The organism is Amphibiibacter pelophylacis, from assembly GCF_037688875.1.
Lineage (GTDB): Bacteria > Pseudomonadota > Gammaproteobacteria > Burkholderiales > Burkholderiaceae_C > Amphibiibacter > Amphibiibacter pelophylacis.
The window spans coordinates 55,427-111,941 of record NZ_JAWDIE010000006.1; the positions used below are offsets into that span (position 1 = coordinate 55,427).

General features: G+C 65.8%; 51 protein-coding genes and 1 CRISPR repeat array (2 of these 52 cut by a window edge). Of the genes, 24 read left to right on the plus strand and 27 right to left on the minus strand.

Going from position 1 to position 56,515, the window contains the following annotated elements:
* Positions 1–873 carry the 5' portion of a DMT family transporter gene (locus RV045_RS05125; protein ID WP_423234702.1) on the minus strand. The gene continues 48 nt to the left of window position 1, outside the view, so only the first 873 of its 921 coding nucleotides appear in the window; it begins with the start codon at positions 871–873; the stop codon falls past the left edge of the window.
* A 122-nt stretch (positions 874–995) separates the two neighbouring features.
* Here RV045_RS05125 and RV045_RS05130 point away from each other — a divergent pair, with 122 nt between their 5' ends.
* On the plus strand, positions 996–3,491 hold the full coding sequence (locus tag RV045_RS05130) for a glycoside hydrolase family 3 C-terminal domain-containing protein (protein WP_423234703.1): 2,496 nt from the start codon (positions 996–998) through the stop codon (positions 3,489–3,491).
* A 19-nt stretch (positions 3,492–3,510) separates the two neighbouring features.
* On the opposite strand, the gene udk is transcribed toward RV045_RS05130, so the two are convergent.
* The 3 genes from udk to RV045_RS05145 all read right to left on the minus strand — a co-directional run bounded on the left by udk (position 3,511) and on the right by RV045_RS05145 (position 5,048).
* On the minus strand, positions 3,511–4,155 hold the full coding sequence (gene udk, locus RV045_RS05135; RefSeq protein ID WP_423234704.1) for a uridine kinase: 645 nt from the start codon (positions 4,153–4,155) through the stop codon (positions 3,511–3,513).
* A gap of 84 nt (positions 4,156–4,239) precedes the next feature.
* Positions 4,240–4,716 carry a bacterioferritin gene (gene bfr / locus RV045_RS05140; protein ID WP_423234705.1) on the minus strand — a complete coding sequence of 159 codons (477 nt, stop codon included), beginning with the start codon at positions 4,714–4,716 and terminating at the stop codon, positions 4,240–4,242.
* A gap of 92 nt (positions 4,717–4,808) precedes the next feature.
* Positions 4,809–5,048 (minus strand): (2Fe-2S)-binding protein, encoded by a 240-nt coding sequence (locus RV045_RS05145; RefSeq protein ID WP_423234706.1) that lies wholly within the window; start codon positions 5,046–5,048, stop codon positions 4,809–4,811.
* A gap of 186 nt (positions 5,049–5,234) precedes the next feature.
* Here RV045_RS05145 and rpiA point away from each other — a divergent pair, with 186 nt between their 5' ends.
* The 5 genes from rpiA to pgsA all read left to right on the plus strand — a co-directional run bounded on the left by rpiA (position 5,235) and on the right by pgsA (position 10,402).
* A complete protein-coding gene (rpiA, locus tag RV045_RS05150; protein ID WP_423234795.1) occupies positions 5,235–5,897 on the plus strand; it encodes a ribose-5-phosphate isomerase RpiA in 663 nt (220 codons plus the stop codon).
* Positions 5,898–5,915: 18 nt separating this feature from the next.
* Positions 5,916–7,916 (plus strand): excinuclease ABC subunit UvrC, encoded by a 2,001-nt coding sequence (gene uvrC, locus RV045_RS05155; protein ID WP_423234707.1) that lies wholly within the window; start codon positions 5,916–5,918, stop codon positions 7,914–7,916.
* A gap of 154 nt (positions 7,917–8,070) precedes the next feature.
* A complete protein-coding gene (locus RV045_RS05160) occupies positions 8,071–9,267 on the plus strand; it encodes a GGDEF domain-containing protein (RefSeq protein ID WP_423234708.1) in 1,197 nt (398 codons plus the stop codon).
* Positions 9,268–9,321: 54 nt separating this feature from the next.
* On the plus strand, positions 9,322–9,816 hold the full coding sequence (locus RV045_RS05165) for an energy transducer TonB family protein (protein WP_423234709.1): 495 nt from the start codon (positions 9,322–9,324) through the stop codon (positions 9,814–9,816).
* Positions 9,817–9,829: 13 nt separating this feature from the next.
* Positions 9,830–10,402: a CDP-diacylglycerol--glycerol-3-phosphate 3-phosphatidyltransferase gene (gene pgsA / locus RV045_RS05170; protein ID WP_423234710.1), complete on the plus strand. Its 573-nt coding sequence runs from the start codon at positions 9,830–9,832 to the stop codon at positions 10,400–10,402.
* On the opposite strand, the gene RV045_RS05175 is transcribed toward pgsA, so the two are convergent.
* Genes RV045_RS05175 through RV045_RS05185 form a run of 3 tightly spaced genes read right to left on the minus strand, consistent with a single transcriptional unit; the run spans position 10,403 to position 18,067 of the window.
* Entirely contained in the window at positions 10,403–12,967 is a 2,565-nt protein-coding gene (locus RV045_RS05175; RefSeq protein ID WP_423234711.1) for a putative bifunctional diguanylate cyclase/phosphodiesterase, read from the minus strand.
* A gap of 11 nt (positions 12,968–12,978) precedes the next feature.
* On the minus strand, positions 12,979–15,471 hold the full coding sequence (locus RV045_RS05180) for a putative bifunctional diguanylate cyclase/phosphodiesterase (RefSeq protein ID WP_423234712.1): 2,493 nt from the start codon (positions 15,469–15,471) through the stop codon (positions 12,979–12,981).
* A gap of 19 nt (positions 15,472–15,490) precedes the next feature.
* Positions 15,491–18,067: a putative bifunctional diguanylate cyclase/phosphodiesterase gene (locus tag RV045_RS05185; RefSeq protein WP_423234713.1), complete on the minus strand. Its 2,577-nt coding sequence runs from the start codon at positions 18,065–18,067 to the stop codon at positions 15,491–15,493.
* 323 nt (positions 18,068–18,390) lie between these two features.
* Between RV045_RS05185 and RV045_RS05190 the strand changes: the two genes are divergently transcribed.
* Positions 18,391–19,167 carry an SDR family NAD(P)-dependent oxidoreductase gene (locus RV045_RS05190; RefSeq protein WP_423234714.1) on the plus strand — a complete coding sequence of 259 codons (777 nt, stop codon included), beginning with the start codon at positions 18,391–18,393 and terminating at the stop codon, positions 19,165–19,167.
* 42 nt (positions 19,168–19,209) lie between these two features.
* Positions 19,210–20,451 carry an acetyl-CoA C-acyltransferase gene (locus RV045_RS05195; protein WP_423234715.1) on the plus strand — a complete coding sequence of 414 codons (1,242 nt, stop codon included), beginning with the start codon at positions 19,210–19,212 and terminating at the stop codon, positions 20,449–20,451.
* A 72-nt stretch (positions 20,452–20,523) separates the two neighbouring features.
* Here RV045_RS05195 and RV045_RS05200 read toward each other — a convergent pair whose 3' ends face one another.
* Entirely contained in the window at positions 20,524–20,757 is a 234-nt protein-coding gene (locus RV045_RS05200) for a hypothetical protein (RefSeq protein WP_423234716.1), read from the minus strand.
* 208 nt (positions 20,758–20,965) lie between these two features.
* Here RV045_RS05200 and bioA point away from each other — a divergent pair, with 208 nt between their 5' ends.
* Positions 20,966–22,441, plus strand: a complete 1,476-nt coding sequence (gene bioA / locus RV045_RS05205; RefSeq protein ID WP_423234717.1) for an adenosylmethionine--8-amino-7-oxononanoate transaminase — start codon at positions 20,966–20,968, stop codon at positions 22,439–22,441.
* 21 nt (positions 22,442–22,462) lie between these two features.
* On the opposite strand, the gene RV045_RS05210 is transcribed toward bioA, so the two are convergent.
* The 3 genes from RV045_RS05210 to flgA all read right to left on the minus strand — a co-directional run bounded on the left by RV045_RS05210 (position 22,463) and on the right by flgA (position 24,042).
* Positions 22,463–22,885: a hypothetical protein gene (locus RV045_RS05210; protein ID WP_423234718.1), complete on the minus strand. Its 423-nt coding sequence runs from the start codon at positions 22,883–22,885 to the stop codon at positions 22,463–22,465.
* A 47-nt stretch (positions 22,886–22,932) separates the two neighbouring features.
* A complete protein-coding gene (gene flgM / locus RV045_RS05215) occupies positions 22,933–23,220 on the minus strand; it encodes a flagellar biosynthesis anti-sigma factor FlgM (RefSeq protein ID WP_423234719.1) in 288 nt (95 codons plus the stop codon).
* Between the two features lie 84 nt (positions 23,221–23,304).
* Positions 23,305–24,042: a flagellar basal body P-ring formation chaperone FlgA gene (gene flgA / locus RV045_RS05220; protein WP_423234720.1), complete on the minus strand. Its 738-nt coding sequence runs from the start codon at positions 24,040–24,042 to the stop codon at positions 23,305–23,307.
* A gap of 123 nt (positions 24,043–24,165) precedes the next feature.
* On the opposite strand from flgA, the gene flgB reads away from it, so the two are divergent.
* The 5 genes from flgB (at position 24,166) to flgF (ending at position 27,841) form a co-directional block, all read left to right on the plus strand.
* Entirely contained in the window at positions 24,166–24,621 is a 456-nt protein-coding gene (gene flgB / locus RV045_RS05225) for a flagellar basal body rod protein FlgB (RefSeq protein ID WP_423234721.1), read from the plus strand.
* An 8-nt stretch (positions 24,622–24,629) separates the two neighbouring features.
* Complete coding sequence (gene flgC, locus RV045_RS05230; RefSeq protein ID WP_423234722.1) at positions 24,630–25,043, plus strand: flagellar basal body rod protein FlgC; 414 nt, start codon at positions 24,630–24,632, stop codon at positions 25,041–25,043.
* Between the two features lie 18 nt (positions 25,044–25,061).
* Complete coding sequence (locus RV045_RS05235) at positions 25,062–25,736, plus strand: flagellar hook assembly protein FlgD (RefSeq protein WP_423234723.1); 675 nt, start codon at positions 25,062–25,064, stop codon at positions 25,734–25,736.
* A 67-nt stretch (positions 25,737–25,803) separates the two neighbouring features.
* Positions 25,804–27,090, plus strand: a complete 1,287-nt coding sequence (gene flgE, locus RV045_RS05240; protein WP_423234724.1) for a flagellar hook protein FlgE — start codon at positions 25,804–25,806, stop codon at positions 27,088–27,090.
* Positions 27,091–27,112: 22 nt separating this feature from the next.
* Positions 27,113–27,841: a flagellar basal-body rod protein FlgF gene (flgF, locus tag RV045_RS05245; RefSeq protein WP_423234725.1), complete on the plus strand. Its 729-nt coding sequence runs from the start codon at positions 27,113–27,115 to the stop codon at positions 27,839–27,841.
* 10 nt (positions 27,842–27,851) lie between these two features.
* Here flgF and nadA read toward each other — a convergent pair whose 3' ends face one another.
* The 6 genes from nadA to RV045_RS05275 all read right to left on the minus strand — a co-directional run bounded on the left by nadA (position 27,852) and on the right by RV045_RS05275 (position 35,753).
* Positions 27,852–28,922, minus strand: coding sequence for a quinolinate synthase NadA (gene nadA / locus RV045_RS05250; RefSeq protein ID WP_423234726.1), 1,071 nt, complete (start codon positions 28,920–28,922; stop codon positions 27,852–27,854).
* 163 nt (positions 28,923–29,085) lie between these two features.
* Positions 29,086–30,854: a CRISPR direct-repeat array (repeat unit 28 nt; unit sequence CTTCTAAACCACCCGTGAGGTGGCGAAC).
* Positions 30,855–30,951: 97 nt separating this feature from the next.
* Positions 30,952–31,959 (minus strand): type I-F CRISPR-associated endonuclease Cas1f, encoded by a 1,008-nt coding sequence (gene cas1f, locus RV045_RS05255; RefSeq protein WP_423234727.1) that lies wholly within the window; start codon positions 31,957–31,959, stop codon positions 30,952–30,954.
* Entirely contained in the window at positions 31,917–32,555 is a 639-nt protein-coding gene (locus RV045_RS05260; RefSeq protein WP_423234728.1) for a type I-F CRISPR-associated endoribonuclease Cas6/Csy4, read from the minus strand. Before RV045_RS05260 ends, cas1f begins: the two co-directional genes overlap by 43 nt.
* A complete protein-coding gene (gene csy3, locus RV045_RS05265; protein WP_423234729.1) occupies positions 32,552–33,658 on the minus strand; it encodes a type I-F CRISPR-associated protein Csy3 in 1,107 nt (368 codons plus the stop codon). Before csy3 ends, RV045_RS05260 begins: the two co-directional genes overlap by 4 nt.
* On the minus strand, positions 33,655–34,629 hold the full coding sequence (locus tag RV045_RS05270) for a type I-F CRISPR-associated protein Csy2 (protein WP_423234730.1): 975 nt from the start codon (positions 34,627–34,629) through the stop codon (positions 33,655–33,657). Before RV045_RS05270 ends, csy3 begins: the two co-directional genes overlap by 4 nt.
* The gene (locus RV045_RS05275) at positions 34,626–35,753 is read right to left on the minus strand and encodes a hypothetical protein (protein ID WP_423234731.1); all 1,128 of its coding nucleotides are present in this window, start codon (positions 35,751–35,753) and stop codon (positions 34,626–34,628) included. The genes RV045_RS05270 and RV045_RS05275 overlap by 4 nt, the downstream gene beginning before the upstream one ends.
* Positions 35,754–35,967: 214 nt before the next feature.
* Here RV045_RS05275 and RV045_RS05280 point away from each other — a divergent pair, with 214 nt between their 5' ends.
* From RV045_RS05280 to RV045_RS05295, 4 genes are all read left to right on the plus strand, one after another.
* Positions 35,968–36,666, plus strand: a complete 699-nt coding sequence (locus RV045_RS05280; RefSeq protein WP_423234732.1) for a WYL domain-containing protein — start codon at positions 35,968–35,970, stop codon at positions 36,664–36,666.
* A gap of 24 nt (positions 36,667–36,690) precedes the next feature.
* Positions 36,691–39,930 (plus strand): type I-F CRISPR-associated helicase Cas3f, encoded by a 3,240-nt coding sequence (cas3f, locus tag RV045_RS05285; RefSeq protein ID WP_423234733.1) that lies wholly within the window; start codon positions 36,691–36,693, stop codon positions 39,928–39,930.
* Positions 39,931–40,057: 127 nt separating this feature from the next.
* The gene (locus RV045_RS05290; protein WP_423234734.1) at positions 40,058–40,405 is read left to right on the plus strand and encodes an antitoxin VbhA family protein; all 348 of its coding nucleotides are present in this window, start codon (positions 40,058–40,060) and stop codon (positions 40,403–40,405) included.
* Entirely contained in the window at positions 40,383–41,084 is a 702-nt protein-coding gene (locus tag RV045_RS05295) for a Fic family protein (RefSeq protein ID WP_423234735.1), read from the plus strand. The genes RV045_RS05290 and RV045_RS05295 overlap by 23 nt, the downstream gene beginning before the upstream one ends.
* A 15-nt stretch (positions 41,085–41,099) precedes the next feature.
* Here RV045_RS05295 and holA read toward each other — a convergent pair whose 3' ends face one another.
* From holA to RV045_RS05320, 5 genes are read right to left on the minus strand one after another with little or no spacing between them, the layout of a single operon-like run.
* Entirely contained in the window at positions 41,100–42,176 is a 1,077-nt protein-coding gene (holA, locus tag RV045_RS05300; protein ID WP_423234736.1) for a DNA polymerase III subunit delta, read from the minus strand.
* A 13-nt stretch (positions 42,177–42,189) separates the two neighbouring features.
* Positions 42,190–42,804: an LPS-assembly lipoprotein LptE gene (locus tag RV045_RS05305; RefSeq protein ID WP_423234737.1), complete on the minus strand. Its 615-nt coding sequence runs from the start codon at positions 42,802–42,804 to the stop codon at positions 42,190–42,192.
* Positions 42,804–45,488 carry a leucine--tRNA ligase gene (leuS, locus tag RV045_RS05310; protein ID WP_423234738.1) on the minus strand — a complete coding sequence of 895 codons (2,685 nt, stop codon included), beginning with the start codon at positions 45,486–45,488 and terminating at the stop codon, positions 42,804–42,806. Before leuS ends, RV045_RS05305 begins: the two co-directional genes overlap by 1 nt.
* Before the next feature lie 43 nt (positions 45,489–45,531).
* On the minus strand, positions 45,532–46,371 hold the full coding sequence (gene dapB / locus RV045_RS05315) for a 4-hydroxy-tetrahydrodipicolinate reductase (RefSeq protein WP_423234739.1): 840 nt from the start codon (positions 46,369–46,371) through the stop codon (positions 45,532–45,534).
* Positions 46,368–46,934 (minus strand): outer membrane protein assembly factor BamE, encoded by a 567-nt coding sequence (locus RV045_RS05320; RefSeq protein WP_423234740.1) that lies wholly within the window; start codon positions 46,932–46,934, stop codon positions 46,368–46,370. Before RV045_RS05320 ends, dapB begins: the two co-directional genes overlap by 4 nt.
* Before the next feature lie 124 nt (positions 46,935–47,058).
* Between RV045_RS05320 and fur the strand changes: the two genes are divergently transcribed.
* Positions 47,059–47,529 (plus strand): ferric iron uptake transcriptional regulator, encoded by a 471-nt coding sequence (gene fur / locus RV045_RS05325; protein WP_423234741.1) that lies wholly within the window; start codon positions 47,059–47,061, stop codon positions 47,527–47,529.
* 11 nt (positions 47,530–47,540) lie between these two features.
* Here fur and hprK read toward each other — a convergent pair whose 3' ends face one another.
* The 4 genes from hprK to RV045_RS05345 all read right to left on the minus strand — a co-directional run bounded on the left by hprK (position 47,541) and on the right by RV045_RS05345 (position 50,639).
* Entirely contained in the window at positions 47,541–48,506 is a 966-nt protein-coding gene (gene hprK / locus RV045_RS05330) for an HPr(Ser) kinase/phosphatase (RefSeq protein WP_423234742.1), read from the minus strand.
* A 22-nt stretch (positions 48,507–48,528) separates the two neighbouring features.
* On the minus strand, positions 48,529–48,999 hold the full coding sequence (locus tag RV045_RS05335) for a PTS sugar transporter subunit IIA (protein WP_423234743.1): 471 nt from the start codon (positions 48,997–48,999) through the stop codon (positions 48,529–48,531).
* Between the two features lie 307 nt (positions 49,000–49,306).
* Positions 49,307–49,654, minus strand: coding sequence for a ribosome hibernation-promoting factor, HPF/YfiA family (hpf, locus tag RV045_RS05340; protein WP_423234744.1), 348 nt, complete (start codon positions 49,652–49,654; stop codon positions 49,307–49,309).
* A 178-nt stretch (positions 49,655–49,832) separates the two neighbouring features.
* Positions 49,833–50,639: a 3-hydroxybutyrate dehydrogenase gene (locus RV045_RS05345; RefSeq protein WP_423234745.1), complete on the minus strand. Its 807-nt coding sequence runs from the start codon at positions 50,637–50,639 to the stop codon at positions 49,833–49,835.
* A 215-nt stretch (positions 50,640–50,854) separates the two neighbouring features.
* Here RV045_RS05345 and RV045_RS05350 point away from each other — a divergent pair, with 215 nt between their 5' ends.
* From RV045_RS05350 to RV045_RS05370, 5 genes are all read left to right on the plus strand, one after another.
* The gene (locus RV045_RS05350; RefSeq protein ID WP_423234746.1) at positions 50,855–51,727 is read left to right on the plus strand and encodes an energy transducer TonB; all 873 of its coding nucleotides are present in this window, start codon (positions 50,855–50,857) and stop codon (positions 51,725–51,727) included.
* A gap of 14 nt (positions 51,728–51,741) precedes the next feature.
* Positions 51,742–52,518, plus strand: coding sequence for a MotA/TolQ/ExbB proton channel family protein (locus RV045_RS05355; RefSeq protein WP_423234747.1), 777 nt, complete (start codon positions 51,742–51,744; stop codon positions 52,516–52,518).
* Positions 52,519–52,563: 45 nt separating this feature from the next.
* Positions 52,564–53,046: an ExbD/TolR family protein gene (locus RV045_RS05360; protein WP_423234748.1), complete on the plus strand. Its 483-nt coding sequence runs from the start codon at positions 52,564–52,566 to the stop codon at positions 53,044–53,046.
* A gap of 147 nt (positions 53,047–53,193) precedes the next feature.
* The gene (locus RV045_RS05365; protein WP_423234749.1) at positions 53,194–55,389 is read left to right on the plus strand and encodes a TonB-dependent receptor; all 2,196 of its coding nucleotides are present in this window, start codon (positions 53,194–53,196) and stop codon (positions 55,387–55,389) included.
* A 2-nt stretch (positions 55,390–55,391) separates the two neighbouring features.
* Complete coding sequence (locus tag RV045_RS05370) at positions 55,392–56,105, plus strand: Fe2+-dependent dioxygenase (protein ID WP_423234750.1); 714 nt, start codon at positions 55,392–55,394, stop codon at positions 56,103–56,105.
* A 24-nt stretch (positions 56,106–56,129) separates the two neighbouring features.
* Here RV045_RS05370 and RV045_RS05375 read toward each other — a convergent pair whose 3' ends face one another.
* A protein-coding gene (locus tag RV045_RS05375; RefSeq protein WP_423234751.1) for an ROK family transcriptional regulator crosses the window boundary here: on the minus strand, positions 56,130–56,515 show its final stretch. It continues 847 nt past the right edge of the window; 386 of the gene's 1,233 nt are visible here — the last part of the coding sequence; the start codon falls outside the window, past its right edge; its stop codon occupies positions 56,130–56,132.

Consider the following 56,515-nt stretch of genomic DNA (forward strand, 5'->3'; position numbering starts at 1 on the left):
TTCGTGCGCCGTGATCCAGGTGCCCAGTGCGCCGCAAAAGGCGATGCCCACGATGCCGGTCAGCGCCAGTGCGTCCGGGATGTGGCCAAACAGCAGCCCGCCGGCCAGCGTGGCAAACGCGATCTGGAAATAAAGATAAGGCGTCAATGTCGCTGCCGAGGCGCGCGCATACGCCAGGATCAGCAGGAAGTGTCCGCCGGAGCTCAGCGCGCCGGCCACCCCCAGCAGCGCCCAGGTGCGGGCGTCCAGCGCCTGCCACTGTCCGGGCAGGAAGGCCGTCATGACCAGCAGGCCGACCATCCCGGTGAAGAGCTGGGTGGTGCTGGAATTTTCGGTGCGCGACAGCTGGCTGCTCAGCACATGGAAGGCCGCCCCGGCCACGACCAGCAGCAGCGGGTAAATCACCGCTGCGCTGGCCTGTCCGCCCTGAGGCCGGATGACAAGCAGCGCGCAGGCCAGGCCCACGCCCAGCAGCGCCCAGCGCAGGCGCGACACGGTTTCGCCCAGCAGCGTCGCGGCCAGAAAGGTGATGAGCAGCGGCGTCAGCATGACGATGGCGGTGAACTCGCCCACCGGCATGTGCTGCAGGCTCAGGAAAGCCAGCGCGCTCATGCTCAGCAGCGCCAGCCCGCGCGCCAGCTGCAGCCCCGGCCGGTGCGTCACAAAGAGCTGGCGGCGCTGGCGCGGCCCGGCGGTCAGCAGCGTCAGGCCGACCTGAAAGGCGTAGCGCACCCACAGCACCATGGCCATGGGCGCGATCTGCCCCAGCACTTTGACGGTGCTGTCGAACACGGCAAACAGCGCCACCGACGCCAGCACCAGAAAAATGGCGTGGCGGCTGTCGGCGGCAGCAGGGCGGGGCAGGGAGGGCATGCAGGGGCGGGTGGTCGCGGGAATGCCGCATCATGCCAGTGCTCAGCGGTGGGGTGCTGGTGCGAGGCTGTTTCCTGCGCTATCGTCAGGGCAGGCCCCCGGAGCTTCTGATGACCCCACCCATGACCTCCCAAAACACCCCCAACCTCACCGCGCTGCTCGACGCCCTCACCCTGGAAGAGCAGGCCAGTCTGCTCACCGGCGCGGATTTCTGGACCAGCGTGCCCGTGCCGCGCCTGGGCATTCCGGCCTTCAAGGTGACTGACGGCCCCAACGGCGCGCGTGGTGGCATCTTCAAGGACGGGCCGAAAACCGCCTGCTTCCCGGTCGGGATCGCGCTGGCGGCGACCTGGAACCCCGAGCTGGTCGAAGCCACCGGCGCGGCGCTGGGCGTTGAGGCGAAGCTCAAAGGCGCGCAGGTGCTGCTGGCGCCCACCGTCAACCTGCAGCGCACGGTGTACAACGGGCGCAACTTTGAATGTCATTCCGAAGACCCCTGGCTGTCGTCCGAACTGGCCGTGGCCTACGTGCGCGGTGTGCAGTCGCAGGGCGTGGCGGCCACCATCAAGCACTTTGTCGGCAACGAGAGCGAATACCAGCGCCTCACCGCCAGCTCCGACATCCCCGAGCGGGCGCTGCGCGAGCTGTATCTGCTGCCCTTCGAGCGCGCCGTCAAAGAGGCGGGCGTGATGGCGGTGATGACGGGCTACAACCGCGTCGATGGCGTGTTCATGGCCGATCAGCAGCGCCTGGTGCAGGGCATCCTGCGCGGCGAGTGGGGTTTTGACGGCCTGGTGATGAGCGACTGGTTTGCTGCGCACGACACCCTCCAGGGCGTGCTGGCGGGCTGCGATCTGGAGATGCCTGGCCCCACGCGCGGCCGTGGCGCGGCGCTGGTGGCGGCGGTGAACGAGGGCCGCATCCCGGCGCAGGCCGTGCGCGACTGCGCCCGCCGCGTGCTGGAGCTGGCGCAGCGCCTGGGCCGCTGGGACGACCCGGTGCTGGCGCCCGAACGCGCTGACGATCTCCCCGCGCACCGCGCCCTGATCCGCCGTCTGGGCCAGGAAGGCACGGTGCTGCTGAAGAATCAGGCGCAGACCCTGCCGCTGGCGCTGGACGCGGGCCAGAGCGTGGCGCTGATCGGTCGCGCGGCCACCACGGCGCAGATCATGGGCGGCGGCAGCGCGAACGTGAACGCGCACTACCGCGTCAGCCCGGCCCAGGCGCTGGCGCAGGCCTGTCCGGGCGTGCGCTTCACGCACGAGCCAGGAGCAGACATCCACCGCTACGTGCCGGTGATCGCGGCGCCGACGTCCTTCCAGGTCTACGGCACGCCCGAGTTTGACGGCCCCGTCCTTGCCACCGAAACCGTGCCCAACAGCGAGGTGCTGTGGGTGGGTACGCGCCCGGAAGGCATCGCGCACGGCCAGGCCTTTTCGGCGCGCTGCACGCTGCGCTACGTGGCCGAAGCGGCGGGCGAGCACGCCTTCTCGCTGGCTGCTGCCGGGCGCTGCCGCATGAGCCTGAACGGCGAGTGCGTCATCAACGCCTGGGACAGCTGGACGGCGGGCGACACCTACTTCAACCAGGGCTGCAGCGAAATCGTACACACCCGCACGATGGCGGCGGGCGAGGTCGCCGAGATCGTCGTCGAGTACAGCAGCCAGCGCCCCGTGAGCGCAGGCGAGGTCCAGCTGGGCTTTCACGCCCTGCGCATTGGCGCGGCGCGGCTGCTGGGCGAGGCCGACATCGTGGCCGCCGTCGATGCCGCCCGCGCGGCCGATGTCGCCCTTGTTTTCGCCGGGCTGAACGCCGAATGGGACAACGAAGGGCTGGACCGCCCCGGCATTGCGCTGCCCCACCGGCAGGACGAGCTGATCGCGCGCGTGGCCGCCGCCAACCCGCGCACCTTTGTTGTGCTGCAGAGCGGTTCGCCGCTGCTGCTGCCCTGGCTGGACGCGGTGCCTGCCGTGCTGCAGGCCTGGTATCCGGGCCAGGAGTGCGGCAACGCCATCGCCGACGTGCTGCTGGGCGCGGCCGATCCGGGCGGGCGCCTGCCGCAGACCTGGCCGCTGCGCCTCGAGGACACCGTGGCCTTTGGCGACCCGCAGGCCTACCCGGCGGTGGACGGGCATGTGCAGTACAAGGAGGGCGTTTTTATCGGCTACCGCCACCACCAGGCGCGCGGCGACGCGGTGCGCTTCCCCTTCGGCCACGGCCTGTCGTACACCAGCTTCGAGTTCGGCGCCCTGACGGTTTCCAGCGCCGTGCCCGGGCCGATCCAGCCGGGAGACACCGTGACCGCCGAAATCACCGTGCGCAACACGGGCGATCGCGCCGGGCAGGCGGTGGTGCAGCTTTATGTGACGGACGAGTCGGCCAGCGTGCCGCGTCCGCCGCGCGAACTGAAGGGATTTGCCAAGCTGCACCTGGCGGCGGGAGAGTCCGGCGTGGCGCGCTTTGAACTCGGCCCGCGCGCACTGGCCTGGTTCGACGAGGGCCGCAAAGCCTGGGTGGCCGAAGCCGGGCGCTTTGTGCTGCAGGCGGGCCTATCGGCCGACAGCATGGTGGCCAGCGCGCCGCTGGAGCTGGCCGCCGACTGGGTCCAGCCGGTCTGAGCCCGTCGGAAATGGTTCGTCAGTCCTCGGTGCTGGCCTGTGGCGCCGGGGTCAGCGAGCGGATCTTCGCGGTGATCATGTCCACCGCCGCCTGGTTGCTGCCGTGCGGCAGGATGATGTCGGCGTAGCGCTTGGTCGGCTCGACGAACTGGTTGTGCATGGGCCGCACGGTGGCCTTGTACTGGGTGATGACGCTGTCCATGTCACGACCGCGCTCGCGCACGTCGCGCGTCAGGCGGCGGATGAAGCGCACGTCGGCGTCGGTGTCCACGTAAATCTTCAGGGACATCAGGTCGCGCAGCGCGCTGTCGTACAGCGTGAAAATGCCCTCCAGCACGATGATGGGCGTGCTGGTCAGCGTCACCGTGTCCGGGCTGCGGTTGTCGCGCGAGAAATCGTAGATCGGCATGGCCACCGGCAGGCCCTGGCGCAGGTCGTCCACCTGGGCCAGCAGCAGCGGCCAGTCGAAGGCGTGCGGGTGGTCGTAGTTGGTCTTGCGCCGCTGTTCGGGCGTGAGATCGCTCTGGTCGCGGTAGTAGTTGTCCTGGATCAGGACGCTGGTGTGCTCGGCGCCGGCCGCCTGCAGTATGTGGCGGGTGACGGTGGATTTGCCACTGCCGCTGCCTCCGGCGATGCCGATGATGAAAGGCGTGTGCTGCTTCATGGGGGAGACGCTCGGGGCTGCTGTACGAAAAAACCCGCCGGGTGGCGGGTTCGCAATGGCCTGCGTGGGCGGGTCTGGCGCGGATTATTCCGGCGAGCCCATCATGGACTGCTGGTAGTTGGCCAGGCCCACACGCTCGATGAGTTCGATCTGGGTTTCCAGGAAATCGATGTGCTCTTCGGTGTCGTCCAGAATCTTCAGCAGCAGGTCGCGCGAGACAAAGTCGTGCGCCTTCTCGCAGTCGGCGATGCCGGCCTTGACGGTGGCCTGCGCGCCGCGCTCCAGCGCCAGATCGCTGGACAGAATCTCGGGCACGGTCTCGCCGATGTTCAGTTTGCCCAGGTCCTGCAGGTTGGGCAGGCCGTCGAGCATCAGGATGCGGTCCATGAGCCAGTCGGCGTGCTTCATCTCACCGATGGATTCGGCGTACTCCTTCTGGGCCAGCTTGTCCAGTCCCCAGTGCTTGAGGATGCGGTAGTGCAGGAAGTACTGATTGATGGCTGTCAGTTCGTTCTTGAGCTGGGCCTGGAGCTGGCCGATGACCTGGGCGTCGCCTTTCATGGAGACCTTTCTATCGCAATGGAACAGGCCCGCACTGTAACGCCCCAGCCGCGCTGGATCAAGGGCGGATTTCAGCAGAATTCAGACCCGATTCAGGCGGCAAGGGCCGGGCGCAGCGCAATAACGGGGTAAGCGGGGGCGCGGGCGTGGTCTGAAGAGCACAGACCGGCCTCGGCGCGGCCTTCGTCCAGCAGGGCGCGAGCGCTGCACGCGCACTGGCCACACTGGGTGGCGACGCCGTGCTCGAACTGCAGCGTGTCAAAGCAGCCGCCTTCGCGGCCGCAGCGGCGGATGGTGTGGTCGCTGACGCGGTGGCAGACACAGACGATCATGGCAGGCCCTGGACAGACGGGGTGTTTGCGACACCCCCTCAGGAAGTGAGAATTGTCGAATGATAATCATTCTCTCAATTGCGGACAAGCCCACAGCGCCAGCGGGGTGGTTCGACGTTGGATAATCCGGTCTCCCGCATTCAACCCCTCTCACGCGAAGGATCTGCCATGTCCCCGACGAATCCCATGACCCAGGACGATCTCAAGGCGCTGGTCGGCCGGGCCGTGCTGGACCACATTCCCGACGGCGCGGTGGTCGGCGTGGGCACGGGCTCGACGGTCAACCAGTTCATCGATGCGCTGGCCACGCGCAAGGATCGCATCGCGGGCGCGGTGTCGTCGTCCGAGGCCAGCACCGCGCGGCTGCGCTCGCACGGCATCCGCGTGCTGGAAACGCAGGACGTGGCCAGCATCCCTGTCTACATCGACGGCGCCGACGAAATCGACCCGCGCGGCCACATGATCAAGGGCGGCGGCGCGGCGCTGACGCGCGAGAAAATCGTTGCCGATCTGGCCGAGCGCTTCATCTGCATCTGCGACGAGAGCAAGCGTGTCGCGGTTCTGGGCGCCTTCCCGCTGCCGGTCGAGGTCGTGCCGCTGGCGGTGCCGCGTCTGATCCGGCGCTTTGCCGCGCTGGGCGGCCAGGCGTCGGTGCGCCCCGGCGTGACCACCGACAACGGCCAGTGCGTGCTGGACGTGCGCGGCCTGACGATCACCGATCCGCTGGCGCTGGAGGCCGAAATCTCGCTGTGGCCCGGCGTGCTCACCGTGGGGATTTTCGCGCGCCACCGCGCCAGCCTGTGTCTGCTGGGTACGCCCGGCGGGGTGGTGACGCTGGATTTCGCCTGAGCCCTTTCCAGTCTTGCTGTGAGCGATCCGTCCGCTGATTCCGCCCCGGACCCGGTCCGCGCCGCGCTGCTGGCCGAAGTGGCCGCGCTGCCCGCGCTGCCCGGCGTCTACCGCTACTTTGGCGCGGGCGACGAGGTGCTGTACGTCGGCAAGGCGAAAAACCTGCGGCGGCGCGTCTCCAGTTACTTCCACCGCGACCACGGCGGCACGCGCATCGGCCTGATGGTGACGCGCATCGTGCGCATGGAAACCACGGTGGTGCGCTCGGAAACCGAAGCGCTGCTGCTGGAAAACAACCTGATCAAGGCCCTGCGCCCGCGCTACAACATCCTGTTCCGCGACGACAAGAGCTACCCCTACATCAAGCTGGTCAACCACCGCTTTCCGCGTTTGCTCTACTTTCGCGGCCAGGTCGACCGCCAGCACCGCTACTTCGGGCCTTACCCCAACGTGTGGGCGGCGCGCGAAGCGGTGGTCCACATCCAGAAGATGTTCCAGCTGCGCACCTGCGAGGAAGCGGTGTTCCGCAACCGCTCGCGGCCCTGCCTGCTGCACCAGATCAAACGCTGCAGCGGGCCCTGCGTCGATCTTGTCACGGCCACCGAATACGCCGCCGACGTGGCCAAGGCCGAGGCCTTCCTGCGCGGCGACGGCCAGCAGCTGCAGCAGCAGCTCCAGCAGCAGATGATGGCGCACGCGCAGGCGCAGGAGTACGAAGCCGCCGCCCGCGTGCGCGACCAGGTGCAGTCGCTGGCCGGGATCATGCACCAGCAGGCGGTGGATGCGTCCAGCTCCAGTCCCGCGACGCAGGATGTGGACATCATCGCCGTGCGCGTGCAGGGCGGGCGCGCCTGCGTCAACCTGGCCATGGTGCGCGGCAGCCGTCATCTGGGCGACCGGGCCTTCTTCCCCGACCACGTCGTGCCCGACTGGATCGCCGCCGAAGCCGCGCTGGACGATGCCGCAGCGGAATCCGGGGCCGAATTCAAGGCGCCCGCCGCAACCGATTCAGACCTTGACCCCGCCCCGCTGTCGCTGGAGCAGCGCGTGCTGACCGCCTTTCTGGCGCAGCACTACGCCACGCTGCCGCTGCCGCCGCAGCTCGTGGTCAGCCACCCGGTGCCGGACAGCGTGCGCGTGGCGCTGGAGGACGCGGCGCAGTCGCCGGTGCGCATCCAGCACAATCCGCGCGAGCAGCGCCGCATCTGGCTGGACATGGCGCAGCAGGGCGCGGCGCTGGCGCTGACCCGGCTGCTGGCGCAGGAAGGCAGCCAGCGCGAGCGCACGCTGGCGCTCATGGCGGCGCTCTCGCTGGACCCGCAGGAGCTGGATCCGGACAGCCTGCGCATCGAGTGCCTGGACATCAGCCACATGTCCGGCGAGGCCACGGTCGCCTCGTGCGTGGTCTTCGAGGGCCACACCATGCAGTCCAGCGAATACCGCCGCTACAACATCAGCGGCATCACCGGCGGTGACGATTACGCCGCCATGCGCCAGGCGCTGCAGCGCCGCTACGGCCGCCTGGTGCAGGCGCTGGCCGAAGCGGCGCCCGACAGCCCGGTGCGCCTGCCCGATGTCATCCTGATCGACGGCGGCAAGGGCCAGGTCAGCGTCTCGCGCGAGGTGCTGTGCGACGAGCTGGGCCTGCCGCCCAGCCTGATCGCCGGGGTCGAGAAGGGCGAAGGCCGCCGCGTCGGCCTGGAAGAGCTGGTTTTTGTCGATGGCCGCCCCAAACTGACGCTGCCCCCCGATTCGCCCGCGCTGATGCTGGTCGCGCAGATCCGCGACGAAGCCCACCGCTTCGCCATCACCGGGATGCGCGCGCGCCGCGCCAAGGTGCGCACGGGCGGCAGCCGCCTGGAAGACATCGAAGGCGTGGGCCCCAAAAAGCGCGCCGCGCTGCTCGCCCATTTCGGCGGCGTGCGCGGCGTGACCGACGCCAGCGTGGACGATCTGGTGGCGGTGCCGGGCATTTCGCGCACGCTGGCGGAGCTGATTTACCAAAGTCTGCACGGCTGAGTCCGCACCTTGCGGCTGCAGAACAGCCTGGGGAAGTCCCGGCATTTTTCCCGCTAATCTGCCCTATGCCGGGCGGCGCAGGCGGCACAATCCGATGTGACTCAGGGTTTTTCCGCATCCCGGCGGGCCCTCACTTCGCTGGACAGGATTTTTTGTGCCGGACACCTCCGTCAATGTCCCTTCCAAGGGCTGGCTCGCGCGCCTGCAGGCCCTGTCGCGCCTGGGCTCGGAGGGCATCAGCAGCGTGTCCGCACGGCGCAAGGTGGTGCAGACCAATGTGGCGGCCCTGCTGGGCGTGGGCAGCTGCCTGATTTATTCCACGGCCTATCTGCTCACCGGCCGGCTGGGCTTTGTGGTGTGCGGGCTGCTGCTCTTCCTGTATCTGCCTTTCTTCCTGTATAGCCTGCAGCTCAGCCGCCTGGGCCGCATTCTGGCGGCGAAGTGGCTGTTTTTCGGGACGGCCAATGCGGTCATCGCCACCACGGCCTCCATTCAGGGGCGCAGCATTGATGTACAGCTGTACTTTCTGCTGTTCTGCGTGATTGCGCCCATGCTGTTCGAGCGGCGGCAGTGGCGCCACATGATGGGCTGTGTGCTGGTCAGCCTGACGCTGTTTGCGGTGGCTTCGGTGGCGCCGTACAGCCCGCCGCAGTTCTACACCGACACTGTGGGCAGTGACCTGCTGGATCTGTACCGCAGCCTGATCCAGTTCACCTGTGTGGCGGCGCTGATCATCCTGGTGATGGTGTCCGAGTACTCGTCGGCCGGCAGCGAGATGGATCTGCAGCGCATGGCCGAAACCGACGTGCTGACGGGCGTGCCCAACCGGCGCGCCTTCCAGGCCATGTTCCGCCGCCATGTCGAGCAGGTGCACCGGGACCGGCCGGCCAGCAGCCCGGTCCCGCGGCTGTGCCTGCTGCTGATGGACATCGATCATTTCAAGCACATCAACGACGAGTACGGCCACGATTGCGGTGACGAGGTGCTGCGCCGCGTCGCGGCTGTCCTGCACGGCGAGCTGCGCCGCAGCGACATGCTGGCCCGCGTAGGCGGCGAGGAGTTCGCCGTGCTGATCCGCAACGTGGACGAGGACCAGGCCACGCAGCTCGCCGAGCGCCTGTGCCAGAGCGTGGCTGCCGCGCATTTCGAGATCGAGGGCCAGCACATTCCGGTCACCCTGAGCGGCGGGTTTGCTTTTGCCGGTCGCGGTCTGTCCGAAAGCCGCCTGTACAGCCTGGCCGACAGCGCGCTGTACCGGGCCAAGCACGCGGGCCGCAACCGTGTCGAGCGCTCCGACCCGACCAGCAGCATGCTGGCCACCGAAGACGATACCCCTGGCCTGCCCGCCTGAGCAGCGCTTGGGCGTAGACTACAGGGCTGATCTGGGTCGTAACAAGGACATTTCATGACGATAAGCCCCCATCTGGCCGCCGGACATCGCCTGCCTCAGGGCTGGATGACGGGGCTGGTGCTGACGGCAGTGCTGGCGCTGGGCGGTTGTGCCTCCGTGCAGCTGCCTGCGGTGGTCGCTGACCTGCCCATCATTGGCACCAAACCGCTCACGCCGCAGGAAAAGCAGGCCTGGCTGGACTACCGCGTGCAGGCCGCGCAGCACCTGGTGCAGGCCAACCCGCAGGGCACCTATATGGGCGAGGTGCCCGAGCCGCTGCTGGCGATTCCGGTGCTGGAGATTGAACTGAATGCGGACGGCTCCGTGGCCGACATCGAGGTCAAGCGCGAGCCCAGCCAGGCGCTGGACACCGTCGAGCTGGCCAAGGCCGCCGTGCGCCGCGCCGCGCCTTTTGCGCCGGTGGGCCAGCTGCCCAAGCCGTGGCGCTTCTCCGAAATTTTCCTGTTCAACGACGATCGCCGCTTCAAACCGGCCATCCTGGACCGCTGAAGGGGCTGGCCGCATGTTCACCACCATCCCGATGTGGCTGACCTGGGCGCGCATCCTGGCGATCCCCCTGATCGCGGGCGTGTTCGGCCTGCCGCTGCCCGAGGTCTGGCAGAACTGGATCGCCGCGCTGCTGTTTGTCGGCGTCGCCGTGACCGACTGGCTGGACGGCTGGCTGGCGCGGCGCTGGAACCAGACCAGCGCCTTTGGCGCCTTTCTGGACCCGGTGGCGGACAAGTTCCTGGTTTGCGCCTCGCTGCTGATCCTGCTGGATCTGGGCCGCGTGAACGTGCCGGTGGCGCTGATCATCATCGGCCGCGAGATCGCCATTTCCGCCCTGCGCGAGTGGATGGCGCAGATCGGGGCCACACGCAGCGTGGCCGTGCACATGCTGGGCAAGCTCAAGACCACGCTGCAGATGATCGCGCTGCCCTTCCTGCTGGTCGACAGCCCCAGCCTGCTGGGCCGGATCGACGCCGCCTTCTGGGGCACAGTGCTGATTTACGCGGCCAGCGTGCTCACCATCTGGTCCATGGCCTACTACCTGCACAAGGCCTGGCCGGACATCCGCAGCCGCATGACGCCCTGATCAGGACGCCAGCGCCTGCGGCTGGCGCAGCCAGTGTGGCAGCGGGGCAGGGGCCCCGGCCACTGCGCCCTGAAAGGCGTCGCAGCCCAGATCAACCAGCCGCTGGTGCGTGGCTGCGTCGTCCACCGCCGGGGCCACCACGCTCAGGCCCATGTCGTGGCCGATGCGCACCAGAACGCCCGCCAGTTGCGCGGCGCGCGGCTGGGTGGCGATCTGGCCCACGAGGCTGCGCGACAGTTTCAGCGTATCCACCGGCAGATCCTGCAGCAGCGTCAGCGTGCTGTAGCTGTGCCCGAAATCGCTCACCGCCAGGCGCACGCCCAGGGCGGACAGATCGCGGCAGACGGGCGCCAGCAGGGTGTCCGGATTGATCAGCGTGTCCTCGCTGATGTCCAGGCGCAGTGGCGGCAGGGCCTGCGGGTGGCGGGTGCGCATGGCGCGCAGATGATCGACCAGCGCAGTCCAGCCCGAGGGCTGCGCGGCCAGCGGCAGGGCCAGCTCCAGCGCCACGGGCTGGCCTTCGCGGTGCAGCGCGAGCGCCGCTTCCAGCAGGTGTGTCAGCAGCCACTGCTGCAGCGTGTCGCCCAGGCCGGTTTCCTGCACCAGACCGCTGACGCGGTGGGCCTCGATCAGGCCGTGGCGCGGGTGCTGCCAGCGCACCTGCGCCTGCAGGGCCTGCAGCGCGCCGCTGGCACCGGTCTGGGGGGCGAACTCCAGCTGCAGCTGCTCGGCCAGACGGGTGGCACTGAGGCTGGCGCTGGCGCCTTCGGGGACGGTCGCGATGCCGCTTTCCAGCGACTGTTCCAGATCCAGGCGCTGGTTCTCGCTGGTCTGCAGCGCAGCGCGATAAAAGCAGATGCGGTTGCGGCCGGTGTTTTTCGAGTGGTACATGGCCAGATCGGCGTGGCCCATCAGGCGGTCGGCCGACAGGTCGGCACTGTTGAACAGCCGTACGCCAATGCTGGCGCTGATGCGCCAGGGCTGGCCCTTGAGCACAAAAGGCTGGGCCAGCACGCGCAGGATCTTGCCCGCGATGAGCTGGGCCTGCTGCTGCGCCTGATCCTCCTCGGGGCTGAGCGCTTCGAGCACCACGACGAACTCGTCGCCGCCGCTGCGCGCCACGGTGTCCTGCGAGCGCACGCTGCGGTTGATGCGCTGCGCCACTTCCTTGAGCAGCTCGTCGCCCACCAGATGCCCCAGCGTGTCGTTGATGCCCTTGAAGCGGTCCAGATCAATGAACATCAGTGCGCAGAACTGCTGACGGCTCTCGCTGCGCTGCAGCGCCTGGTCCAGGCGCTCCTGCAGCAGGCGGCGGTTGCCAAGCCCGGTGAGCGTGTCGTAATAGGCCAGTTTGTAGATGGCCTCCTGCGCGCGCTGCTGGTCGGTCACGTCGCGGTACAGGGCCAGCACCTGGCTGCGTCCGCCCAGCTCGGTCCAGCGCGAGCTGACCTCGACCGGAATCTGGCGCCCGGCGCTGGTGACGATGCGCATGCGGCGGATGATGCTGCGCTGCGGGTCTTCCCGCAGGTGGCGCAGGTGCTCCAGCAGCTGGGTGGCGCTGTCGCTGCTGTCGCCCTCGGCGGCCGGGTGCAGGCTGGCGTGGTGGCGTCCGACCAGCTGTTCGCGGGCGGTTTTCCACAGGCGCTCGGCGGCGGTGTTCACTTCCAGGATCTGTCCGGTCTGCGGGTCGGTGACCACCAGCGCGTCGCTCAGGTTCTGGAACAGGATGCTGTAGCGGTTTTCTGCGGCCTTGCGCAGGGCGTGGATGGTCTCGATGGCACTCTGGTCGGTGATCGACCCGGCGAAGACCAGCGCCTTGCCGTGCTGGTCGAAAATCGCCTGGCCGCTGCCGCTGACCTTGCGGAAACCGCCCAGCCCCGTGCGCAGCCGAAACCCCACGTTGCGGAAGGGCAGGCCATGCAGCAGGTGCTGGTTGAGTGCGTGCTGCAGCGGGGCGAGATCGTCGTGGTGGATGTTGTCCAGGCATTCGGTCAGCGCCATCAGCTTGGGCGCGCCGGGCGGCATGTCGGTGATCTCCAGCACACGGCGCGACAGGCGCACGTCGTTGCCCAGCAGGCACCAGATGAAATGGCCGTCCTGCGACGAATCCATGTAGGCGACCAGGCTGGTTTTCTTCAGCTCGAAAATGTGGCGCTGCAGGAACTGGCGCAGCCGTGCTGCCGCCAGCGGCAGGTCGGGGATGATGACCTCGTCGAGCAGCGCCATCAGTTCGGGCGCGATCTTGACGCTGTCCAGGCCGTCCAGCACGCCCAGGGTGCGCACGTGGGCACTGTCCTGGCGCAGGCGGGCCAGATCGCGCGCCAGATCGTGCTGCGCCGTAGCGCCGTCCAGACCGATCAGCAGCGCGCCCAGGTCGCGCGAGCGCAGCCGTGCCGCCTCGTCCAGCAGGGCCTCCAGCGGACTGGACCGGGGCTCGAGCGGCAGCTGCGCGCACAGCGCCAGGATGCGCTCGCGCAGCGCCGGGCTGTCACAGATCAGGTGCGTGGCGGGCAGCCAGTCCTCGACCTGTCGGGACAGTGGCTGCTGGGGCGTGAGCGTGCTCATGGCTCAGTCGCTCAGGCGGCCGGGTGGGGTGCCGGGCTGATCTGGGCCAGACGGGCGTGGTGGCCGGCGACCCAGGCGTGGAACTCGTCCAGCACCAGCGGTTTGCTGTAAAAAAAGCCCTGGATGTAGTCGCAGCCGGCGGCCTGCAGGATGTCGCGCTGCAGCGCCGTCTCCACGCCTTCGGCGATGACTTTCATGCCCAGTTTGTGCGCCATCACGATCATGGCCTCGCACAGCGCCTGGTCGTTGGAATCGGGGCTCAGGTTCTTGACGAAGGCGCGGTCGATCTTGATGTAATCGATGTCGAATTCTTTGAGGTAAGCCAGCGAGGAATAGCCCGTGCCGAAGTCGTCCAGCGAGACCTGGATGCCCATGTTGCGAAAGCGCATCAGCTTTTCGCGCGACGGCCCGCTGACTTCCATCAGCATGCTTTCGGTGATTTCCACGCACAGGTTCAGGCCGCGGTGGCGCGCCATCAGGATGTCTTCCCAGGGCGATTTGTGCTGCGCGTCGCTGGCAAACTGGCGCGGCGATTTGTTCACCGAGACCTGGAAATGATCGCTGACGCGCTCGCGCAGGCTGTCCAGATCGTGCAGCGCGCGCTCCAGCACCCACTGGCCGATGCGCACGATCAGGCCGGAATCTTCGGCGGCGGGGATGAACTCGGCCGGGCTGACCAGGCCGCGCACCGGGTGCCGCCAGCGCAGCAGCACCTCGGCCTTGTGCACGCGCCCGGTGGGCAGCGACACGATGGGCTGGTAGACCAGGAAGAACTCCTCGCGCACCACGGCCTCGCGCAGCTGCGTGGCCAGCAGGCGGCGCTCGCGGGCCTCCTGCTGCATGGCGGGGTCGAAGGCCTCGTGGCGGTTGCGCCCGTTCTGTTTGGCGTGCGACAGCGCCTGTTCGGCCTGGCCCTGCAGGCTTTCGGCGTCCTGGCTGTCCTGCGGATAAAACGCCGAACCCACCGAGGCGCTGGTGTGGATGATCTCGTTCTGGATCGAGAAGGGCTCGCCCAGCTTGGCCATCAGCGCCGTGACCGTCTGGCTGACCTGGGCGGGAGAGGCGGCGTGGGTCAGGATGATGCGGAACTCGTTGCCGCTGATGCGCGCCAGCACGTCGTCGGCCTGCAGCAGGTTGCGCAGGCGCAGCGCCACCTGGCGCAAGAGCTGGTCGCCCACCTTCTGGCCCCAGTCGTCGTTGATGTCCTTGAAGCCGTCCAGATCCAGGTGCAGCAGGCCAAAGGGCTGGCGCGCCTGCGGCAGCTGCAGGCGGCTGGCCAGCGCCTCCGAGAACGACACCCGGTTAAAGAGGCCGGTGAGCTGGTCAAACAGCGCAAGCTGGCGGATGTTTTCTTCGGCCGTGCGCCGGTTGTGGATGTCGGTGTTGGTGCCGATGACACGCTGCACATGGCCGGTGGCCGGATCAATCTCGACCGGGCTCAGGCGCGTCAGCACCCACTTGTAGCTGCCGTCAAAGCAGCGCATGCGGTACTCCATGCGCAGGTGCTTCTGCGGCGCGGCCATGAAGTTCTCCATGGTGCGTATGGTCTCGTCGCGGTCTTCGGGGTGCAGCAGCTGCTTCCACAGCTCGTAGCCGCGCGGATCGATTTCGGAATCGCGCTCCGGGTAGCCCAGCTGCTGGTGCCAGCGCCGCGACAGAAAGCACACGCCGGTGCGCACGTCCATGTCCCAGATCGCGTCGTTGGTGCCTTCGACCGCGAAGCGCCAGCGTTCCTGGTTCTTGATGACGGTCTGCTCGTTCTGGTAGCCCCGGAAAATCTGTCGGTAGGACAGCGTCACGCCCATCAGGAACAGGAAGACCCACAGCCCCAGCGTCAGGCGCACGATGACGTTCTGCACCTCAACCGAGACCTTGCCCAGCTCGAAAGAGAACTGGCTGGACAGGTACTGCAGGTGCACGAGCTGGTTGTTGACGCGCGAGGCGTACAGGTCGCGGGTCAGCGGATCGAGCTGGCCGTTGTCCACACGCAGGCGGATCTCGCGGCCCAGCACCACGGTGTGGCGCACGGCCGGGATGGTGCTCTGCCACAGCGACACGGCACGCTGCAGCAGCGGCAGCTGGCTGTAGCGCAGGTAGGTGGTGATGACGTTGTCCACGTCCTGGGCCTGCAGGCCCATGGCCAGCAGCTGGTAGCGCGCGGTGCGCAGGTCGGGCGGGCTGGCATCCAGCGCTTCCTTGGCCAGCGAGGCGCTCATGGGAATCTCGATGCTGCGCTCGAAGGCCTCGAAATCGCGCGGGCTGCGCGTGTCCAGGTAGTTGCTCAGGTGGATGAAAGCGTTCTTCTGGCCCTTGGACCACAGGCTCTCGCCGCTGGTGAAGGCGCGCGCCGCCGAAATCGTCTGCAGGCCCTGCAGGCTGACGACCAGCTGGACCACCATCACCACCAGAAAAGGGATGATGTAGACCACCAGCCGACGCAGCGGCTCGTGTCTTTCCCGGAGTCTGGAGGCGATGGACATGGTGGACGGCGTGATGGGGGGCATGCAGGAAGGCTCTGGCATCTTAGGCGGGACTGGGGCGCTCTGTGGCACCGATCAGCCCGGCGGTCTGCCTGTTTATCGACTCTTGCACAAAAAACCCAAGCCGCCTTGAAGCTCCGGCCACCTGCGCGCAGGCCGCCAGGCTCAGCGCCGGGGCCAGTAGCGGGCTGGCGGCCCCGGCATTCTGGTGGCGCGCCCACTCGATCAGGCGGTGCAGCGGCAGCGGGGCGCTGAAGTGGTAGCCCTGCAGGTAATCGCAGCCGGCCTCGCACAGCAGGCGCTGCTGCATCGCGTTCTCGACGCCCTCGGCGATGATGCGTATGCCCAGCTTGTGGCCCATCACGATCATGGCCTCGCACAGCGCCAGCTCGCTGGAATCGGGCTGCAGGTTCCTGACGAAGGCGCGGTCGATCTTGAGCAGATCGATCTGGAACTCCTTCAGGTAGGCCAGCGAGGAATAGCCCGTGCCGAAATCGTCCAGCGATATTTCCACCCCCGCCTCACGGTAGGTGCCCAGGATGAGCTGGGCCTCCTCGCTGGCGTCCATCAGCAGGCTTTCGGTGATCTCGATGCAGACGTTGCCGCCCTGGTGCGACTGCGACAGGTGCCTGGCCCAGTCGGTGTTGCTGCCCGCGTAGTTCTGGCGGAACTGGCGCGCTGATTTGTTGATCGAGACCTGGAAATCCTCGCCCAGGCACTGGCGCAGCAGCGGCAGATCGCGCATCACCTGCTGGAACACCCACTCGCTGATCTCGCCGATCAGGCCGTGGTTTTCGGCCAGGGCGATGAACTCGCCGGGCTGGATCTCGCCGCGCTCGCTGTGCAGCCAGCGCACCAGCGCCTCAGCCTTGACCATGCGCCCGGTGCGCGTGTCGACAATGGGCTGATAGGCGATGGAGAAATCGCGCTGCTCGACTGCGCGGCGCAGCTCGGCCAGCAGCGCTTTCTCGCGCTGGATGCGCTCCAGCAGGCTGACGTCATAAGGCCGGTGCGTGTTGCCGCCCGCCGCCTTGGCCGCGGCCAGTGCGATCTCGGCCAGGGTCTGCAGCCGTGCGCTGTCCTGCGCGTCGGCCGGGAAGCAGGCGCTGCCGATCGAGGCGGTGATGTGCACGCCCATCTGCTGGATGCTGAAAGGCAGCTCCATGCTGGTGCGCAGGCGCTCCAGCCGCGCGGTCAGGCCCGGGCCCGGATCGCTGATCAGGCAGCGGAACTCGTTGCCGCCCGCCCGCGACAGCACGCAGTCGGCGCCCAGCTGGCCCTGCAGGCGCACGGCGATGAGCTTGAGCAGTTCGTCGGCCACGCCGGTGCCGTAGTCGGCGTTGACATCACGAAAGTGGTCGATGTCCAGGTGGACCAGGGCAAAAGGCTGGCCGCTGCGAGTGCGACAGTGGGTTTCGCTGTCCAGCCGGGCCAGGAAGGTGCTGCGGTTGAGCGTGGCCGTCAGCGGATCGCAGTGCGCCATGAACATCAGCTGGTTGTCCTGCAGGCGCTTGCCGTTCACGTCGCAGTTGGTGCCCACCAGGCGCGTGGCGCGGCCCCGGCTGTCGCGTTCGACGGCGGCGGCGCGGGTCAGGATCCAGCGCCAGCTGCCGTCCACGCAGCGCATGCGGGTTTCCACGCTGGCCGGGTGCTTCTGGTTCGGGCTGCGCAGCAGGCGGTTGCAGGTGCGCAGCAGCAGCACTCTGTCCTCGGGGTGAACGCGGCGCAGCCAGTCGGCCGGGCCGGGCGCTTCATGGGCGGGCGCTTCATAGCCCAGCTGCACATACCAGCTGCCCGACAGCGTCAGCGCGCCGGTTTTCACGTCCAGCTCCCACAGCGCGTCGTTCACGCCTTCCACGGCGTGACGCCAGCGGTCCTGTGCGCGCTGCACCTGGTGTTCGACGCGCCACACGCGCCACACCAGGCGGCGGGCGTAAATCAGGCCGGTGACCAGCATCAGCGACCAGCTGCAGCAGATCAGTGCGTACATGGTGTTCTCGCTGAAGGCCGCCAGGCGGGTGATTTCGCCTGAGAAGCGGTCGGAGTACACCTGCAGCTCGGCGCGCAGCACGCTGGCCTGACGGTCCAGGCGCATCTGCTCGCTCAGGCTGGATTCACTGCTGAGCGCCCAGTCGCGCGATTCCAGGCCCAGACGGCGTATGCGGTTGATGACGGGCACCGAATCCTCCCACTGCGCCAGCGCGGGCGCGAGCGTCGGGCTCTGGCCGAAGAGGCGGTACATGCGCGCGATCTGGCGCACGTCCTGGTCCTCGATGCCCATGTCCCGGATGTGCGCTTCGGCCACGTCCCAATCGGGCTCGGGGCGGTCCATGGCCGCCTTGGCCGCATTGCCATCCAGCGCCACCTGCAGCGATTTGCGGAAGTTGGCATAGTGGTAAGGATCCCGCGTGTGCAGGTATTTCTTCAGATAGAGCACCGAGGCGCGGGCGCCGTTGGACCAGGCGCTCTCGGCGGTGGTGAAAGCGCGGGTGCCGGAGACCAGCTGCAGGGCGGCGAAGGTCAGCGCCAGCTGCAGCAGGACCATCACGCCGAACGGCACGAGAAACCGCATCAGGCGCCGCCAGGGCGCTATCGTTGCGGGTCGTTCGAGCTGTTCCATGAGCCATCCGGTTTCGAGATACTGGGGAGGTGAAGACTAGCCCGCCAGCGCAGCCTGTGCCTGCGGCTGTACTCCCCTGGGCCGGGGGTTCAGAATCGGGCCTGATCCGAATCCGTGGCCCATTCTGTCGGGCCCGGCCAGGATCAAACGCCGGAACTGCTGGTGAAAAACAGATCAGATTTTCCTAAAGAATGCCTAAAAAGTCACAATCAATGAGAAAAAATATTCATCACTTCGGCAATATGTATCAATGACATCCCTGTGTTTTTAAGAGCGCCGTCGCGCCAGCCGCCCCTGCAACACCCCCCAACTGGAGACTTTTCATGAACGAGACCCGTGTTTTTCTGATATCTGGTGCCGCCTCAGGCCTGGGCCTGGCCACGGCCGAGCGCGCCCTGACCGAGGGTCACCGCGTGATGCTGGCCGACATCGCCGCAGAGGCCGGCCAGGCGCAGGCGGAGCGGCTCGCGCAGCAGTACGGCGACCGCGTCGCCTTCCATGCGCTGGACGTGACCGACGCCAGCCAGGCGCAGGCTGCGGTGGCCGCAACGGTGGCGCGCTTTGGCCGCCTGAGCCACGCCGTGAACTGCGCGGGCGTCGCCCCGGCCGAGAAGGTCGTGGGCAAGGAAGGCGCGCATGACCTGGCGCGTTTCGCCCGCACGGTGAACATCAACCTGGTCGGCACCTTCAACGTGCTGCGCTGCGCCGCCGAGGCCATGGCGCGCAACGCGCCCGACGCCCATGGCGAGCGCGGCCTGATCGTCAACACCGCCTCGGTTGCGGCCTTTGACGGCCAGGTCGGCCAGGCGGCTTACGCGGCGTCCAAGGCGGGCGTGGCGGGTCTGGCGCTGCCGGTGGCGCGCGAACTGGCGCGTCACGCCATCCGCGTCATGACGATCGCGCCGGGCATATTCATGACGCCCATGGTCCAGGGCATGCCGCAGAACGTGCAGGACGCGCTGGCCGCCAGCATCCCCTTCCCGCAGCGCCTGGGCCAGGCCCACGAGTATGCTGACCTGGTCATGCACCTGTGCGAGAACCGTTACCTGAACGCCGAAACCATCCGTCTGGATGGCGCCGTGCGCATGAATGCCCGCTGATCGTCTGAAGAACATCCGCCCGATGCGGTGAAAGGATTCCAAATGTCGTCAAAACCCTCAAAACCCACCCAAACCGTTTTCCAGCGCGAAACCGAGGCTGATCCGGTGGTCATCGTGTCCGCCGTGCGCACGCCCATGGGCGCTTTCCAGGGCGCGCTGTCGGCGCAGACCGCGCCGCAACTGGGCGGCATCGCGCTGCAGGACGCGCTGGCGCGCAGCGGCGTGCCCGCCGCCGACGTCGGCGAGGTGCTGATGGGCTGCGTGCTCACCGCCGGTCTTGGGCAATCGCCCGCGCGCCAGGCGGCGCTGCTGGCCGGTCTGCCCGATTCGGTGGGCTGCACGACCATCACCAAGGCCTGCGGCTCGGCCATGAAAGCCGTGATGCTGGCCGTGGACGACCTGCTGCTGGGCCGCCACGCGGTGATGATGGCGGGTGGCATGGAATCCATGACCCATGCACCCTACCTGCTGCCCAAAGCGCGCGGCGGCCAGCGCCTGGGCCACGGCCAGATGCTGGATCACATGTTTCTGGACGGACTGGAAGACGCCTACAGCGTGCAGGACCGGGGCCGCCTGATGGGCACTTTCGCCGAAGACTGCGCCACGCATTTCGGTTTCACCCGCCAGGAGCAGGACGACTGGGCGCGGCGCTCCGGCGAGCGCGGCCGCCTGGCGACGCAATCCGGCTGGTTCGCGCCGGAACTGGTCCCGGTGACCAGCGGCAGCGGCGCGCGGGCCCGCACACTGGACCATGACGAAACCGTGGCGCAGATCGATCTGGACAAGATTCCCCGCCTGAAACCCGTTTTCCGCGAAGGCGGCACGGTGACGGCAGCCAACTCCAGCTGCATTTCCGACGGCGCAGCGGCGCTGGTGCTGATGCGGGACAGCGAAGCGCGCCGCCGGGGCCTCAGCCCGCTGGCCCGCGTGCTGGGGCAGGCCACGCACGCCCGTGCGCCAGGCTGGTTCACCACCGCGCCGGTGGGCGCCATGCAGGCGCTTCTCGCTCAGGTCGGCTGGGGCGTGGCCGATGTCGACGCCTGGGAGATCAACGAGGCTTTCGCCGTCGTCACCCTCGCTGCCGTGCGCGAGCTGGGCCTGGATGAGGATCGTGTCAACCGTCACGGCGGCGCCTGCGCGCTGGGCCACCCCATTGGCGCGTCGGGCGCACGCATTCTGGTCACGCTGCTGGGCGCCCTGCGCCAGCATGGCGGGCGCCGGGGTGTGGCCAGCCTGTGTATCGGCGGTGGCGAGGCAACAGCGATGGCGGTGGAGCTGTACTGATTTCTTCCAGGTATTTTTAATCTATAAAAAAACCCCGCATATGCGGGGTTTTCTGTTGCATCAATAATGCAATTACATCGTGCTGTCACGGCTGGGATCAGCCAGTTCGCGAGCCGTTCTGGCCGCCAGGCTCAGCTTTTCGTTTTTCATCTTGTCCATTTTGCCCATGGCGTCATGATGCATCATCATGCCTTCTGCAGGCTTGCCCATTGCATCAGCGCGGGCAGCAGCGCTCTGGGCAAAAGCCGATGTAGCGGCAACAGCAGTCAGAGCCACGGCGATAGAGAGTTTTTTGATTGTGTTCATGAGGATTATCCTTTTAAGTGAGGGAATTGATACTTAAGAAATCGGTATCAACGCCACGCAGTGTGCCCGTTTTTTGTAAACCTCGTCATTCACTCGGGTAAACAAAGGTAAGCGTAAATGCTGTATGCGCCAATGTTGCAGGAGCGGTGAGTTGTGAAGAAACTGTCCGGGCTATGATGCCCCTGAATCTTTTTGCCGAACTACTACTATGAATCATCTTCCTGTCAATCCCCCAAATGATACCCAGAACGCCGCGCAGCGCCCCCTGGCCCGCCGCAGCCGCGCCGCCGTCTGGCATCCCTGCACGCAGATGCACAGCCTCGATCGCGTCCCGCCGCTGCCCATTGCCCGGGCGCAGGGCGCCTGGCTGTATGACGACCAGGGCCAGGCGTATGCCGACCTGATCAGCTCGTGGTGGGTCAACCTGTTCGGGCACGCAGATGCGGGCATTTCTGAGGCCATCTCACGCCAGTTGCAGACGCTGCCGCACGTCATGCTGGCGGGCTGCACGCACGAGCCCGCCGTGGCGCTGGCCGAGCGCCTGGCGCAGACCACGGGCGGCGCGCTGGGCCACTGCTTTTTCGCCAGCGACGGCGCTTCGGCGGTGGAGATCGCCCTGAAATTAAGCGTCCATTACTGGCGCAACCGGGGGCACAGCGGCAAGGACCGCTTTGTCTGCCTGCAGGGCAGCTACCACGGGGAGACCCTGGGCGCGCTGGGCGTGACCGACGTGCCGGTGTTCCGCGAGGCCTACGGCCCGCTGCTGCGCCCCGCGCTGGTGGCGCCCAGCCCCGACGCCCGTCACGCCCAGCCCGGCGAGAGCGCCCGCGATGTCGCCCTGCGCGCCGCGCAGGGGCTGGCCGAGCTGCTGGAGGCGCACCGGGGCGAAATCGCTGCGCTGATTCTGGAGCCCATGGTGCAGTGCGCGGGCGGCATGGCGATGTACGACGCCGAATACCTGCGCCAGGCGCGGGCGCTGTGCGACGCCCACGAGGTCCACCTGATCGCCGACGAGATCGCCGTGGGTTGCGGCCGCACCGGCCACATCTGGGCCTGGCAGCACAGCCACGAGGGCCATCACAAGGGCTATCACGAGGACGAGGGCGATGAACCCGACCGCTGGCCCGATTTCCTGTGCGTGTCCAAGGGCATCACGGGTGGATTTCTGCCGCTGTCGCTGGTGCTGTGCACCGACACGGTCTATCAGGGTTTCTGGCACGAGGAGGTGGCGCGGGGCTTTCTGCACTCGCACTCGTACACGGGCAACGCCCTGGCCTGCGCGGCGGCGCTGGCGGTGCTGGACCGGCTGCAGTCGGGCGCGATGCGTGCGCTGTGGCCGCAGCAGGCGCAGTGGCTGGAGATGCTGATGCAGCCCGCGCTCACCGATCCTCGCTGGGCGGCGCACGTGCGCCACCCGCGCCAGATCGGCACCATCGCGGCGTTTGATCTGGATGCGGCCGTGCTGCCCGCCCGTTTTGCCGAGCGCCTGCACCTGGCCGGGCGCCGCCACGGGCTGCTGCTGCGCCCGATCGGCGGGACGGTCTACGCCATGCCGCCGCTGGTGCTCAGCGAGGATCTGGCGCGGTTTGCCGGGCAGGGGCTGGTGAATTGTCTGGCCGAGGTGCTGGGGGATACGCCCGCGTCTTCGGGCGGGCCTGCGGCGGGGCAGTCCGCCGTGTGCTGATCAGGGGCGGATCAGAACCCGTCAGGGTGTTTCGATGGCGTTGCTGACCGGGCGGCGCGATTCGGGACGCGGCACCTGCGGCACGGGCAGATGCTTTTCGATGCGCGTGCGGTAGGTTGGGTCGTTGGGCAGGGGCAGCAGCAGTTCCATGGCGTCGCTGAGGTGCGCGCCCAGACGGGCGACCAGTTCGCGCTGGCGCGCGATGGCCTGCTGCAGCGCCACCAGGCGCTGGCGCTGCGGCGGTGTCAGACCGCCCGCCTGCTGCGCCTGCGGCAGCAGCTGCGACACCGCAGATTTCAGATCCATCTGCAGGCGCTGGCTGGCTTGCGCCACGGCGGCAGCCTCGCCGCCTTCCAGCGCACGCTGCAGCGTCTGCACCGCCTGCTCGAGCAGGCGCAGGGCCGTTTCGGCATTCTGGGGACGGGGCGAGGTGTAGGGCGTCATGGCGGTCTCAAAAAAGCCCTGCAACGGTCAGGCCGCGATCAGGGGGATCAGTGGGGGGATTGGGGCGCCGACAGCATTTCCGAGGTGCTGGCCAGCAGCTTGTCGGCAATGGCTTCGGGGTTGACCTTGAACTGGCCGTCGCGGATGGCCTGGGCGATCTCGCGCACCTTGTCCATGTTGACGACGCCGTCGGTGCTGGATTTGTCCATCAGCGTGGCCGATTGCGAGATGTTCACGCGCGTGCTGGCTTCGACCGATTGCCCGGCGTTGCTGACACGGGCTTCTGCGCCGGTGGCCGGGGTCAGGGTGCGTGGCGAGAGGGGCTGGACTTTCATGGCATGTCTCCGAAGATGGGCAGGATACTGGGATTGCCTTGCTTATCGGAGCCTATGCCGTGTTTCTTGAGGCCTGTCTGCGCCTTAATCAATCACTTCGGCCCGCTCTGGCCCCACAGCGCGCGCCGACACCAGTCGGCCCGAGGCCAATTTTAGCCGCACCATTTCCCCCTGGCGGCCTTCGCTCAGGGCGATGCCGTCGGTCGAGATGCGAAACCCGCTGCCGCCCGCCGCAATGCGCACCGTCTGGCCCGCGCGGAACCACACCTGGGGGCGAAGCTGCGCGGCCGCGGCCCGCTCGTGCGCGGTGACGGGCTGCTTGAGCTCGCGCCCGATCACCGCCGCCGGATCGAACAGCGCGGGGCGGCTGCCCTGGGCGATGTCGACCGTGGCCAGCGCCACGTCGCCGCTCTGCACGGTGGCGCCAAAGGGCAGATCGCGCAGATAGACGACGGCCGGGGCGTACACCCGCACCGTGATGGGCACGCTGATGCGCCAGGCGGTGTCGCCCTTTACGCAGCGCAGCCCCATGCGCGTGCGGCCCCACATGCGCAGTCCGGGCGGGATGAAGGGCTCGATGCGCGCGCAGGCGGCCAAGCGAAGGCGGGGGTCGATCTGGCCCAGCTCCAGCGTGACGCGGGCAGCGCCCGGCGGCATGGCGGGCGTGGCGGTGCGGCCCAGGGTTTCCAGCTGCGTCTGCAGCGCCTGCGTGATGTCGGCGGGAGCGGCCTGCGCCTGCGCCATGACGGGCGCTGCGGCCAGACCCAGACCGGAACCTAGAGCCAGCGCCAGCGCGCCGGCGCGCCGAGGGAACGGAAGCATTTTCATGCCGCCATGGTGGCATTTTGACCCAGCGCGGGGCAGGGAATTAAGCGCCGAAAGACCGCTTTATTCACCCCTCAGGCCCGGCCTGGCTTGCTCAGAATGGCCCCCAAGGAGAAGCTTATGAGTGCGCTCAACCGCCTGACGCAATCGCTGGATTTTCAGGCGCTGGCCCTGCAGATGCGGGCCCAGCGCCAGCAGCAGATCGCCAGCAACATCGCCAACGCCGACACGCCGGGCTATGTGGCCCGCGACATGGATTTCTCGGCCGCGCTGCGCGCTGCGCGCGGGGGCAGCAGCAGCGGCGTTCTGGCCCGGCCTTCGGAAGGCGTGCCCGCCAGCGGCATGACGCAGGTGGGCCACATGCCGCTGGGTGGACCGGGCGGCGGGGTGGGGGGCAGCGCAGTGCGCACCTACGCGCTGCAAAGCCAGGATAGCCTGGACCGCAACACCGTGGACATGGACCGCGAGCGCGCCAGCTTCGTCGACAACGCGCTGCGCTACGAGGCCGCGCTGCGCTCGGTGCAGAGCAGTGGCAAATCCATTCTGGATGCCATGCGCAACTATAACCAGGGCTGAGTCACATCATGAGCATGTTCAACATCTTCCGCATTTCCGGCAGCGCCATCAGCGCCGAGAGCCAGCGCCTGAACGTGGTGGCCTCCAACATGGCCAACGTTGACGCCGTGGCCGGCCCCGACGGCAAGGCCTACAAGGCGCGCCAGGTGGTCTTCCAGACGACGCTGATGAGCGCCTCCGACCCCACGGCAGCCGGTGTGCGCGTGAGCAGCGTCAGCGAAAACCAGACGCCCGGCAAGCGCCTCTATGAGCCGCAGAACCCGGCCGCCGACACCCAGGGCTATGTCACCTATAGCAACGTCAACGCGATCGAGGAGATGACCAACATGATCTCTGCCTCGCGCGCCTACCAGAACAACGTCGAGGTGATGAACACCGCCCGCTCGATGATGTCCAAAACCCTGCAGGCGATGGCGTCCTGATCCTGAAGAAAGCGCTTTATGGCCTCCACCGATTCCCTGGCGATTGCCCCCACCACCGATCTGAGTTACCTGACCAGCACCGCCACGGCGGGCGGCAGCAACGATCCGAAAACGGCGGCCGACCTGCAGCAGCGTTTCCTGACGCTGCTGGTGGCGCAGCTGAAAAACCAGGATCCGCTCAACCCCATGGACAACGCGCAGACCACGACGCAGATGGCGCAGATCAACACCGTGGCGGGTATCGAAAAGCTCAACGCCACGATGGCGGCGATGTCCACGCAGTCGCAGGGCGTGGCGGGCTCGTCCCTGCTGGGCAAGAGCGTGGCGGTGCCCGGCAACACGCTGGCGCTGCGCAGTGGCGAGGCGCGCGGCGGCGTGCAGCTGGACAACGCGGCCGACACAGTGCAGGTGGACGTGCTGGGCAGCAACGGCCAGGTCATCGACAGCGTCAACCTGGGCGCGCAGAAGGCCGGCATCGCCCAGTTCAGCTGGAGCCCGCCCGGCGGCCTGAATGCGCCGGACGGCAGTTACAAATTCCGCGTCAGCGCCAGCTACCAGAACACCCCCATCACCGCCACGGCGCTGTCGCTGGAAAAAGTCGATTCCGTGCTGGTCTCGGCCACCGGCATGCAGCTGGGCCTGGCCAGCGGCGGCAAGGCCAATTTCGCCGACGTGCAGCTGATCCAGTCCTGAAGACGTTTCTGCCGCACCCTTCTGATCTTCTTCTGTTTCCCGTTCCCGCTCACTTAAGGATGTCATCATGAGCTTCAACCAGGGCCTCTCCGGCTTGACCGCCTCCAGCAAGAATCTGGACATCATTGGTCACAACGTGGCCAATGCCAACACCATCGGCGCCAAGTCGTCGCGCGGCGAGTTCGCCGACGTGTACGCAGCCTCGCTGGGCGGCAACGGGGTGGGCGAGATCGGCTTTGGCGTGCGCCTGCAGGCCGTCGCCCAGCAGTTCAGCCAGGGCAGCCTGACGCCCACCAACAACCCGCTGGATCTGGCCATCCAGGGCCTGGGCTTTTTCCAGGTGCAGGCGCCCAACGGCAGCACCAACTACACCCGCAATGGCCAGTTCAAGGTCGACAAGGACGGGCGCATCCTGAACAACGACGGCGCCCAGCTGGTCGGCTACAAGGCCGACGACAACGGCAACATCCTCCCGGCCACCGGCCCCATCACCGTGCCGACAGCGGGCATCAACCCGCAGGTCACGTCCAAGATTTCCATGGACTATGTGCTGGATTCGCGCGAAACCAGCAACACCACGGCCATCAACTTCGACGACCCGACCACCTTCAACCGCGCCACTTCGGTGCAGGTGTTTGACGTGCAGGGCCGCCCGGTGGACATGGGCATGTACTTCAAGAAAACCGGCACCAACACCTGGGATATGTATGCGACGGCGAATGGGGTGTCGCTGGCCAATACTGCTGCTGTGGCTGCTACAGGAACTGCACCGGCGATTCCTGCCGCCCCTGCCCGCGTTAGCCAGATCGTTTTCAATGCCGACGGCTCGCTAGCCACACCTGCAGATGGCAACGTTACCCTCAACATTCCCGCCACGACCAATGCGGACAACACCGAAAAAACGGGTGCTATCAATGGCGTGGTGCTCAACATGTCTGCCGCGAAGCAGTACGGCGAATCCTTCAGCGTCAAGGCGCTGTCGCAGAATGGCTTTGCGCCGGGGCAGCTCACCGAGGTCACGGTCGATTCCAAGGGCTATGTGATGTCCAAGTACTCGAACGGCCAGTTCAAGCCCACCGGCCAGATCGAGCTGGCCTTCTTTCGCAACCCGCAGGGCCTGCAGCCGCTGGGCGGCAACGTCTGGGGCCTGACCAGCGCCGCCGGGTCTGCTGTGCGCGGATCGCCCAATTCGGGCAACTTTGGCAACCTGAAATCCAGCGCGCTGGAGGAATCCAACGTCGATCTGACCAAGGATCTGGTGGACATGATGATCACGCAGCGCCTTTACCAGGCCAATGCGCAGACCATCAAGACCCAGGATCAGGTGCTGCAGACGCTGATCAACCTGCGCTGAACGCCGCCGCCGGAGACGCCGCATGGACCGCATGATCTACACCGCCATGACCGGGGCCAAGGCCATGATGCAGCGCCAGGAAACCCTGACGCACAACCTGGCCAACGCCACCAGCACGGGCTTTCGCGCCGAACTGGTCGCCTTTCGCGCCGTTCCGGTCAACGGCTCGGGCGCCAGCACGCGGGTGATGACGCTGGAATCCACCACCGGCTACGACGCCAAACCGGGCCCCATGCGCAGCACGGGCAACCCGCTGGACGTGGGTCTGGCGGGCAACGCCTGGCTGGCCGTGCAGAGCCTGCAGGGCACCGAGGCCTACACCCGCGCCGGGTCGCTGGCCGTCAACGCCGAAGGCACTTTGATGACGCACAACGGCCTGCCCGTGCAGGGCGACGGCGGCCCCATCGTGGTGCCGGGCGGCGCGCAGCCGCGCATTTCGCCCGACGGCACGGTGCTGGCGGTGAGCGCCAACGGCCAGGCCACGCGCGTGGGCAAGCTGAAACTCGTCACGCCTGAAGCGCCGCTGCAGCGCGGCGAAGATGGCCTCTTTCGCGCCGCCGATGGCGCCGACCTGCCCGCCGACGAGCGCGCCCGCGTGCTGCCCGAAACGCTGGAAGGCTCCAACGTCAGCACGGTGGAAACCATGGTCGCCATGATCGCCGCCGCGCGCGAGTTCGACACCCACATCCGCCTGCTGCAGACCGCCGAGCGCAACGACCAGACGGCGGCCCGCCTGCTGGGCCCGGCCTGACCGTCAACAATCAGCGCGCGCGCTGCGCGACAAAATCCAGCATCTTCGTGATGCCCCCCTGCGCCCGCGCGCGGATGGCCTCGTCCACCTGAATCTCCCCCGTGCGCTGCTCCAGGCCGGCGACCACGCCCTGCAGCGCGTTCATCGCCATCCAGGGGCAGTGGGCGCAGCTTTTGCAGGTGGCGCCGTTGCCGGCCGTGGGCGCTTCGATCAGCGTTTTGCCCGGCGCGAGCTGCCTCATGCGGTGCAGGATGCCGTTGTCGGTCGCGACGATGAAGGTGTCGGCCGCACTCGTCTGCACATCGCGCAGCAGCTGCGAGGTCGATCCGACCACATCCGCCAGCCTCACCACCGCCTCGGGCGATTCGGGGTGGACCAGCACGCGCGCGCGCGGGTGGCGCTCTTTCAGTAGTTCCAGCTCCAGCCCGCGAAACTCGTCGTGGACGATGCACGCGCCCTGCCACAGCAGCATGTCGGCGCCGGTCTGGCGCTGGATGTACTGGCCCAGATGGCGGTCGGGCGCCCAGAGTATCTTCTGCCCCTGCGCGTGCAGATGGCCGACGATGTCCAGCGCGCAGGCGCTGGTCACCATCCAGTCGGCGCGGGCTTTCACGGCGGCACTGGTGTTGGCGTAGACCACCACCTGGCGGTCGGGGTGGGCGTCGCAGAAGGCGGCAAAATCGCCGGCCGGGCAGCCCAGGTCCAGGCTGCAGGTGGCGTCCAGATCGGGCATCAGCACGGTCTTGTCCGGCGAGAGGATTTTGGCCGTCTCGCCCATGAAGCGCACGCCCGCGACGATGAGCGTGCGCGCCGCGTGATCGCGCCCAAAGCGCGCCATTTCCAGCGAATCGGCCACGCAGCCGCCCGTGGCCAGCGCCAGATCCTGCAGATCGCCGTCCACGTAATAGTGCGCGACCAGCGCAGCGCCCTGCGCGCGCAGCAGTTCGGCGCAGCGCTGCATCAGCACCTCGCGCTCAGGGCGCGACAGCGGCGGCGGCACCCGCGCCCAGGCGCGGGCGGTGCAGGTGGCCCCTTCGGCGGTCTGGCGGTCGTAATCGAGCTCGAGCGTGGAGAGTGTCATGGCGGTGCGGGGCAGGGGAGTGGCGATGCGTGGCATCTTAAGGGGTGTGATGGGGCTCTTTCGCAAGCCCCACCACCGCTGCGATCTACGCGACAGTTTCGGCGCTGGCGCGGGGTTGTGAGGGAGCGAACGTCATGTCGCTGGTACTTTTGCCGCGCCCGATCTTCTAAACCACCCGTGAGGTGGCGAACTGCCGCGCCGGTCGGTATTGGACGGGTCGTGCCTTCTAAACCACCCGTGAGGTGGCGAACTCAGGGCATCCAGGCATCAGCACGGCCCACGCCTTCTAAACCACCCGTGAGGTGGCGAACGATGTATTGCAGCTTGCGGATGTGGCCGTTGACTTCTAAACCACCCGTGAGGTGGCGAACTCGGGCTACGGCGGAGTTGTGAAAGTTGATGTCTTCTAAACCACCCGTGAGGTGGCAAACGAATCCTTCCTGCGCGCCATCTGCCAGACCGACTTCTAAACCACCCGTGAGGTGGCGAACCACGGCCTCGGCGAACTGCGGGCGAACTTGGTCTTCTAAACCACCCGTGAGGTGGCGAACCGCATGACCCGCCAGCGCTACGCCCGCAGCCACTTCTAAACCACCCGTGAGGTGGCGAACAGCTGGGTGGGCGATCTTTCTACCTGGTCAAACTTCTAAACCACCCGTGAGGTGGCGAACCACACTTACGATGCAGAGCGCGTGCTGTGGCTCTTCTAAACCACCCGTGAGGTGGCGAACGCTCTACAAGCCCGAGCCCAGCAGCGCGGCCACTTCTAAACCACCCGTGAGGTGGCGAACGTGGATTTCTGTCGGCGTCACCCGGCCGACGTCTTCTAAACCACCCGTGAGGTGGCGAACGATCAGGTCTGGGCGGCCCCGGGCCAGCGTCACTTCTAAACCACCCGTGAGGTGGCGAATTACAGGCCCAGGTCCTGCTCGCTCTCGCTGAACTTCTAAACCACCCGTGAGGTGGCGAACCCCGAGCAGCACGCCACCGTGCAGGGCTTCAACTTCTAAACCACCCGTGAGGTGGCGAACTGGCAACTCGGCTACGAGTGGATCGCAATGCACTTCTAAACCACCCGTGAGGTGGCGAACATCAAGGACGAGCGCTGGGGTCGCGCCATGCACTTCTAAACCACCCGTGAGGTGGCGAACCCGTTGTAGGCCGCATCGCAAAAGGCCTCAATCTTCTAAACCACCCGTGAGGTGGCGAACAATCTCTTGGGGCAACAGCAGCGCACGGCGTTCTTCTAAACCACCCGTGAGGTGGCGAACCCGCTTCGTCGGAGCGTTGCGCCAGCCGTTCTCTTCTAAACCACCCGTGAGGTGGCGAACTGGGTCATATCAGCGCTCCTTGGCTTGCCACACTTCTAAACCACCCGTGAGGTGGCGAACAGCCAGCGCATCCTTGAACGTGATGCGGTGCACTTCTAAACCACCCGTGAGGTGGCGAACCGCTGTCGCCGCGCTGCTGACCCTGCTCACCTCTTCTAAACCACCCGTGAGGTGGCGAACCAAATCCCAAAAATGGGAGGGCAACTTTGGGACTTCTAAACCACCCGTGAGGTGGCGAACCGGCGTGGATGGCCGCAAACCTGCTCGATGCTCTTCTAAACCACCCGTGAGGTGGCGAACGACAAAGCGGACCTGGGTTTATCGCTACCTGGCTTCTAAACCACCCGTGAGGTGGCGAACCGTGGGCCAGACCGGGACGGCGCCGCTGTCGTGCTTCTAAACCACCCGTGAGGTGGCGAACTCAAACTGCAGCCACGGACTGACCGGGCTGGACTTCTAAACCACCCGTGAGGTGGCGAACCCATCAACGTGGAGCCCCATTTTCAACAGTGTCTTCTAAACCACCCGTGAGGTGGCGAACTCTACAAAGCCCCCGGCAACCTGATGGATCGCCTTCTAAACCACCCGTGAGGTGGCGAACCGTTGTTGTCAACGGAAATAGTAATGTAAATCAACAGGTTGTTAAAGTGCACGAGGCAAAAGCTTCGTTTTGAAGGCTTTGCCTAACCCTTTGTTTTTCAAGGGACTTTTGAGGCGACGATTTTTTGAAGGTTGGCGATCACGTCTTCGAGGACGCCGTCGTGCTGGACGCGTTCGATCAGGGCGTCGCGGAAGTGCTGATCGGACGCGCCTGCAGCGGCTTCCTGAAACGCCAGTGGCATCACGATGGCGTCCTTGAAAAGGTCTGCAACGTCAAAAACCAGGGCCCCACGCCGTGTCTTGCCGTGCATCACGGGCAAGGCAAATGAAATGCCCAAGGCGTACAGCGCGACTGCGGCAAGCCCGTACGCCACATAGTTGCCATGGGTCAGAAAAGCGTTGACGGTGTCTTTCAGGCTCACCCGCTCGCCCACCTGTTCCTGGCGCACGAACCCTTCAATTTTGAAGGCCTTGCTCAGTTCAGCATACAGATAACGTGCCCAGACGCCTTCCGCTGCCATCAGCGCATCCGTAGTGGCCGCCTTGCTGATGCCCGCTTCAAACCGGGCTACTGCCGCGTCTTCCACCTGTACACCCCGATCCACCAATGCCCGGGATGCAGACCAGGTACGCTGCACCCATTGGCAGCGTTGCCGTAGCATCTGGCGGCCCGCTTCCAGACGGGTGTCATCGTCTATCCACATCCTGATCCAGGCCTGCATGTATTCGGTGGGTCTGTATTCTCCTTGGGGAGCCATGAAAACCGGGTCTATGCCGCAGGTCAGCGGCGTGGCCCCTGAGCCGGTAAATCCCACCACGACGCCAGCGTCGGCCAGTTGCCGCGCTGCTGAATCGGTGATGGAAGTTCCTTTTCCGAGCAAAAGCAGCGATGTATTCTGGTGTGGAATATTGAAAAACTGATCAATATCCCCTTTGGTCTCCTGAAGGTAGAGAACCCGGCCGTCTTTTTGCACAACACGGGCCCGTTCCAGATAAAGAATATTGGCGCGTTGACTTAGCAGGATAGCCTTTGGTTTGAACTCTTTGCGGCCTGATTTTATTTTCATGGCTCGGCCATCTGCAGTTTTCGTGCGGCTGCTGACCATGGGGCATCCTCAACAGGGATAGCGGGCAGGTAGCAGGGGGTCGCCCGTGTGCTTAAGCCATATCCGTTGGTCTTGCAGTCCGTATCTGGTGCTCCGTCCCGCTTTACAACGTCGAAGCGGATGCTGAAGGATTCTCCGCTGCTGCTGTGCATCCGGACATAGGGCAGGGCATTGCCTCGCTCGATCTGGCGCTGGCGTGTGACAGTATTGATGTTTTTGCGCGAGGTCGTCCGGCACAGGGCGTAGCTGACGGAACCGCGCACCTCCTGTGGCACTTTGCGCGGGCGATCCAGTAGCACATAGCCCATCAGGAACTCACGCGCTTCAAGTGCTTCAAGTAAGGCATCGGCCTCTTCGCGGCTGGCGATAAACACCCGCAGCAGATTGCCGGGGTGGGGCAGTTCACCAGATCGTGCCAGTGGAAAAGCGCTGGCGAAACGGATGCTTTTGTGTGCGCAGATTGCGTGTACGGCATAGAGCAGACGGCCCATCACGGCATTGGCCAAAGCGCCCGGCCCCCCAGTCTGGACCAGTTCGTGTGCACCGGGCTCGATGGCGGCAGCGATGCGTAGGTTGATGTACCACTGCGGTGTCATGACTGCTCCTCAGCTGCTGCTTTCTCTTTGCCCTTGTCACCCTCGCCAAGAACCCCGCCCCGCATCATGATGGCGATGCAGAACTTACCGTCGTCCGTATCCGGATCAATCTGGTTGAGCCGCGTGAACAGGGTGAAGGCACTGTATTTTTTGGGGCGAAATAGCTGCATCAACTCCAGATTGGCCCCGTTGGGTTCGACCGGAATAGGCCGTTTCACCTGATCAAAGTCGGGATACCAGGTGTCTATCGAGCGCAGGCGGTTGGAGATTTTCTGGTCGCGCAGTGCCGCTTGGCCGACAACCTGCGCAGACTCTGTCGTTTCAGTGCTATGTCTGCGAACAGGGTCGAGCTTATAAAGCGGCCTTGCAAAGCCTCTGGGTTTGGATTCGATATAGGCTTGGCTTGGATACACCTCGAACGACCCTTTGAACCCAAAATATACCGCAGCCGTGATCTGCAGGGCGGATTTCAGCTCGCCCTGAAGTCCTTCCAGAAGGACGCGGGCGACGGTCTTTTCACCGTCTGTGAAATCGTTGAAATGGTTCATGGGAATAGAGAGGGCATCAAACTCGGCGATGCAGTCCTTGTCGCGCCAGACCTTGACGGTGATTGAACTGGCTGAAACCCGGTTGCGCCACAGCCACGAGCCGTTAGCGATGTTGCGGGCCATCCGGCGACAGACGTCTTCTGCACCCAGGCTGGTTTTGGCCCTTTGGGCAAAATCCAGAATGCTCTGACGCACAGCGCTGGTGGTTTCAGGCTTGTCGGCTGCACAGGCAAAAAGCGTGCTGGACAAATCGATCAGGCGCAGGCCAAACGACACGACAAATCCTTCTGCATCGTGGTCAGTTTTGGCTGATTCGGTCTGCTGGACATTGGCCGCAGAACGCTCGCTCCCTTTCGCCGTGTCATCACCAGAGATCACGTTCTGTGTGGCCCGGATGCCGTGACGGACGACGGTCAGTGGATGGTTTTCGTATTCTTTGTTCGTCAGATGCTTATCGCTCTTCAGATTGTAAAAAGCCCCGTCCGTGACGATGATCCCGCGCTGAAAGGACAGGTTATGCGGCAGTTTGGCAAAGGTTTCAGTCTTGGCAGTCATGATGCTTCCTTGGTGGTAGAGCTGGCTTCAGCCCGGGGGTTGTAGGCCTTGGCGGCGGGCTTGGTTCCGCCAATGCATGTCACTTCCTGAATCAGGTAGGTTCCGTCATCGTTGCTGGCGTAATCCCAGAATGGGATCACACCGGATTCGCGGATGGACAGAAGCTGCCCCAGCCCGATCAATGGCTCGACAAAGGCGTGCGGATGCCCATCGCGGGCCATGCGCCGCTCAACTGCTGGTGTCAGGGTGTGGTATCCCGCCAGGTAGGGCGTGAGCCAGCTGGAGCGGGGGCGCGCGAAATCCTTGTCAGGTTCTTGACGGCCTGCTTTGCCCTGTGGCTGGGTACAGGCCAGAAAGGCATCCAGCGGGTCTTTGGCGCCAGCGTCCATCGCTTCAGTGATCAGCTCACTGCGGTCTACAAAGGCAAAGCCAGTGGGGACACAAGCTCGTAGGCTGGCCCATTTGTCGTGGATTGCAGTCGAGGCGCGGAACCGGTGGCTCACGATGCTGCCCCCGGCAAACCGACCCGAGTCGATGGTCGCTGTTATGTCATCAAGATCGGTCTGCGCATCGGCGTCCAAAGCCAGAATCAGTGTGACCATGCCATCGCCCCTTACCGTAGGCTGGCCGGACAGGGTCTTGCTGCCTTTGGCGTAATCATCGCCATTGATGAGTACCGCACCTCGATGCTGATGCGGGAAAAACTCCTGGTAACTGGAGCCGGGCCTTGCGCGAAGATGTTCGCCACGCAGTTCAAAGTGGTGCCAAACAAGCGCGATCCCTTTGAGGTCAAGTGCGCCCCTCGCAAAGCCAGTCTGCGCGATATGTTGCGCCAGACCACGCGCGGGCATGGGGCCCGGCGCAGCAATATTCCACCACGCGGGCTGGGCATTCATGCCACGAACCTCCAGCCGGGGCAGTACCAGCCATTTGACAGAGCCGCTGTCTTCGTCCTGGTTGATGGGGTTCATTTCAGGCCCTCCTCGATCATCTTTTGGTAATCGTCTATATCGCCATAGCCCGCCTCAGGCCGGGCGGTTTTGGAAGGTTTGTAGCCTTCAATGAGCGATAGCAGGTGCTGTGTCAATTCACGCGGCCAGCCTCTGTGGCGTGCGTCCTTGTCTAGCAGCGAGCGTCTGAATTCGCTCAGTGTGGGGTTTGCCCAGCCGCCCAGCTCTTCCACATATGGGGCCATAAGCGCCCGTTTGGCATCCAGTAGCACCATGGCTTCCTGGCCAATGCGGATCAGCAGCGCCCGTTCCTCTTCCCGGGTTGCTGATGTGGATGCAATGTCGCCCTGTTCGGTCCGGTGCGCTTTACGCCACCTGGATAGTTCGGCCACCGTGCTGCGTTGCAGCAGCGAGTTGAGTGGTACACCTTTGTTGAAGTACCAATAAGCTGCCCGGCGCTCGGACGCGTTGCCCGGGGCTTCGAAAATCAGGCTTCGCTGCATGGCGGTAATCAAGGATGTACGCCCCGCATTCCAAGGCTTCGCTCCCCCGACATTTATCTGAGCTTGAGTTCGGCGTTTTGGGTCGCCATTCCGCTCACGCATTTGTGCTTCGTCACTCTGTCGACGGGTCAGTTCGGCACTCAGGACAGAGCTGTGCAGCGGGGTCAGTACGACATAGCCCTTGGGCTGGCGGGAATCGGGGAATAGAACCTGGCGTAAACGGGGGTCAATGGAGCCGGTGCCTACCTCAGCGGCTTCATCCAGCAGGTGTGCGAGGCTTTCGATCAGTTCACTCTGTCCGGCCGGCATGTCTTTGTAGTCCGTCTGCGCCGTGCCCTCGAGGACGCTGGCGCATTGGCTGAGGTAGGCGCCTTCTGTGGCGCCGTCCACGTAATCCACCACGCGGCGGTTGAGCTGGGTCGTGACCAGCCCGATCAAGGGCCGCTTCAGCTGGGCATCGGCTGCGAGCCGGATGCCAGCGGCGCTGGCATTGGTGTTCACGGGCTTGGACGAGAAGTGAACGCCCGTCGCTAGGCGGGCACGCACCTGCGCCGACGTCATGGCTTTCCAGGGCTTCATGGCTTTTGGTTTGGCCTTCTTGCGCGCGGGCTTCTGCGTTAAGGCCGGGGGTGTGTCTGTCATGGTTTCTCCTCAAGATTTAGGGCATAATCCAGTGCGGAAACGCAGATGTCAACCTTAAAAAAGATAAAAAATGTTTGATTTTGTAAAATAATAAAAATTGGACAAAATAAGTTTGAAAACAATGATAATTTTAGAAAGAGACTTCATCTACCGCCGGGCTTTTCGGGGACCAGAGGGCGTCGTCAGGCGCTCAGACCTGGTCGAGGCGTTTGGCATGTCCACCTCCAAGGCCACTCAGCTGCTGGCTTCGGAAGTCCAGACCCGGGGCGATCTCCTGCGGCGTGAGGGCTACCTGGTGCGCAAGCAGCTCGGCGCAAAACCGCCCCCGTGTGCGTCTATGAAAGATCTGTTGGAGAAGCTGGATGCAGGTTTGACCCGCTTTGCCGATACGGGTCTGAGAGACGATGAGCTTCCGGTGAACACTTGGCACTGGACCGACAACATGCCCCACAGCGAGGAAGTGCTGGCCCGGCTGGTCAGCGCCTGCGTGAACCAGCGGTCGGTCCAGATCCAGTACGTCGGGATGCAACGGGGGGATGCAGGCCACTGGCTTCGCATCGTCCCTTTGAGCCTGGACAAAATGGGCGACCAGTGGCGTCTTGCGGCCCAGGACCTGGAGAAAGAGGGAGCGGTCCGGACCTATGTCCTGGCCCGCATCCTGGCTGCCGAGCACGATGACCAGCCCATACCGCGCAAATTTGTTCGGGCTAGCCCGGGCGATTCGCAGAAAAGAGAGGCTGTCAGACTCAACCCCGGGCTGACCGACGTTCAGCGCCGCGTTCTTGCGCGGGAACTCCGGATCAAAGACGGCTACGTCACCTTGCCCGCCCGCTGCTGGCATGAATTCATGATCCGTTTTGCTGATGGGCAGCGTAGCGACAACATTGCGTGGCCTCCGCTGCTGTCTTCCTGATCACCCGTTTGACAAGGTGAAAACATGCATGTCGTCTTCGTTTCCCAGTGCGAGCATCGGGCCATCGCGCGCACAGCCCGTGTCCTGGATGCCTATGCCCTCAGGCAGGGTGATCGGACCTGGATGACGCCCATCTCCCGCGAAGGTCTGGAGACGCTGCGGACCGTACTTCGCGCCAGTGCCACGCGCCAGACAGCAGTCGCCTGCTACGTCAATCAGGGCATGCGTCAGATGCGCCTGCTATGGGTGGTTGGCGCCAAAAGCCGGTTCGGACCCCAGGGCGTGGTGGCGGTGTCTACACGGCGAAGGGCAAAGGTGCACAGCGAACCGGTGCTATTGCCCGTGGGTCTGCGGGTGGCCGCTCTTCTCGCACGTCTTGCGGGTTATCTGCACGATCTTGGCAAGTTCGGGCAGATGTTTGGGGACAAGCTGGCCGGTCTGGGGCCGATGAAGGATGCCGTGCGGCATGAGTGGCTGTCTTTGCACATCGTGAATCATCTGTGCGTGCAGGGCCGGGACGCGGCACTGGATCAGCTCGGTTCGGAGTGGGATTCAGCGTGGCAAAAGGCCTCGTCCGGGAAGCTGCTGCGCATGAAGCCCCTCGTTTGGGGAACTGGCGCAACCCTGTTTAAGGGGCTGGACAGCCACTGGGCGGTTTTGGTGTACCTCATTTTCAGCCACCACCGGCTGCCCAGAGATCAGGGCGAAAACGCCAACTTACTGTCCGACGGGACGTATATCGAGGGTGCTGAGCCGCTGCGGGCCAGCCTGCACAAACTGGCCCCGCTGGCCAGCCCGTCGGAGCAGACTCTGGATCGGATCCGCAAGACGGCTGCGCGGCTGGATGCCCTGGTCAAGCCGCTGGCTTGTGATCCGGAGTACTGGCGGGCCGTGGCCACCGTGGCGCGTATGGCGCTGATTCTGGCGGACCACAGCGTCAGTTCTGTCGATAAAACGGACGATGCCGGGCACGGTCGCGATCTGTTGCGCCAGATGCAGCTGGCGTCTGCCAAAGTGGCTTTTGCCAATACCGTGCAGCTGCCGGATGGCCAGCGCCTGCGCAATCAGGAACTCAACTGGCACTTGCAGAACGTGGGCGATCAGGCGGGGGAATTTGTCTCGCAATTTGCCCGCTTTGCTCCGTCTGGCCTGTCGGAAAGCGTTCTGTCCAGCTTGCGGCTTGCGACCACGGGGCGATATGCGTGGCAAAGCCAGTCTGCCGCCGCACTGCGGGCCGCTCAGACACAGGAGGCGCTGCCCACCCTGGTGTTCAACGTGGCGGGCACCGGCAGTGGCAAAACCCGCATGAACGTCGTTGCCGCTGCTGTCCTGCGCGAGGCGGATGCTCTTGGCGCTCCTGTGCGTATAGCGACAGCACTGAACCTGCGCACGCTCACGCTGCAGACCCGGGACGCCTACGCGCAGCAGCTCGGCATGAGCGACAGCGAGCTGGCCTGCGTCATCGGCAGCGCGGTTGTCCAGCGCATGCACAAGGCCCGTACCGAGGAAGAATCCCGTGCCGCAGACAATGCGGCCGCCCTTGCGCTTCAGTGGGGCATCGATGATGACGGCAATCCGCCCGAAGAGGATTTCGACGCCTTGGGCGAAGCCGACCCGCCACCCGAATGGCTGGAGCATTTCCTGCAGCGCAAGCCCAAAATGCGCGCGGTGATCATGGCGCCGGTGCTGGTTTGCACGGTCGATCATCTCATCAAGGCAGGCGAACCAACCGAGCAGGGCAACCACGCGCTGGCCAATCTGCGGCTGATGGGTTCAGAACTGGTTCTGGATGAGATCGATTCTTACGAGCCCAAAGCGCTGGTGGCCGTGATGCGACTGGTGACCGCCGCCGCATTCTGGGGGCGCCATGTGGTGGCATCCTCGGCGACTCTGTCCAAACCAGTGGCCCAGGCGGTCTGGCAGGCTTATGAGCTCGGCGCGAAGATGCGGGCCAAGCTGTTGGACCTGCCGAACGGCGCACGCTTTCGGGTGGCGATGATCGATGACCGCTGCCCAGCAAGGCTGGATACGCCTGCCAGTAAAGACGATTTTGGCGCCTGGTTTGACGTGTCTTTGCATTGCATGCTCAGTGCTTTGGGGCAGAGCCATCACCGCCCCGCAGAACTTGTGCCTGTGCATTGGGACAAAGGCAGTGACAGTGCTCAGCGGCTGCAGGCCATTCATACGGCCATTCAGGGCGCCTGCGAGCGCATGCACCAGCGGCACCGGTGGGCGGTGACAGTTGATGGGCAGCCCCACACCATTTCCTTAGGGCTGGTCCGCATGGCCAATATCAACCGGGCGACCGAGGTGGCCCGTTACCTGTCCACCGCCTTGCCCCATGCGCGGGTTGCCTGCTATCACTCTCAGCTGTCCCGCATCGCCCGCTTCATGCTGGAGCGGGCGCTGGACCAGGTGCTGACCCGCAAGAGCCCGGAGGGCGGGCCGCAAGGCGCCCCAAGTATTCACGATGCCGTCCGCCGCGCGCGCGAAGAGGGACGGAACGAAACGCTTTTTATTGTTGTCGCGACCCCAGTCGAGGAAATTGGCCGCGATCACGATTTCGACTGGGCTGTGATAGAGCCTTCCAGCGTGCAGTCGCTGGTCCAGACCGCGGGGCGGGTGAATCGGCACCGGCTTGACAGTATCAGCGAGCCCAACATTGGCATCCTGCAGTTCAACTTCAAGTACGTCGAAAACCCTGAAGGCAAGCTTTGCTTTACCCGGCCTGGTCTTGAAGAAGACGAATATCCTCACTCTTCCCACGATCTGGCCAAATTGCTGGATTGGAATGATCTGGCGCAATGCGGACAGATTGATGCCAGAACCCGGTTTCGCACTGACAGGCACGAATTCGCCAATTTGGACGATAAGTCCACAAGTCGCCAACTCGACAAATTCTCGGGTCGCTTCCTCAAGTCAGACAGTGCCCTCTGGATGGGACATGACACCTACGATTTGGTCCCACTGCGCGAAAAATCGGCCAAACGGATGATCAGCCGGGATGAGACAGGGCAGCACTACGACGAGCATCCTGATGGGACGAAAAACACCATATGGCTGAAAGTCGAGGTGCGACCAATGCCTAAGCTGCCCAATGACTGGCTGGCCTGCTCGTTTGACGAGGCTCTCGCTGAATCTTGTCGTCTGGATATTCCAGTTTTCGACGCCTTCGCTGTCGAGGTTTACGGTGGGGAGGATTTTGATGGAAAACGTCATATATATACCCACTGCGCTTCATTGGGATATTATAGCGAGGTCTGATTGCATTAAATAGATCAGTTGGTGTGGGTATGAAGTTATGTATGAATTGACTGTGTGCTGATATTTCATTAAAATGGCCAGCATGGCTTGAGAATAAAATTGTCTTATTTTGGGAAAGGGGCCCACTATGACCAAAGAAGTTCAGGTGACGGTGAGGGTTGAGTCTGCATTGCGTACTGAATTTTCCCAAGCCGCTTTGCTGCAAGATCGCTCTGCTGCGCAGGTCCTGCGCGAACTCATGCGGGACTACGTTCAACAGTCCCGCTCGCGCGGGCAGCGTCCAGCCAGCAAAAGCCTCGCCGCCACCGAAAGCCACCGCCGTGAGCAGGCTCTGAATTTCGCCCGGGCGTCCGTTGGCCTGGAGGGCTTTAAGCCGCTGCCGGAAGATGAAGCGCTTTCGCGTCTGTATGTGGCCGGTGATATTACGATTGCGGATGCGATCAGGGCCGTGAATGAAGCCGCCCAAAGCCGATAAAAAAACCCCCGATCTGCGTCGGGAATTGCTTGAGGGCCGGTTCGCCTATTGGCGGATTGCCGAGCTGGAAGCCAACCCGGTCGCCGGACGCTTTGACATCACGCATCTGAAGGAAATCAACCGCAGAATCTTTCAGGATTTGCCGGGCGTTGGTTTCGATGACGTGACGCCGGGTGAATTTAGAGAGCCCGTTCCCGAAGGCGTGGACTGGATCAAGCAGCGTGGCTTGACGACTGTCGAAGGCTCGTTTTATGTCGCTTACTCGCGCATGGATGATGAGGCCATATCCTGGCTCAACCAGGTGCTGGAAACAGCTGATCCCGATACACTGTGTGGTCTGACGCCCCCTGAATTCACCGCCTGTCTTGCCCGAATTTATACCGAACTGGATTATGTTCATCCTTTCAGCGATGGCAACAGCCGCACTTTGCGTACTTTCACGCGGCAGCTGGCCCGGGAATCAGGTTATGAAATTGATTGGGAGCGGTTTGACCGCAGTGATGTAGGCCGTGATCTGCTGTACATCGCCCGCGATCTTAGTGTGAACGGGCTGGCGGCACCGAACATCCAGCATGAAAGTACGAAGCGCAAAGTGCAGTATTCGCAGGATAGACTGGAGGGGAACCGGGCATTGCCTGATCTGCTCTGTGATGTGGTGCGCCCGATACGGGATGCATGATGCCGCGCCAGCCCCTCACCGTCTCCCCCGCATCCGCCCCGCCGCCCTTCTCTGCGCCGCCACCAGGCGCAGTGACCAGCGCTGCAGGGCGGCCCAGTCGCCGCGGGGCCAATCCGGGTGGGGCAGGCCTTTGGTGATGCCGTCGCAGATGCGGGCGTCTTCCAGCCACTGGCTCCATGGCAGGTGATCGCCCAAGCGCAGCACGGCGGACAGCACGGGTTCGCGCGGGCCCCAGACGCGTTCCTGGCGCAGCGCCGCGCCCGCCTGCATGCCGCCCTGCTGGTGCTGGTGGGCGGCGGCCAGGGCGCGGACGTCCTCGGCCAGCGTCCAGTGGGCGAAGACGGCGCTTTCGCCCTCGGCGTCCAGCGCCTGAGCGATCTGGCGGGCGCGCACGGCGTCGGCCTGCCAGATGGTCTGCGTCCACTGCGACAGCGTGTAGCGGGCGGCGTTGCTCACGGCGGATTCGATCTGGGCGGCAGTGATCTCGCCGGGCGGGTGGAGCAGCGCCAGCTTCTGCAGCTCCTGCCAGGTGGCCAGCAGGTTGCCTTCGGTGCGGGCGCAGAGCATTTCCAGCGCGTGCAGCCCCGCGTCGCCCGCCTCCAGGCGCTGGCCCTGGTCGGCCAGACGACGCACGATCCACTGCGGCAGGGCTTTGCGCTCGATGGGGTCGGCGCGCACGACCAGCGCGGCAGATTCCAGCGCGGCATACCAGGCCGACTGGCTCTGCTGGCGGTCCAGCCGGGGCAGGGTCAGCAGGATGGCCGTGTCGGCGTCGTCGCTGCGGGCCAGATCCTGCAGCACGGCGCCGCCTTCCTTGCCGGGCTTGCCGCCGGGCAGGCGCAGATCCAGCAGCTTGCGGGCGCCAAACAGATCGCGCTCCTGCATCGCGGCCACGACCTGGCGCCAGCCGCCTGCGTTGCCGTCCAGCGCGATGATCTGGCGGTCGCTGTGTCCGGCCTTGGCCGCGCACTGGCGGACCTGGTCGGCGGCCTCCTGGACCAGCAGCAGCTCGTCGCCGGTGATGACGGTCAGGCGCGGCAGGCCGCTTTTGTCGAGATGGGCGGCGAGCTGCTCGCTGCGCAGGGCGGGCATGGCGGCGTGCCCCTCAGACGGCCGGGACTTCGGCCAGCGTGCCCAGGCGCAGGGCCACGCTGCGGGCCACGTCGGCGCGCAGGGCGCCCAGCAGGTCGGCCTGGGCCAGTTCGCTGGCCAGGGCGCGGGTTTCGCTGTAGCCCAGGTCGCGCTGGGTCTGCAGCGTCACGGGCGTCCACAGCACGCGGCCGTGGGCGGGGGTTTCGCCTTCGGCGGCGGGGCCCTGGGTCTGGAGGCGATCCTGATCGGCGCGCCATTGCGCCTCGGTGGGCGGCAGGGTCAGGGCGTAGCGCAGGCTGAGCGTCTGCTGAATGTTGCGCACCAGCGCGTTGGCGTCGCTGTAGCTGGCGGCGGCGGTGCTGCTGTCGTCGATGATCCACAGGCAGAGCTGTGCGCGCCAGGGCGGGGTGACGATGTCAGCTGCGGGGCTCAACTCCCCCGCCAGCAGCATGACGAACTGCGGGCTGGCGGCCCGCCCCAGAATACCCAGGCGGCTGAAGGCCAGGCGCGGCGCAGTGCGCGGGGCAAATCCGCAGCCCGGCAGTGCCGCCACCGATGCAGCGGCCAGCGCCGTGCCCATTGCGCCGAGCAGACGGCGGCGGCTGGCCTGCGGCGGCACAGGCGCCATCACAGCACCACGTTGACCAGGCGGCCGGGCACGACGACGACTTTTTTGGCGCTCTGGCCCGCCGCCTGTTTGACCACGGCCTCGTGCGCCAGCGCGGCGGCTTCGATCCCGGCTTTGTCCAGGCTGGCGGCCACCGTCAGGCTGCCGCGCAGCTTGCCGTTGATCTGCAGGACCAGTTCGATCTCGTCCTGCACCAGCGCGGCCTCGTCCACTTCGGGCCAGGCGGCGTCCAGCAGATCGCCCAGGGGCGCGCTGTAGCCCAGGTCGCGCCACAGCTGCCAGGTCAGGTGCGGGCAGGCGGGGTAGAGCAGGCGCAGCAGCAGCGAGACGCCCTCGCACAGCAGGGCGCTGTCGCCGTCGCTGTCGTCCCAGGCGAAATCGTCCAGCGCGTTGAGCATTTTCATGCAGCCCGACACCACGGTGTTGTACTGCATGCGGCCGTAGTCGAAGCTGACCTGGCGCAGCACCAGGTGCAGTTCGCGGCGCAGCGCCTTGGCCGGGGCGCGCAGGGGGGCGGCGCTCAGGTCTGCGGCGGTCGCGGCCTGCAGGCGGGCGGCGTTTTTCGCGCCGAAGGCCCAGACGCGGCGCAGGAAGCGGTGGCTGCCTTCGACGGCGGCGTCGTTCCATTCCAGCGTGGCCTCGGGCGGTGCGGTGAACATGGTGTACAGGCGGGCCGTGTCGGCACCGTACTTTTCGATCAGATCCTGCGGATCGACCCCGTTATTCTTGGACTTGGACATGGTGCCCACGCCCTCGTAATCAATCGGGGTGCCGGGCGGCAGTTCGCCATCGGCGCTGGCCACGGCGGTTTTGAGCGTCGCGCCGATGATTTTCCCGGCCGCGTCGTGCACGTGCTCGACGTCGTGCGGCCAGAAGTATTCCTTGGCGCCCTTGGCCGTCTTGCGGCTGTAGATGTGGTTGAGCACCATGCCCTGCGTCAGCAGGCGGGTGAAGGGCTCGTCCACGCTGACCAGGCCCATGTCGCGCATCACCTTGGTCCAGAAACGCGCGTAGAGCAGGTGCAGGATGGCGTGTTCGATGCCGCCGATGTACTGGTCCATCGGCATCCAGTACTTCGCGCCGTCAGCGACCATGGCCTGGTCGTTCTTCGGGTCGCAGTAGCGCATGAAGTACCAGGACGAATCGACAAAGGTGTCCATCGTGTCGGTTTCGCGCCGGGACGGTTGGCCGCAGCGGGGGCAGGCCACGTTCAGGAAGGCCTCGCATTTGGCCAGCGGGTTGCCGCTGCCGTCGGGGACCAGATCCTGCGGCAGAACCACGGGCAGGTCTTTTTCGGGCACCGGCACGGGGCCGCAGCTGTCGCAGTGAATGATGGGGATGGGCGTGCCCCAGTAGCGCTGGCGCGAGATGCCCCAGTCGCGCAGGCGCCAGGTGGTTTTCTTCTCGCCCAGATTGCGGGCCGACAGCATGGACGCCACCTTGTCCACGGCGGCCTTGTGGCCCAGGCCGTCCAGTTCGCCCGAATCGATGCACACGCCGCGCTGCTTGTCGCCGTACCAGTCGGCCCAGGCGTCGGTGCTGAAGGTTTCGCCCTCGACCGCCACCACGGGCTGGATTTTCAGGCCGTATTTTTTCGCGAAGGCGAAATCGCGCTCGTCGTGCGCGGGCACGCCCATGACGGCGCCGTCGCCATAGCCCATCAGCACGTAGTTGCCGACCCAGACTTCGATGGGCGCGCCCGTCAGCGGGTGGCGCACGTGCAGGCCGGTGGGCTGGCCTTCTTTTTCCTTCAGGGCCAGCTCGGCCTCGGTGGTGCCGCCTTTTTTGCAGTGCTCGATGAAAGCGGCCAGTTTGGGGCTGCTGGCGGCGGCGTGCGCGGCCAGCGGGTGCTCGGGCGCCACGGCGCAGAAGGTCACGCCCATGATGGTGTCGGCGCGGGTGGTGAAGACCCACATCCGGCCGTCCTGGATCAGTTCACCGTCGCTGCCGCGAATCTCGTGCGGGAAGGCGAAGCGAACGCCCTCCGACTTGCCGATCCAGTTTTCCTGCATCAGCCGCACTTTGTCGGGCCAGCCGGTCAGCGTCGCGCGCTCGTTGCCGATCTGGACGTGGTCCAGCAGCTCGGGCGCGTAGGCGGTGATGTTGAGGTAGTAGCCGGGAATCTCGCGCTTTTCGACCGGCGCGCCGGTGCGCCAGCCGCGGCCGTCGATCACCTGCTCGTTGGCCAGCACGGTCTGGTCCACCGGATCCCAGTTGACGACCTGGGTCTTGCGGTAGGCGATGCCTTTTTCCAGCATCTTCAGGAAGAGCCACTGGTTCCAGCGGTAGTAGCTGGGGTCGCAGGTGGCGACTTCGCGGCTCCAGTCGATGGCCAGACCCATCGCCTGCATCTGCTGCTTCATGTAGGCGATGTTGTCGTAAGTCCACTGCGCGGGCGGCACCCTGTTCTTCAGCGCGGCGTTCTCGGCCGGCAGGCCAAAGGCGTCCCAGCCCATGGGCATGAGCACGTTCATGCCCTTCATGCGCAGCTGGCGCGTGAGCATGTCGTTGATCGTGTAGTTGCGCACATGGCCCATGTGCAGCTTGCCGCTGGGGTAGGGCAGCATGGAGCAGGCGTAGAACTTGGGGCGGCTGCCGTCTTCGCTGACGCGGTAGGCGTCGGTGTCGCGCCAGTGCGCGTGGGCGCCGCGCTCGATATCGCGGGCGGTGTAGATGTCGTTCATGGTGGCGGCAAAAAGGGCGGCAGGGGGCAGTGAGGCGGGGCGCTTACAGCCCCAGCACGTCGAACATGTCAAACAGGCCGCTGTCGCGGTCCTGCAGGAAGCGGCAGGCGCGCAGGCTGCCCTGGGCGTAGGTGGCGCGGCTGCTGGATTTGTGGGTGATTTCGATGCGCTCGCCCGTTCCGGCGAAGAGCACGGTGTGGTCGCCGACGATGTCGCCGCCGCGCACCGTGGCAAAGCCGATGGTGCTGGGATCGCGCTCGCCGGTGATGCCTTCGCGGCCGTAGACGGCGCATTCCTCCAGATCCCGGCCCAGCGCGTCAGCCACGACCTGGCCCATGCGCAGCGCGGTGCCGCTGGGTGCATCGACCTTGTGGCGGTGGTGCGCCTCGATGATCTCGATGTCAAAGCCCGTGCTCAGCGCACGCGCAGCCTGGTCCAGCAGGCGCAGCACCACGTTGACGCCCACGCTCATGTTGGGCGCCATGACGATGGCGATCTGCTGCGCGGCGGCCTGGATGCGCGCCAGCTCGTCGGGCTCGAAGCCGGTGGTGCCGATGACCATTTTCACGCCCAGCGCGCGGCAGTGCGCCAGGTGCTGCAGTGTGCCTTCGGGACGGGTGAAATCGATCAGCACCTGCGCCTGGCCCAGGGCCTGAACGGGGTCGTCGGTGATGGCGATGCCGCAGGGCGTGCCCAGAAACTGCGTCGCGTCCTGCCCCAGACCGGGCGCGCCGGGCCGGTCCAGCGCCCCGGCCAGCACCATGCCGGGCGTCTGGTGGATGGCCTCGATCAGCATGCGGCCCATGCGGCCGCTGCTGCCGGCCACGGCGATGCGCAGCGGCGGGGTGTCCGTGGAGGATTCGTCGGGCGTCAGGTGATTCATGGCGTGTCAGGCAGTGGCGGGTAAACGCGGTCCGGGCCCAGCGGCTGCGGCGGCAGGCTGCTGTTCATGCCGTCCTGGGCCTGGCTGGCGGCTTTTTTCTGCGCGGCTTCCAGCTGCGCGGGTGTCATCTGCAGGGTCGGCATCTGGGAGGGCAGGGGATCGCGCGCAATCGATTCGATGAACTGCTGCTGCGTGGGCAGCGTCTGGGTCTCGAAACGGTCCAGGGTGTCGCCCGTGAAGAACAGGCTCAGGCGCGCCCGCACGGGTTGGCTGTCCTGGCTGTCCAGGCTGAAGAGGTAATCCCAGCGGTCGGCGCGGAAGGCGTGCTGCATCAGCGGCGTGCCCAGCAGCGTCAGGGCCTGCTCGCGGCTCATGCCTTTGGCCAGCTGGGCGACCTGTTCCTGGGTGACCACATTGCCCTGGACCACTTCGGGCCTGTAGGGGAAGTGGTAGCGTTTCGAGCCGTCGGTGGGCTTGAGCCAGGCGCAGGCGCCCAGCAGGGGAAGCGTCAGGGCGAGCAGCAGGGCGTTGCGCACAAGGGGATGAGATCGGAGCTGGGGCATAGCAGAAGGCCACAGGGGCCGTGGGCTGGAAAACCCCTGCATTCTAGTGCGCTGCTGCGTCAGACGATTCCTTTATGATGGGCAACCCTCTGATTTGCGCCGCCTCCGGCGACAACCGCTCCCCATGACCAACGCCGAGAAGCTCAAAAGCAATGGCCTCAAAGCCACGCTGCCCCGGATCAAGATCCTGGCGCTGTTCGAAAAATCCGAGCAGCGTCACCTGTCCGCCGACGACATCCACAAAGCCCTGATCGCCGAAGGCAACGATGTCGGCCAGGCCACCGTCTATCGCGTGCTGCTGCAGTTCGAGCAGGCTGGCCTTTTGCAGCGCAGCCATTTCGAGTCGGAAAAGTCGGTGTTCGAGCTCAACGAAGGCACGCACCACGACCATCTGGTCTGCATGGACTGCGGGCATGTCGAAGAGTTTTTTGACGCGGCCATCGAAGAGCGCCAGCACCTCGTGGCCCAGCGCCACGGCTTCAAACTGCAGGATCACGCCCTGTCGCTTTATGCCCAGTGCACGCGCAGCCCCTGCGAACACCGCGAGCGCCGCGCGGCCGGGGGCCTGATCCGGGGCGCTGACAGCGACGACTGATCCGCCGTCGCTCAGTTCTCGCTTTGCCCCTGCTGCATCGCCTCGTGGTGGCGGCGCAGGAAATCTTGGTAGGTGTCGATACCGCGCAGCTGCAGGATGTGGTTGCGCACGGCGGCCTCGACCAGCACCGCGAGGTTGCGCCCGGCGTCCACCGCCACCACCACCTTGCGCACCGGAATCGAAAGAATCTCCTGCACCAGTGGCTCGTGGGGAATGCGCTCGAATTCGCGCTCCAGCGTTTCGCGTCGCACCAGGTGCACGATGAGCTTGACGCGCATTTTGCGGCGCACGGCGGTCTCGCCAAAAATCGCCTTGATGTCCAGCAGACCGATGCCGCGCACTTCCAGCAGGTTCTGCAGCAGGTCGGGGCAGCGGGCCTCCAGGCTGGTCTGCGAGACGCGCTGCACCTCGACCACGTCGTCGGCGACCAGGCCGTGGCCGCGCGAAATCAGTTCCAGTCCCAGCTCGCTCTTGCCCAGGCCTGATTCGCCCGTCAGCAGCACGCCCACGCCCAGAATGTCCAGCATCACGCCGTGCACGCTGGTGCGTTTGGCAAAAATCTGACCCAGCCAGGAGCGCAGGATGTCGATCACGTGTCCGGCGTTGCTGGCCGTGGTGAAAAGCGGAATCTCGGCGCGGTCGCACATGGCGATCAGCGCGGGCGGGGGCAGGCGGTCGTCGGCGACGACGATGGCGGGCGGATCCAGCGTGACGATGCGCGCGATGCGCCGCGAGGCGTCGTCGGTGCTGGCGTCGGAGAGGTATTCCACCTCGCGCCAGCTCATCACCTGGACGCGGTAGGGGTGGATGTAGTTCAGGAAACCGACCAGGTCGGCGGCCGACTGCGCCTGCTGCAGCACGGCCGGATCAAAGCGCCGGTCGGGGCTGGCGTGCCCGGCCACCCACTGCCACTGCAGCGCGTCCTGGTGGACCTGGAAGAGCGCCTCGGCGCTGAAGTGCGGGGCGTCGTTGTCCATGGCGGCGGGGCGGGAGCGCCCTTCAGGCCGCGGTCGAGGCGGGCTGCCAGCGCGCGATCAGCTGGTGCAGCGCGGGCGCCGAGGCTTCGTTCTTCAGCTTGTCGCGCATGGCGCTGTCGGACAGGAGCTCGGCAATCTCGGAGAGGATTTCCAGATGCTTGTGCGACGCGGCCTCGGGCACCAGCAGGAAGATCAGGAAGTTGACGGGCGCGTCGTCGGGCGCGTCAAAGCCGATGGGCTGGCGCAGGTTCATCACCACAGCCAGTGGGTTTTTCAGGCCCTTGATGCGCCCGTGCGGAATGGCTACGCCGTGGCCCAGAGCGGTGGAGCCCAGACGTTCGCGCTCGAACAGGTTGTCGGTGACGATGTTGCGCGCGATGCCGTGCTGGTTCTCGAAAAAGACCCCGGCCAGATCGAACACGCGTTTTTTGCTGGTCACGTCCACCTGGGTCATGACGTTGCCCTGGGGCAGGATGGCGGCGAGTCGGTTCATGGAAAAGCTTTCACTGGGCTGGGCCTGTCGGTCTGGCGTCAGGATGGGGTGCTGCAGGCGGGCCGCGCGGGAGTGATGCGCCGCCCAAGGGCAAAATTTTAGTGCAATTTGACCCGATAAGCCGGAGTGGTTTCCCGCCGATACGGGCAGAGGGCGGCTGGAGGACGCCGTACTGCCGATGGCATCAATGAAAAACCCGCAGCACCTTTGCGGGGCGGCTGCGGGTTTTTCGGGAGCCCCGGGGGTTGTCCGGGGGAGTGGCGGACGTGTCCGCTCAAGGGGTGGGGGTGTCAGTGGGGGCCCTGCTTCATGCGGCATCGTCCATGGCATTGATCCGCTTGGCGGATTCGTGTTGATGTCCCTGCAGTTTGTCCTTGTGGCGGACCACCTGGCGGTCCAGCTTGTCCATCAGCTGGTCGATGGCGGCGTACATGTCTTCGTGCTGCTGTTCGACAAAAATGTCACGGCCCTTGACGCGTACCGTGATTTCGGCCTTCTGGCGGCGGTCTTTTTCCTTGTTTTTCTCGACGGTGAGGAGGACCTGAATATCGACCACCTGATCAAAGTGGCGCAGGACGCGCTCCAGCTTGGTGTGCACGAATTCGCGCAGGGCTGGCGTGACTTCGAGGTGGTGGCCGCTGATCGTTACATTCATGTGGAACTCCTGTCGTGGTTGCACTGCACGCCGTCCCGGTCTGACACACAAAAGTCATTCCGATGACGCCGTGTCAGGACCAGTGTGCGACAGAACGGGCCATCGTGCAAGCGGGTGAATCCGGTCGCCCGCGTGCACGATGTCACGCCGCAGACACATTGCGGCGGAGCTGGCCGGATCAGTGCATGAACCAGCCGTGGCTGACGGTGACCGACTGGCCGGTCAGCGCGTTGGTGCGCATGGCGGCCAGGAAAAGCGCCGTCTGGGCCACGTCGTCCAGGCTGGTGAACTCGCCGTCCACGGTGTCCTTGAGCATCACGGTCTTGATGACTTCTTCCTCGGTTATACCGAGGTTTTTGGCCTGTTCGGGGATCTGTTTGTCGACCAGCGGCGTGCGCACAAAGCCCGGGCAGATGACGTTGGAGCGGATGCCGAACTCGGCGCCTTCCTTGGCGACCACGCGCGCCAGGCCCAGCAGGCCGTGCTTGGCGGTGACGTAGGGCGCCTTGAGCACCGACGCCAGATGCGAGTGCACCGAGCCGGTGTAAATGATGGCGCCGCCGCGGCCCGAAGCCTTCATGGCGCGCATGGCCGCGCGCGTGGTCAGGAAGGCGCCGTCCAGGTGGATGCCCATCATTTTCTTCCACTGCGCCAGGCTCAGGTCCACGATGGGGCTGATGACCTGGATGCCGGCGTTGCTGACGGCGACATCGACGCTGCCGAAGGCTTCGACGGTTTTGGCGAAGCCTGCATCGACCTGCTCTTCGCTGGCGACATCCATGGCGACGGCGATGGCGTTGTGACCGGCGGCGCGCAGGGTTTCGGCCGCGGCTTCAGCCTTGTCCGCGTCCAGATCGGCGATGCAGACTTTGGCGCCTGCGCCCGCGAAGGCCTGGGCCATGGCCAGACCGATGCCGCTGGCGGCGCCGGTGATCAGGGCGGAACGGCCATCGAGGCTGAGGGTGTGCAGATTGTTGGCAGTCATGGGAATTCCTTGCGCATACAGCGTCTGTGTTGGGGAAAACCATTGTAGGACGCAGGCTAATATCCCCTTTGCCAGCATCAGCACGGCAGGCGCCCGCGTGCTTTTGCGGGAAGTTTTTGGGGGAGGTACAAAATTATTTGCACAACGCTAACAAATGAGAGCAGTTCGCATATACTCGCCGCACTTCATTGATGCGAACTGTTCTCAATAACGCCATGTCCCGAAGCACTGCCAACACGACCGGACCGACCGAGCCGCCCCAGGGCCTGACCCGGCTGGCGGTGGCCGTGGGCGTGGTGCTGGCGCATGCGGGCCTGGCGATGGCGATCTGGCAGATGCGCCCGGCGGCACAGCCGCCCGTTCAGCCCCCGCCGCTGATCGTGACGCTGGTGACGCCCGAGCCGCCCCCGCGCGACATCCCCAAAGAGGCCCTGAAAGAAGCGCCGAAAGAAGTCCCCAAAGAGCCGCCAAAACCCGAGCCCAAACTGCCGGTGACGTCGCCGCCCAAGGCCCCCCCGAAACCCGAGCCTCCGAAGCCTGCCAAGGCGCCGCCCAAAGCCCCGCCCAAAGCCTCGCCTCCAACGCCACCGCCCCCCAAAGCGGCCCCGGCGCCCAAAACCGTGGCCGTGGAGACCGATACCCCGCAGGCGCAGCCCACTCAGGCGGCGCGCGAGCCTGTGCGCCAGGCGCCTGCTGCGGCGCCGTCTCCCGCCCCGGCACCTGCTCCGGCACCCAGCCCGGCGCCCGCGCCTGAACCCGCTCCAGCAGCGCCGCCTGCACCGCCTGCGCCTCCGCCTGGCCCGCCGCTGGTGGTCAGCATCGAAGGTGTGCGCTACATCAGCCGCAACGTGGTCTATCCGCCCGTCTCGCAGGAGCTGGGCGAGGAGGGCACCGTCATCGTGCGTGTGACCGTGGACGCCACGGGCCGCGCGCAGAAAGTCGGCATTGAGCGCAGCTCGGGCTTTGACCGCCTGGACCGCGCCGCCCTGCGCGCCATCCGCGAAGCGCGCTTTCGCCCTTACACCGAAAACGGTCGCCCGAGTGCGTTCACCACGCTGGCGCCCATCGAATTTGTCCTCAACGACTGAACCGAGACTTCACCATGAATCCTGACACCTCCGCCGTTCCGGGCAGCCTGGCGCACTTTCTGGGGCAGACCGATCTGGTCGGCCAGCTGCTGTTTGCCACGCTGGTGCTGATGTCCATGCTGTCCTGGATCTGGATCGTGCTCAAGGGCGTGCACATGCGCCGCCTGCGCTCGCGCAGCCGCCATTTCCTGCAGGCCTTCTGGAAGGCGCCGTCGCTGGATCAGGCCCGCAGCCACATCGAAAGCCCGGACACGCGCCGCGACAACCCCTTTGCCGAACTGGCCGCACAGGCGCTGCAGGCGCGCGATCACCACACCGCCCTGGCGCCCGACAGCGTGCTGCCCGAAGCGGGGGAACTGGCCGAATCGGGGGGATCGGGCGGGAGCCTCTTTGCCAGCGGCAGCCTGCAGGATTTCGTCACGCGCAGCCTGCGCCGCGTGCTCGACGAGGAAAGCACCCGCCTGGAACGTGGCCTGACCACGCTGGCCACCATCGCGTCCACGGCGCCGTTTGTCGGCCTCTTTGGCACGGTCTGGGGGATTTACCACGCGCTGGTCGCCATCGGCATGTCGGGATCGGCCTCGCTGGACCAGATCGCCGGGCCGGTTGGCGAGGCGCTGATCATGACGGCGGTGGGCCTGTTTGTCGCCATCCCGGCGGTGGTGGCCTACAACGGCTACACGCGCAGCAACCGCGTGCTGGCGGCGCGTCTGGACGCCTTCGCCTTCGATCTGCTGACTTTGGTGAGCACCGGCAAGACGCTGGCCGCCAGTCCGCACTCTCCCCGCTGATCCACTGACCCAGGTACCGTCCCCATCCCAACCCGGAGCGCCATCATGGCTTTTGGCAGTCTCGATTCCTCGAACCGCAACGCACCCGTCACCGAGATCAACATGGTCCCGCTGATCGACGTGCTGCTGGTGCTGCTGGTGATTTTCATGGTGACGGCGCCGCTGCTGACGCATGCCGTCAAGCTCGATCTGCCCAAAGCCAGCAGCGCCCCGGCGGCGCCCAAACCCGACACGCTGCACATCAGCCTGGACGCGGCCGGGCAGCGCTACTGGAACCGCCAGCCGGTGAGCGAGGCCGAAATGACGCAGCGCCTGCGCCAGACGGCCGCGCAGGGCGAGCCGCTGCCGCAGATTCTGCTGTACGCCGACGCCACGGTCGATTACGGCGATATCGTCAAAACCCTCAGCGACATCACCGGCGCGGGCCTGAGCCAGATCGGCTTTGTCAGCCAGCCCGACGCCCTGCCGCCTGACGCGGCGTCCGCTGCAGCGCCCGTCCAGGCCAGCACGCCGCCCGTCACCCGCTAAACCCCCGCTTTCCGCCTGAACCGGCGTGCCCTGCGCGCCCGGTTGGGGCCGCGCTTGGCCTTTTCATTCCTGCTGATTTTTCCGGAGCCTGCCATGTCACATCGTTCTTCTTCCCCCCTGTCCCGCGTCCGTTCAGGATTGCTTCCTTTGGGCGCTCTGGCGGCCGGTCTGGGCTTTGCTGCCCAGGCGCAGGCGCAGACTGTCCCGGCCGCGCCCAGCGCCGAGACCCGCCCGTCCACCGAGCTGCCCGCCGTCACCGTGACGGGCGCACGCCGCTCCACCGACAGCACCTCGCTGAACGCGACGCAGACCACCCTGGGCAAAGGCCGCCAGGCGCTGAAAGACATCCCGCAGTCGGTCACCGTGATGACTGAGAAGCTGATCAGCGACCGCAACCTGGACGATTTCCGCGACGTGCTGCGCACCACCGCAGGCGTCACCTTTCTGGCCGGCGAAACCGGCGAGGAAGACGTGCGCATCCGCGGTTTCTCGCTGGGGCAGGCGGGCGACATCTATGTGGACGGCATCCGCGACGGCGCCCTGTACGACCGCGACACCTTCAACCAGTCGCGCGTCGAGGTGCTGAAAGGGTCGGCGTCCATGCTGTTCGGCAAGGGCTCGACGGGCGGCGTGGTCAACCAGGTCAGCAAGCAGCCCGGCCTTGTGAACCGCAGTGAGCTGAAGTACACCCTGGGCACCGGCAACCAGCACCGCGTGACGGGCGACTGGAACGCGCGCACCGGCTCCGATTCGGCGCTGCGCGTCAATGCGCTGATCGATAACGCCGACAACGACGGCGCCGAAGTCAGCAAGCTGGGCTTTGCGCCCACGTTCCGCTGGGGCATCGGCGCGCGAGACGAGTTCTCGGTGGGCGCCACGCTGCTGCAGACGCACAGCAGGCCGCAGTACAACCTGCCCTGGTTCATCGTGGACAACGTCATCCAGACCGCCTTCAGCGGCAACCGCTATTACGGCCTGGCTGGCGATCACAACGACAGCTCGGCCTACACCCTGAACCTGGGCCACATCCACCGCTTTGACGCGGGCGGCGAGCTGAACACCCGCCTGCGCTACGGCCACTACAGGCGCGATCTGCTGGCCAGCGTGATCCGCTTTGGCCCGGCCGCCAGCCAGCCCGGCGGCGTTGCGGCCAGCCCGGACACCCTCGGCCCGGATACGGTGCTGACGCGCTCGCCCAAAGGCCGGGTCAGCGCCAGCAAAACGCTGCAGCTGCAGAGCGATTTCAGCCAGACCTTCCAGCTGCTGGGCCGGGAGCACAGCCTGCTCGCCGGGCTGGATTACTACCGCGAGGACGCGCGGCGCAACAACAACTACACCCGGGGTGCCACGGCCAGCCCGGCGACCACGGTGGGCACGCCCAACGACGGCGCGGTCGTGCCCGACACCCGCGTCCCGCTGGTTTACAACACCTTTGGCGCGAGCAACCTGGGCCTGTATGTGCAGGATCTGCTCACCGTGGCGCCGCAGTTCAAGCTGCTGGCCGGGGCGCGCGTGGATCATTTCAAGGCCAACTACGTCAACGTGCTGGGCGATGGCGCCAGCGGCGAGCGCAGCGATACCCTGTTCAGCCCGCGTCTGGGCGCCATTTACCAGCCGACCGAATCGTCGTCCTACTACCTGTCTTACGGCACGTCCTACAACACCTCGGGCGATGCCTACCAGTGGTCGCCCAGCTTCAGCGCCACCAGTGCCGCGCAGGCGGCGGTCGGCCCCGAAAAGAGCCGCAACATCGAGCTGGGCGCCAAGTGGGAGCTGTGGAACCAGCAGGCGCTGCTGGGCCTGGCCCTGTTCCGCAGCGAGAAGTACAACGAGCGCAACCAGGACCCGGACAGCGCCACCACGCAGTTTCTGCTGTCCGGCAAGCGCCACGCCAAGGGGCTGGAGCTGAACTTTGCCGGACGCATCACCCCGAAGTGGGAGGCCTTCTTCAACCACACCTGGATCCCGCAGGCGAAAATCGATGCCAGCTCACAGGCGCTGGCCGCCAGTGGCGGCGGCGCGCAGGTGCAGGGCGACCGCCCGGGCCTGACCCCGAAGCACAGCGGCAGCGTCTGGAGCACCTACCAGATCACGCCCGCGCTGCGTCTGGGCGGCGGTATCAATTACCGCAGCAGCCAGAATCCGGAGGGACAGCGCCTGATCCGCTCCAAGGCCTACGCCACAGTGGACGCTATGGCCGAGTACACCCTGGCCAAGGACACCACAGTGCGCCTGAACGCCAGCAACCTGTTCAACAAGGTGTACGCCGAATCGCTCTACCGTGGCTTTTACACCCAGGGCCCGGCGCGCTCGGTACAGCTGAGCCTGAGCACGGCGTTCTGACCATGCTGATCGCCCTGCCTGACCTGCTTTCCCCCGAGGCGCTGGCCCAGGCGCGGCGGCTGCTGGCCGCCACGCCGGACGCGGACTGGGTGAACGGCCGCAACACCGCTGGCCACCTGGCCGCGCACGCCAAAAACAACCAGCAGCTGCCGCAGGCGCACGCCACCTCGAAGGCGGTGGTGCAGCTGGTGCTGTCGGCCATCGACGCCAGCAGCGCCTTCCTGAGTGCCGCGCTGCCGCACCGCATCCTGCACCCGCAGCTCAACCGCTACGGCGGCAGCGGCAACGCGCTGGGCGCGTATGGCGATCATGTCGATGGCGCCATCCGTTACCAGAACACGCCGCACGGCGCGCGCGACACCCTGCGCACCGATGTGTCGTGCACCGTTTTCCTGTCGGACCCCGAGGATTACGACGGCGGCGAACTCGTCATCGCCGACACCTACGGCGAGCAGCGCGTGCGCCTGCCCGCCGGTCATGCTGTGGTCTACCCCGGCACCAGCGTGCACCGCGTCACGCCGGTGACGCGTGGGCAGCGGGTGGCGGCGTTTTTCTGGATCCAGAGCCTGGTGCGCGACGACGGCCAGCGCCGCCTGCTCTACGACATGGACCAGCACCTGATGGCCGTCCGCGCCGAGCTGGGCGAACACCACAGCGCCACCATAGGCCTGGCGGGCACGTATCACAACCTGCTGCGGCGCTGGGCGGAGACCTGAGGCCGGGAAGAGGGTTTACCGCCTTCAGGCGCTGATGTCGTACTGCCAGCCCAGCGTGGGCTCCAGGGGCACCAGCGCGGCACCCAGCACACCGGCGCTGCGCCCGAGCTGGCCGCAGATCAGGCGCGGGGGCAGCAGCCCTTCCCAGCTGTAGCGCGTCAGCGCGGTCTGGGTGCGCTCCAGCAGCATCTGCAGCAGGGCGGGGTCGCAGCTGCCGTCCAGCACCACCGCGTCGTGGTCCAGCAGTGCGCTGGACTGCAGCACGGCGAAAGCCAGGCCGCAGGCGGTGTCGTCCAGCCAGCGTTCGCTGGCGTCGCGCCAGGGCGGCTGCAGGGCGCGGCCGTCGTAAGCGGCGCTGGGCTCCAGACCGGCGCGCTGGAAGGCCTGCTCCAGGCGCAGCAGAGAGGCTG

Coding starts and splice junctions, on each gene's coding strand:
- RV045_RS05130 (WP_423234703.1), top strand. CDS start 996: ATGACCTCCCAAAACACCCCCAACCTCACCGCGCTGCTCGACGCCCTC.
- udk (WP_423234704.1), bottom strand. CDS start 4,155: ATGAAGCAGCACACGCCTTTCATCATCGGCATCGCCGGAGGCAGCGGC.
- bfr (WP_423234705.1), bottom strand. CDS start 4,716: ATGAAAGGCGACGCCCAGGTCATCGGCCAGCTCCAGGCCCAGCTCAAG.
- RV045_RS05145 (WP_423234706.1), bottom strand. CDS start 5,048: ATGATCGTCTGTGTCTGCCACCGCGTCAGCGACCACACCATCCGCCGC.
- rpiA (WP_423234795.1), top strand. CDS start 5,235: ATGACCCAGGACGATCTCAAGGCGCTGGTCGGCCGGGCCGTGCTGGAC.
- RV045_RS05165 (WP_423234709.1), top strand. CDS start 9,322: ATGACGATAAGCCCCCATCTGGCCGCCGGACATCGCCTGCCTCAGGGC.
- pgsA (WP_423234710.1), top strand. CDS start 9,830: ATGTTCACCACCATCCCGATGTGGCTGACCTGGGCGCGCATCCTGGCG.
- RV045_RS05175 (WP_423234711.1), bottom strand. CDS start 12,967: ATGAGCACGCTCACGCCCCAGCAGCCACTGTCCCGACAGGTCGAGGAC.
- RV045_RS05180 (WP_423234712.1), bottom strand. CDS start 15,471: ATGCCCCCCATCACGCCGTCCACCATGTCCATCGCCTCCAGACTCCGG.
- RV045_RS05185 (WP_423234713.1), bottom strand. CDS start 18,067: ATGGAACAGCTCGAACGACCCGCAACGATAGCGCCCTGGCGGCGCCTG.
- RV045_RS05190 (WP_423234714.1), top strand. CDS start 18,391: ATGAACGAGACCCGTGTTTTTCTGATATCTGGTGCCGCCTCAGGCCTG.
- RV045_RS05195 (WP_423234715.1), top strand. CDS start 19,210: ATGTCGTCAAAACCCTCAAAACCCACCCAAACCGTTTTCCAGCGCGAA.
- RV045_RS05200 (WP_423234716.1), bottom strand. CDS start 20,757: ATGAACACAATCAAAAAACTCTCTATCGCCGTGGCTCTGACTGCTGTT.
- bioA (WP_423234717.1), top strand. CDS start 20,966: ATGAATCATCTTCCTGTCAATCCCCCAAATGATACCCAGAACGCCGCG.
- RV045_RS05210 (WP_423234718.1), bottom strand. CDS start 22,885: ATGACGCCCTACACCTCGCCCCGTCCCCAGAATGCCGAAACGGCCCTG.
- flgM (WP_423234719.1), bottom strand. CDS start 23,220: ATGAAAGTCCAGCCCCTCTCGCCACGCACCCTGACCCCGGCCACCGGC.
- flgA (WP_423234720.1), bottom strand. CDS start 24,042: ATGCTTCCGTTCCCTCGGCGCGCCGGCGCGCTGGCGCTGGCTCTAGGT.
- flgB (WP_423234721.1), top strand. CDS start 24,166: ATGAGTGCGCTCAACCGCCTGACGCAATCGCTGGATTTTCAGGCGCTG.
- flgC (WP_423234722.1), top strand. CDS start 24,630: ATGAGCATGTTCAACATCTTCCGCATTTCCGGCAGCGCCATCAGCGCC.
- RV045_RS05235 (WP_423234723.1), top strand. CDS start 25,062: ATGGCCTCCACCGATTCCCTGGCGATTGCCCCCACCACCGATCTGAGT.
- flgE (WP_423234724.1), top strand. CDS start 25,804: ATGAGCTTCAACCAGGGCCTCTCCGGCTTGACCGCCTCCAGCAAGAAT.
- flgF (WP_423234725.1), top strand. CDS start 27,113: ATGGACCGCATGATCTACACCGCCATGACCGGGGCCAAGGCCATGATG.
- nadA (WP_423234726.1), bottom strand. CDS start 28,922: ATGACACTCTCCACGCTCGAGCTCGATTACGACCGCCAGACCGCCGAA.
- cas1f (WP_423234727.1), bottom strand. CDS start 31,959: ATGGTCAGCAGCCGCACGAAAACTGCAGATGGCCGAGCCATGAAAATA.
- RV045_RS05260 (WP_423234728.1), bottom strand. CDS start 32,555: ATGACACCGCAGTGGTACATCAACCTACGCATCGCTGCCGCCATCGAG.
- csy3 (WP_423234729.1), bottom strand. CDS start 33,658: ATGACTGCCAAGACTGAAACCTTTGCCAAACTGCCGCATAACCTGTCC.
- RV045_RS05270 (WP_423234730.1), bottom strand. CDS start 34,629: ATGAACCCCATCAACCAGGACGAAGACAGCGGCTCTGTCAAATGGCTG.
- RV045_RS05275 (WP_423234731.1), bottom strand. CDS start 35,753: ATGACAGACACACCCCCGGCCTTAACGCAGAAGCCCGCGCGCAAGAAG.
- RV045_RS05280 (WP_423234732.1), top strand. CDS start 35,968: ATGTCCACCTCCAAGGCCACTCAGCTGCTGGCTTCGGAAGTCCAGACC.
- cas3f (WP_423234733.1), top strand. CDS start 36,691: ATGCATGTCGTCTTCGTTTCCCAGTGCGAGCATCGGGCCATCGCGCGC.
- RV045_RS05290 (WP_423234734.1), top strand. CDS start 40,058: ATGACCAAAGAAGTTCAGGTGACGGTGAGGGTTGAGTCTGCATTGCGT.
- RV045_RS05295 (WP_423234735.1), top strand. CDS start 40,383: ATGAAGCCGCCCAAAGCCGATAAAAAAACCCCCGATCTGCGTCGGGAA.
- holA (WP_423234736.1), bottom strand. CDS start 42,176: ATGCCCGCCCTGCGCAGCGAGCAGCTCGCCGCCCATCTCGACAAAAGC.
- RV045_RS05305 (WP_423234737.1), bottom strand. CDS start 42,804: ATGGCGCCTGTGCCGCCGCAGGCCAGCCGCCGCCGTCTGCTCGGCGCA.
- leuS (WP_423234738.1), bottom strand. CDS start 45,488: ATGAACGACATCTACACCGCCCGCGATATCGAGCGCGGCGCCCACGCG.
- dapB (WP_423234739.1), bottom strand. CDS start 46,371: ATGAATCACCTGACGCCCGACGAATCCTCCACGGACACCCCGCCGCTG.
- RV045_RS05320 (WP_423234740.1), bottom strand. CDS start 46,934: ATGCCCCAGCTCCGATCTCATCCCCTTGTGCGCAACGCCCTGCTGCTC.
- fur (WP_423234741.1), top strand. CDS start 47,059: ATGACCAACGCCGAGAAGCTCAAAAGCAATGGCCTCAAAGCCACGCTG.
- hprK (WP_423234742.1), bottom strand. CDS start 48,506: ATGGACAACGACGCCCCGCACTTCAGCGCCGAGGCGCTCTTCCAGGTC.
- RV045_RS05335 (WP_423234743.1), bottom strand. CDS start 48,999: ATGAACCGACTCGCCGCCATCCTGCCCCAGGGCAACGTCATGACCCAG.
- hpf (WP_423234744.1), bottom strand. CDS start 49,654: ATGAATGTAACGATCAGCGGCCACCACCTCGAAGTCACGCCAGCCCTG.
- RV045_RS05345 (WP_423234745.1), bottom strand. CDS start 50,639: ATGACTGCCAACAATCTGCACACCCTCAGCCTCGATGGCCGTTCCGCC.
- RV045_RS05350 (WP_423234746.1), top strand. CDS start 50,855: ATGTCCCGAAGCACTGCCAACACGACCGGACCGACCGAGCCGCCCCAG.
- RV045_RS05355 (WP_423234747.1), top strand. CDS start 51,742: ATGAATCCTGACACCTCCGCCGTTCCGGGCAGCCTGGCGCACTTTCTG.
- RV045_RS05360 (WP_423234748.1), top strand. CDS start 52,564: ATGGCTTTTGGCAGTCTCGATTCCTCGAACCGCAACGCACCCGTCACC.
- RV045_RS05370 (WP_423234750.1), top strand. CDS start 55,392: ATGCTGATCGCCCTGCCTGACCTGCTTTCCCCCGAGGCGCTGGCCCAG.